Consider the following 55,634-nt stretch of genomic DNA (forward strand, 5'->3'; position numbering starts at 1 on the left):
TCCTGATCGTGTGGCGACCGCGCTGGCTGTTGGGTGCGTTCGTCATCGAGCTGCTGGGTGACGCGGGTCGGGCGACGGATCGGTTCCGCAAGCGAAAGGCGCGCTCATGACGGCTATGGCGGCGAAACCCCGACCCGTTCCCAAGCGCGGATGGGGGCCGCTTGTGCTGGCCGCGGCGTTCCTGCTGCTGGCGGTCGTGGCGGTCGCGGCGCTGCTTGCCGAACGCACTGGTGAAGAATCGATCGGATCACTGGTGCTGGGGGATGCCGCCGGGCCTGAGGAATCGTCCCCGGCCGGCCCGGCCGCGACACCGCCGCGGTTCGGCGTGAACCTGTCGGGGGCGGAGGCGCGGGGCAACGACGCGCTGAGACCCAATCTGGTCGATCTGCGCCATCATGTCGAACAGCTGCGGTTCGACCTGATCCGCTATCCCTTCAAGATGGATCGGATGACGCCCGATCGCATCGCCGAGCTGCGGGTGCTGACCGACTATGCGCGCCGCCGCGATGTGCCGGTCATCCTTGACAACCATAATTACGGCTGGCCGCCGGTTGCGGCGCAGATCGCGTTCTGGACGCGCTTTGCCCGGGCGTTTCCCGATGACGGTTCGGTTCTCCTCGACCTGAACAACGAACCCAAAGGGGTCGAGTGGATGCGATGGGCCAGCGATGCCAAGCAGGTCGTCGCCGGCTTGCGCCGCAACGGCATCCGGCACCCGATCCTGCTGGAATGGCCGGGGTGGTCGGCCGTGACCCGCTTCGACAAACACGAGGCCAGCGACAAACCGTGCCAGAGTGCAGGCTGCGCACTCGACCGGACGCCGGGACCGCTCGACCCGCTGGGCCGGACTTATATGAACGGACACCGCTATTTCGATGCCAACGGGTCGGGGTTGAAGGCGGGATGCCGCCAGCGCAACGGCATCGCGCGCGAGCGCAGCGGCTTCGTGGCGTTCGCCGCACAGCTGCGCAAGCGCGGTCTACAGGGCTATGTCACCGAGGCAGCGTTCGGAAACTATCGGGGCATTCCCGAGAGTTGCAAGGCGGTCGGCGAGGAAGCGGTGCGGGCAATCCGCGCCAATGCCGACGTGCTTCGCGGTATCACCTGGTGGGGCGGGGGGCGGCTATGGCCCGATCGCTACCCCTTCAAGATCGAATGTCCCAAGAAGCAGCGAGCGACTTGCCCCGTGTCAGACTATCAGAAGGCGATCAGTCCGCGCCTTGTCACGCGCGCGCCCTGACCGGAAAAGCTAGATGCAGGACACGCCACTCCATATGCCGGACGCCCGACCGCTCGCCATCACGCATGTCGTGCGGCAATTCCATCCCGGTATTGGCGGGATGGAAGAATGCGTGCTGCAACTGGCGCGGTATCAGGTCGCCGGCGGCCACCGGGTGCGCGTCGTCACGCTCGACACGATCTTCGATGATCCCGCTGCGCGCAAGCTGCCTCATGCGGAGATGCTGGACGGGATCGAGATCCGGCGGGTGCCTTGGCGCGGGTCGAAACGATATCCGCTTGCGCCCGGCGTGCTCGGCGTGCTGGGCACACCCGACCTGGTGCATGTTCACGGCGTCGATTTCCTGTCCGACTACCTGGCGCTTACCCAGCCGGTCCATCGGCGGATCCTGATCCTGTCGACGCATGGCGGCTTTTTTCATACCCCGTTCGCCGGACGGATGAAACTGTTGTATTTCAACAGCATCACCCGGGCACTTCTGACCCGCTATGCAGGCGTGGCGGCGTCGAGCCAGTCCGATTTCGAACGATTTGCGCAGATCCGGCACCGCAACCTCGACCTGATCGAGAACGGCGTCACGGTTGACAAGTTTCGCGGGCTGGCACGGCGCGATGCGCGCACGATCCTTTATTTCGGACGGCTTGCCCCCAACAAGGGGCTGGCGGCGCTGGTCGCGTGGTTCGCCGCGCTGGTCGCCGCCGATCCCGACTGGCGGCTGATCGTAGCGGGGCGGCCGATGGGGGTGACGCTGGAGTCGCTGCGAGCGCAAGCGGCGGCGCTGGGCATCGCCGAGCGGGTGGAGACGGTCGACACGCCCAGCGACGCGCAGATCGCGACGCTGATCGGTCGATCTTCGGTCTATGCGTCGGCATCGACCTATGAAGGGTTCGGCCTGGCGGCGATCGAGGGGGCGTCGGCGCATCTGTATCCGCTGCTGAACGACATTCCGCCATTTCGCCGCACCGTCGACGGGTTGGGCTTCGGCCGCATCGTCGACTTCGCCGACCCGGCGACCGCGCCGGCTTTCGCTCGTGACTGGCCCAGCTTGACCATGCCCGATGCCGCGACGATCGATGCGACGGTCACCGGCCGTTTCGGCTGGCGCGGCCATGTGGACGCGTTCGAAGCGCTGTATCGCCGCGCGCTGGCGTCACGCGGGCGTTAGGGTTCGCCAATTGCGGCCCGACCGGGTGAGGCGTGCGGACGCGTCCTTGCCGCCGAAATCGGTGACGCGGACATAGCCGACGAGAAACCAAAGCAACGGCGCTGTTTTCATCGAAAACGAACCTGTCCCGCCAATCAGCAGCCAGATATAGATATAGGTGCTCATCGCCCAGATTGTCCGCCGGCGAATGACATCGTCGGGACGAACGATCAGCGTCAGATAGGCCCAGTAGGCCAAGGCGCCGAAGATGCTGGTCGACACCATGACGAAGCCATAGCCGGTATCCCCGCTGCGGGCGATCAGGTCGTGATTGCCGAACAGCAGGTCACTGGCCGACAATCGGGTCAATGCGCGATAGGTCGTGGCGATCCGGCCGATCAGATCGTCGCCGTAGCGAACCCGTTCGAACTCGAAGACGATGAAGGTGATGCCCAGCAGCACGATCGGGATCAGCGCGTTGGCATAGCGGGGCAGCCGTGGAAAGACGAAATAGCCAAGGATGAAGATCGGCGCCATGATCGCTGACATCCGGGCGTTGTTGGTCACGACGATCATGAAGATCGTTATCAGCATCAGCGCGCGCTCCGGCCATGACAGCCGATCCCACATCGACGTCAGGTAGATCATCAGCACGATGGCGAAGATATTGATGTTGACTTGTTCCAAAAAGATCGACGACGTGCGCGGCCCGTCGAACAGGCCGAAACTAAAGCGCCCTTCGTAAACGATGGTGCCGAGTGCCAGACCCGTATCTTCGTAGAACTCCTTGATCGCATAGCCGCGCGTCTTCGCCAGGTAATCGGCCGGGCGGAACAACGACGCATAGGCTTCGGTACTGGCGACCTCGATCAGCAGGACGACCAGCGTGATCGCCGCGCACAGCGTGAAGGCGAGGCGCATCGCCTTTTCATCCGCACGCGCCCCCAGCATGGTGAAGCCGGTGATGATAAGAACGTTGCGAATGCCTTCGATGAAAGCAAGTTCGGCGACGATTGACATCGCGATCGCCAGCCCGGCCGAAAGGCCAAGATAGAGCAGCGGCAGCACGTCGCTTCGCCGCAAACTGGCATAGGCGGACAGGCCGAGCGCCGCGAAGATGATCGAGGTTTCGGTCACGATCACCAGCGCATTGTTCATCGGTATACCGCGCGCGGCCATCAGCGCGAGTATCGCGTTGTAGGTGACGCCGATGACCGGGATCGCGGCGACCAGCGATCGCGCGATCGTTTTTCCGGCATCGGCGGTGCCACGCGCGGTACTGGCGATGGACAACGGTCGCGTGACCCTTGCCGAAGGACGCGCCACGCTCACCGGACCGTCCGTCCGCCCAGGCTGAGACGGATGTATTCGCCGATATCGGCCAGGCCCAGCGCCACCAGCACCGCTTCCGCCTTCAAACGGGTGGCAATCGGCGCGTCGCCAGCCAGCAGCACCTTCTTGCCGCGTCGACCGGTCTCCAGGCTGTTCTTGGCCAGTGCCCGGATCAGGCGCATGCGTCCGTGCGTTCGGTCCCAGTGGCCACCAGTCAGCCGCCGCCGCTTTTCGAGCAAGGCTGCGAAGGTCGCACGGGTCGGATGCCGTACGATCATGCCCGGCTCGTACAACATAGTTCGCCCCGACGACCGTATCTTCATGCCCATGTGATGGTCGCCGCCCGATTTGACCGTTTCGTCGAAGCCGCCCGCCTCGACGATCGCCGCCCGGGGGCTGAGCCAGTTGGCGGTGGCGCAGCTCCCCAGTGCTGCCTGATGCTGGGGAAAGGCGACCATTGCCTCATAGCATTCGGCCCAGCGCCGCGCTTCACCGCCGCTTTCGTTGAACAGGACGATCCGACCCGCGACCACGCCCAGATTGGCTTCTCCGGTCGTCCGCCTCATGGCGGTCGACAGCCACTGCGCATCGGGAATGCAGTCGGAATCGGTGAACGCCAGATATTCGCTGCTGGTTTGGGCGATGCCCAGATTACGCGCCGCATAGGAGCCAGGCTTGGTCTGTTGCAGCACGCGGACGCCGGTCGCCTGGGCGCGGGCCATGGTATCATCGGTCGACCCGTTGTCGACGACGACGATCTCGAACCGGTCGGCGGGAAAGTCCTGCGCCTGTAGCGCGGCGATGCAGCGTTCGAGCTGTTCGGGGTTGTTCCAGACGGGCACGATGACCGTGACCAACTTGTGTTCGGGCTGCAACGGTCGGGTATCCCCTGGATGATCGATGCGCCGGCCATAGCAAACCCTGTCGGGATTGGCGATCATCGCGGTTGACGATGCGTGGCACGAAAAGGGGCGGCCATGACTGGCCGCCCCGATCCGATGTGTCATCGATATCCTTAGATATCGACGCTGCCCAGTCCGACCGATGAGCGGATCGCGCTGTACACGTAGTAGCGCATGCCGTTCTCTTCGATCATGCCGTCATATTCGAGCGCGTTGGTGCCGGTGATCGCGACCGTGCCGCCGCTGCCCGACAGGTCGAGGGTGCCGTCGTCGAACCGGATAATGCCGTCGCCATTGTCGTCGGCCAACGCCGTGGTGGTGACGATCAGGTCGCGGGCGGAGAAGGTCACGCGATCGGTGCCAAGGCCGGCGACCGGGTTGGAGGTGTCGAAGAAGAAAATGTCCGACACGTTCCGGCTGCTGCTGCCGATCAGGACATCGTCACCGAAATCGCTGACATGGACGACCTGTCCCTTCTTGGCGGTCGGGGCTACACGGGTATCGGCGTAATAGAACAGCCCGTCGACTTCGCCCATCAGGCGCAGGCCGGCGCTACCGCTGGCCCCGGTCAGGCGGACCGCGTCACCGTCGCCGGTGTCGAGTCGCAGCGTCGCACCGCTCCAGGTGATGATGCCGTCGCCATTGCCGTCGCGCAGGCTCTTGTCCAACGCCAGCATGTCGCCGCGCGTCCAGTCGGTGACTTGATCGACGCCGGTCGTGCCGCCGTTGCGCAGTTCGAACGTGTCGCGACCGGTCCCGCCGGTCAGGCGGTTGCCGACTTGATTGCCGATCAACCGATCATTGCCACCGCCACCAATCGCGTTCTCGATCACCGTGCCATAGGCGATGGCGATGTTGTCCTTGTAAAGGCCCGTGGTCAGGCCAAGTTCGGCGGCGAGGTTGGTGTAGGCGTCATAGGTCGCTTGGCTGCGCGGAGCGAGGCCGAGCGCGGCACGGCTGGCGTTGACTGCTTCCAACGATGCGAACGCCTCGATTCCGCCACCTGACGAGAAGGCACCACCATTCAGGTCGATGACCGACGGCGTGTTCCAGCCCGAAAAGTCGAGCGTGTCGTTGCCGCCGGCGTCATAGACTGCGACGATCGGCGCCGTGTTCTTGGCAAAGTCGAATTCGGCACGGTTGGCGGTCGAATTGAAGCCGTACACGGTATCGCCGGTGCGGGTGGTCGGGTCCGCGCCGTAGATTCGCTGGATTGCCGCAATATCATGGACCAGCGGCGTCGCGGCATAGCCGAAGCGAAGATTCGCCCAGTCGATATGCTGCGCGCCGGTCTCATAAGCGTCGAAATAGCTCATGATCGAATATTGCTGGGTATCCTGCGCGTAGAACGCATCGTTTGCGTAGGTGATGGGATCGGGCACGCCGTCACCGTCATTGTCGTCCAGCGCGTTGTAATCGCCCGGATGGCTGAGGCCCAGCGCGTGGCCCAGCTCATGAACGACCGTGGTCTTTGCATAGAAGCTGTCATCGAGCGGAAAGAAGTTCGATCCGACGAAGCCGTCGATCCAAACGTCGCCGCCCAGCCGGCCGATTTCCTCGAAGCCGTCGGTCAGATACGCCGCATCGAGAACATCGCCGAACGGCAGATAGGCATAGGCCTGCGCACCGCCGGTATCGGTGTTGCCCACGACGATATCGGCATTGAACGACTTGGTTTCCTGAAACGAGATGGCGACCAGATCGTCCCACAGCGCGATGCCCTCGCGCACCAGCGTCTGCTGGCCGGCGTTCAGGACCGAAAATGCCTCCTGGTCGAATGCCTCGGTGAACGCGATCGTCCCGGTCGCGTTGACGTAATAGCTGTTCGCCAGCTCCTGATAATTTGCCCAGAAGCCGAAGTTCAGGACCCCATCGGCCAGTTCGCCGTAGTTGTTCAGGTTCCAGCTGTAGCCGCTGCGGTTCAGGTTCGCCGCCGCCTGTCCGATGGTCAGGATGATCTTGCCGTTGGCGCTGCCGCCGGCGAACGGATCCAGCGAAAGGCTTTCGGGGGTTTCTCCGCCCACGCCCGGCCAGTCACGCTCTACATGCGGCATGGTATCGCTGTGATCGCTCATTTCAGTGTTTCCCCTTTTGGTAGTCGGATCATCCGCCCCGGCCCGCCTTTGCCCCGCCAGGGCAGGAACGCATCGAGCGCGCGGTCGAAAAATTGCGCGGTGCTCTCGCCGGCCGCCGCCACGAAACGCCGCGGCAAAATGCCGCCCTGTGCGTCGTCCATCGGGATCGGGCGATCGGCGGCCAGCGTCAGCGATTGCGTACTGCCCGAGTCGCCGAACGTCGCGATGACGCGGAGTGTGGCAATGGTCGGGGTTTCGGCAATGGTCGTAATACGGATCGGTGCAGCGCGGCGGGCCTGTTCGGCCAATTGCGCGCACAACCTCTTTTTGTTGTCGTTGCAATGCAACACGATCGTGGCAACGCCGCGCCAGATTGGAGCAGGTCGTGCGACCTGGATTGCGGTAATGGCGGCGTCGGTCAACGGCACAGGCACGGTAGTCCACTCCCCACGTGGTGGGCCAGCATATCAATTAACAATCATTTACCAAGCACATAATCGAGCTTGGCCCGACGGCGGCGGACACCCGACATCGCGAACACGGGAGACGGTGCTTCGGTAATATCGAGTCGCCACGCCCCGAAGCACCTGGCGCCGTTGAAGTGGCCCTTGATGCATGTGCGGGCCTGTGGGCGGGTGCGCCATAGGAGCCGGCGACCTTGCCACTGCGATAGGGCGCGACGACCGCGTCGGCGCCGCCGTCGGTGATGGCAACGTTTGGAGCGGTGCTGTCATATGCTCCATGGGTGAGCGATGGAGTCGCCGGGCTGTCGAACCTGACCAGGCTGCCGATACGGCGCTGATAAAGGCCATGCCCGGCGATCAAGTTCGCTACCGCGGCGGATCGGCCGCTTCGTATCTGGCGGATCGTTTGGTCCCGACACGTCCGGCCTCGAACCCCGCGGCCCCACTCGAGGCCCGCCCGGCGCAAGGCATGTCGCCGGGACAACGATAGCCGGAGGTTTACGATGCTTAATAATAGCTGCAACGCCGCTAACTGTCTTATTTAAACCACCTCTAATCGCCGGCGCCTACAAGTTCCCTATTCTTTAGGAAATCAGCATGCGCTCCACTGCCGCTCAGGCCGCCCATACCTCGCATCGTAGGGCTCATGAAGACGATCGCGAGGTCGAGCGCAAGGTGCTGGGCCGGCGCGGCGTATTGCGGATCGGCGACGACCCCCAGCCGTACGATGTCATGATCCTCGATCTCACTCGCGATGGGTGCGGCATCCAGTGTCACGCGCCCGTCGAGTCGGGAACGCCTATCGAGGTCGGAATCGCCAATGTGGGGCGTATTTTGGGAACCGTGCTATGGCATGGGCCGGACAGCTTCGGGTGCATGTTCGATCATCCGTTGCCCGCCGGTTCAGTGACCGCCGCGTTCGGTCCGCGCAACGTATTGCCCTTCCCGCGGGTGTCGGACGCCACGGTCCGGCCCGATCCGGCCACCAAATTGGCAGTGCGTACCCGCTTGCTGCTGATTGCCGGGGCGACGAGTCTGTGCTGGAGCGCGATCGGAGCCGTGGTGCTCGCCCTCGCCTGAAAGATTGTCCGGGGATCGTATCAACCTGCGGGGCCAGGGATCAAAGCAGCCTGAGGCAGACCCTGCCGCCCCCCCCTGGCAGCACCCTGCGCGGGTCTCATCTGTTCGGAGTCCCGATTCGCGCCGAACACCGTCGGCTTTATTTGATTGGCCGGGGGCGGGTGGCGAATCGATTGCGATCGCGCGAGATGCGAAGAAGCCGGCGACCGCGTCCGCGGCGCATCGCACAGGTGGGTAACGGGCATCGGACGGCCATGGCAGGGCGGGAGAGGGGGCGGGTTCCGCCGACGGATCGCCGGTAACGACTGTCTGCCATGGTCATCGGATGACATTCCTACAGCCGGCCGGGATGGGCCATCCGGAAGCGGGTGACGGTCTGGCTAGAAAATGGCACAATGTATCGACGGTGACATTCCGCCGGTGCGTTAACGGGTGGGCACGCGGGGCATTGTCAGTTAATCGATGCTGCACTGCACGATCTTTGTTCTCCCTTAACGCGTGTGAGAATACGGTCAGACCAGGCCACAGTCGGGGTAGATGACCAATATGGGCTTGGACGCGTTCCATAGTCAGGACAGGCGACAACGGGGGGAACGGGGCGCGACCCTGTCCTCGATTCTCCGGTATCGTGCTTCTGGTGGCCTGATACTGATCGACGCTCTTTGTCTCGTTTTCGGCGTTTGGTTGGCAGGATATCTGCGCACGATCCTATTCGGGCCGACCCCATGGGCACTCGCCCTTATCGCATTGGTTCCGATCTTCTTCCTGACGGCATTCGGGGTTCGCGCCTATGACAGCGAATGTCTGCAGCGTCCCCGACATGCGGCATGGCAAGGCGGGAAAGCGCTTTTGCTGGCGGTGTGTACCGTCATCCTGGTCGCGTTCGCATTTCAGGCAAGCGAGGATTTTCCACGTGCGCTGATGTTGTTCGGCACAGCGACGTCATTCCTGCTGATTACGGCGGCGCGTTATGTCTTCGTCTCGAACCTGCGGCAAATCATCGGTGGCAATCCGTTCAACGTTATGCTGCTGCATGACGGAGAGTCATCCGTGCCCGCCGGTAAGTTTTCGGCGATGGTGCCTATTCAGGGGCGATTCGACCCCGACGTGCACGACCCGATCATGTACGATCGGCTGGCGCGGATCATCGCCAATGCCGACCGGGTTGTCATCGCCTGCGCGCCCGAAAAGCGCGTTGCTTGGGCCAATTCGCTCAAAAGCGCCAATGTACAGGCCGAGATTTTTGTCCCAGAGCTGGATCAGCTCGCGCCGCTGGGGGTGTCGGCCTATGCCGATACGCCGACGGTCATCGTCGCGGTGGGCCCGCTCGGCCTGTTCGACCGGTTCGTCAAGCGCCTGTTCGACTTGGCCGTATCGGGTGTGGCAGTGCTGGCGCTCAGCCCGCTGCTGGCGCTGATTGCGTTGCTGGTAAAGTTGGACAGCCCCGGCCCGATCCTATTCAAGCAGGTGCGAATCGGGTGCCGGAACGAAATGTTCCGCATCTGGAAGTTCCGCAGCATGTTCGTCGAAGGCAGCGACAGCGCCGGCCATCGCTCCGCCTCGCGCGAGGACGATCGCATCACTCGCGTCGGTCGCTTCATCCGCAAGACCAGCATGGATGAGCTGCCGCAGCTCTTCAACGTGCTGAGAGGCGATATGAGCATCGTCGGTCCGCGCCCGCACGCGCTGGGATCGCGCGCCGCCGAAAAGCTATTCTGGGAAATCGACGGTCGTTACTGGCAGCGTCATTCGGTAAAGCCGGGCCTGACCGGCCTGGCTCAGGTGCGCGGCTATCGCGGCGCAACGCCGTTCGAAAATGATCTCCGCAACCGGCTTCAGGCCGATCTCGAGTATCTCGAACACTGGTCGATCTGGCGCGATGTAAAGATCGTTCTCATGACGTTTCGGGTGTTGTCGCACGGCAACGCCTATTGACCGGGTCGGGTTCGCCGAGTGGTCCCAAGGCCGTCAAACCTGCCATTCAACGTCGCGGACATATCGGGCCGGGACGCCCGCAACGAGGGCGCCGGGGGCGACATCGCGGGTCACCACTGATCGAGCCGCGACGACCGCGCCGTCGCCGATCGTCACCCCCTTCATGATCGTGACACCCGCCCCGATCCATACATGATCGCCGATCCGCACCGGCCCCTCGCAACTGCGCGCGCCGGTCAACGAGTGATGATCGGTATCCATGATCGTCACGCAGCGCGCGATCGCCACGTCATGACCGATGCTGATCGAGTCGAGACATTCAAGATGGAAATCGTCGGCGATATAGCCGCTGCCCAAGGTCAGCCGTCCGCGCGGCCCGATGCGGATGCTGCCGCCGCGATGCAGAACGAAATTGTCGTTCACCTGCAATCGGCCGCCGCGGCGCACGACGACCTCTGTCGCCTTGGCCAGCTGTCCGTCCCAGCGTTTGCCGATCGACAGGCGACCCGGCCCGGTGATGGCACCGGACGCGGCGGCCAGATGCCCCCGCCGATAGATCAGAATCGACCGGCGGTGGCGAATGCGCGCCAGCAGCGTGGCGACCGGGGCCAGCATAGTTATGCGACGCAGGATGTTCACCGACGCGGCCGGCGTATCGGAACGATCGGTCATGCTATCACCGAACCTCATGACGGCCACGCATGGCGGCGCGGCGGCGGACAGGTGGCGCATCGGCCACGGATCCCCACGGTGATACACCGGTCAGTATTAACATTCCCCGGCATTGAACCGGCCTCGCTCTATCTGCCGGGGATGTCCTGCATCCCGTAGAAGTCACGATACCAATCGGCGAAACGTGCCAGCCCTTCGTTCAGCATCACTTTCGGCTTGTAGCCGGTGAGTGCATGCAGCTTCGACACGTCGGCATAGGTGGCGGTGACGTCGCCGGGTTGCATCGGGCGCATAACCTTCACCGCCTCGCGGCCGATGGCCCGTTCCAGAGTCTCGATCATTTCCATCAGCCCGACCGGGCAGCTGTCACCGATGTTCAGCAGCCGGTTCTCGTGCGGCGGCGGCGGGTTGTCGAGCGCACCGACAATGCCGTCGACGATATCGTCGATATAGGTGAAGTCGCGCGCCATGCGCCCTTCGCCATACACCTCGATCGGATCGCCGCGCAGGATCTTCTGGGTAAAGCCGAAATAGGCCATGTCCGGGCGACCCCACGGGCCATAGACCGTGAAGAAGCGCAGCCCCGTTTGCGGCAGCGCATAGAGGTGCGCATAGGACTGGCTCATCAGCTCGCACGACCGCTTGGTTGCGGCATAGAGCGAGACGGGGTGATCGACACGCTCCTCTTCGGTAAAGCCGTCGCTCCCCATCGGCTTGTCGCCGTACACCGAGCTGGACGAGGCGTAGACCAGATGCTCGAACCCCGGTGCCCGACGACATGCCTCCAGGATCGAGAGGTGCCCGGCGAGGTTGGATCGCTGATAGGCAAAGGGATTGTCGATGCTGTATCGAACCCCCGCCTGTGCCGCGAGGTGGACGACACGGGCGATCCCGTGCCGCGCCACCAGCGCAGCGATTCGTTCCGAATCGGCGATGTCCATACGCTCGAAGATGAATTCGCGCCGTCCGTTGAACGTCGACAGCCGCGCATCCTTGAGCGCCGGATCGTAATAGTCGTTCAGGTTATCGACCCCGATCACCGTCTCGCCGCGTTCAATCAGACGGTGGGACACGGCATGGCCGATAAAGCCTGCCGCCCCCGTGACCAGGACCGGCGCCGGCATCAGCGGCCCACCGCGTGATAGGTGAAGCCTGCCTTTTCAATCATGTCACGCGGATAGATGTTGCGCATGTCGACCATGATCGGCGCGCTCAGCAGCGACTTAACGCGAGCAAGGTCGAGTGCGCGGAACGCATCCCATTCGGTGACGATCGCGACCGCATCCGACCCCTCGATCGCTTCATAGGGGCCTGCGCAATACTCGACATTGTCGAGCACCTTCTTGGCCTGTTCGGTACCTTCTGGATCGAAAGCGCGAACGGTGGCGCCGGCATCCTGCAGCGTCTGGATCACCGCGATCGCCGGGCTGTCGCGCATGTCGTCGGTATTGGGCTTGAACGTCAGGCCGAGGATCGCGACGGTCTTGCCGCGCACGTCGCCGCCCATCGCGGCAATGACCTTGCGGCCCATCGCGCGCTTGCGGTTGTCGTTCACGTTGACGACCGCCTCGACGATCCGCTGAGGAGCGTCATGGTCCTGGGCGGTCTTGAGCAGCGCCAGCGTGTCCTTGGGGAAGCACGAGCCACCATAGCCCGGCCCGGCATGCAGGAACTTCGACCCGATGCGGTTGTCGAGACCGATGCCGCGTGCCACGTCCTGAACGTCGGCCCCCACCTTCTCGCACAGGTCGGCGATCTCATTGATGAAGGTGATCTTTGTCGCAAGGAATGCGTTGCCGGCATATTTGGTCAGTTCGGCAGCGCGACGGCTCATCTCGATCACCAGCGAACGGTTAAGCGTCAGCGGGCGATAGATTTGGCGCATCACTTCCATCGCGCGTTCGTCGTCGCCGCCCACGACAACGCGGTCGGGCCGCTTGAAATCGTCGATCGCGGCTCCTTCGCGCAGAAACTCGGGGTTGGAGACGACTGCGAAATCGGCGTCGGGGCTGGCCTCGCGGATGATGCGTTCGACCTCGTCGCCGGTGCCGACCGGAACGGTCGACTTGTCGACGATAACAGTGAAGCCGGTGATCGCACCGGCGATTTCCTTTGCGGCGGCGTAGACATAGCTGAGGTCGGCATGGCCATCGCCCCGCCGCGATGGGGTCCCCACCGCGATGAAGATCGCGTCGGCGTCCCGGACGCTTTCACTAAGATCGGTGCTGAACCGCAGGCGTCCGGCCGCGACATTGCGCCCGACCAGCTCATCGAGACCCGGTTCGTAGATCGGCATCCGCCCGTCGAGCAGCGCGTCGATCTTCGACTGGTCCTTGTCGATGCAGACTACATCATGCCCGAAATCCGCGAAGCACGCCCCGGACACCAGCCCGACATACCCCGATCCAACCATCCGGATGCGCATTCACAACCCCTTTGCCATTGCCTCATCTTGCAGTGCAGCACGCCTTAGGCGCATAAGCGTCACGCATCCAGCGGCAAAACACGCCCGTTGCACGACGGATCGCTGATTGCAGTCATGCCGTTTGCGATCATAAAGCCTGCTGTCGCAATCGGAAAGATTTTCTAACAATATCGTGTGACAGCCGGAGTAATCTGCCGGGTTGCAGATTTGCGGTACGGCTCGTGACACGGCGTGATCGACGGCTGCCGTGTATTGGAATGGTACGGGTCGCCCCGTATCGGCAATATTGGCCCGATCGGTGCGGAACAAAGGTCTGGACCCGGTTGGTCGCACAATCTACGGACAGGGTCGCGTGAGGATCGCGCCCCTCTGCTGATTGGGTGAGCGGGCACGACGTAGGACAGGCATGCCGAGCGGGCGCTCAAGTCAGGATGCGCGGACACAAGAATGGAATCGACCCGCTCTGAACCACCGGATGACCGGTGGCATGACCCACGCACCGTCTCCACGCACGCTGCACTGACGGCGGCGGCGGGGGGTGACTGTGTGGCAACCGACGTGCCGCTGGCGACGCTTGGCCGTTGGCGAATCGGCGGGCCGGCCGATTTCGTCGTCACCCCGGCCGACGCCGCTTCGCTCGGCCGCGTGCTGGCCGTGATCACGGCGCTGGGCTTGCCGCGCGTCATCATCGGCGATGGATCGAACCTGCTGTTCCACGATGCCGGCTTTCGCGGAGTCGTCGTTCGCGTCGGTCGCTCGCTGGACGGTTTTGCGGTCCGGGGCGACGGCATCGTCGATGCAGGGGCGGGGCTTTGGGTGCCGTCGTTCGTGCGGCGGGTGATCAATTCCGGCCTGTCGGGCGCGGTCCATGCGATCGGCATTCCGGGGACGCTGGGCGGTCTGGTCACGATGAACGGGGGCAGCCAGCGGCGCGGCATCGGCGAGAATGTCGTCCATGTCGACGCGCTGGACCAATTCGGTGCGCGCCACCGGCTCGACCATGCCGCTCTCGCCTACAGCTATCGCGCGTCGCGGTTGCAGGCCGGCGACCTGGTGGTGACCTCGGTCCGGCTGCGGTTCGAGCCCGGCGACCGCGCGGCAATGCACCGCGAGGCGCGCTCAATCCTGCGCTCGCGCCGAGAGAAATTCCCGAAGGTTCGCGCGAACTGCGGATCGGTCTTCGTCAGCGATCCGAAGCTCTACGACCTGATCGGCCCGCCGGGCATGGCGATCGAACGTGCCGGGCTGAAGGGCAAGGCGATCGGCGGTGCGCAGCTGTCGCCCGACCATGCCAATTTCATCGTCAACAACGGCGACGCGCGCGCCGTCGACGTGTTGGCGTTGATCCGCATCGCCCGCGACCGGGTGGCCGATCTCTCGGGTATCCGCATGGATGCCGAGGTGCGCCACCTGGCACCCGACGGCACCCTATGCCCTGCCCATGAAGTGGCCGATCGTCTCGACGTCGCCCATTACCAAGGACTTTGACATGACCGCGACCGCATTCTCCGCACCGGCCATCACTTCGATCGAAAGTCGCGATCCCGACCGCATCCTGTCGGTGCGTCCGTCGCGCCTGGAAGGGATCGTCACGGTCAGCGGCGCAAAGAACAGCGTGCTGCGTCTCCTGGCCGCGTCGCTGCTGACTGCAGAGCGCATCGTGCTCGACAATTATCCCGACGGGCTGCTGGACGCGCAGGTGCACGTCGGGATGCTGGAGGTGCTGGGCAAGCGCTGCACCGTCACCGACGGCACGCTGACGATCGAAGAGGTTTCCCCGCCGCCCGGCGAACTGATCTGGGAAGGCCGCTCGATCCGTAACACGCTGCTGATCCTGGGCGCGCTCACCGCGCGGACCGGCGCGGGCAGCGTGCCGTTGCCCGGCGGCTGCGACCTGGGCGGGCGCGGCTACGACCTGCACGAACTGGTCCTGACGCGGCTGGGCGCGCGCGTGTATGGCAAGGACGGCCGGCTATATGCAGAAGCACCGGACGGCCTGACCGGCGCCGACATCGTGCTGCCGCTTCGCTCCACCGGCGCGACCGAGAACGCGTTGATGATCGCATCGCTGGCCCGCGGCACCACGCGCTTGTGGAACCCCCATATCCGACCCGAAATCCTCGACCTTTGCGATTTCCTGCGGGCAATGGGGGCGACGATTACCGTCCATGGCCAGGAAAGCATCGAGATCACGGGCGCGGAGACGCTGAACGGGGTAACGCGGCGGGTGATGCCCGACAACATGGAGGCTATGACGTGGCTGATCGGATCGGTCATCACTGGCGGCGACGTGGAAATCCGCGATTTTCCTTTCGACGATCTGGAAGTGCCGCTTATCTTCCTGCGTGAGAGTGGGGCGAAGATCTTTCGCGAAGGATCGATCGCGATCGTGCGGTCTGGCCGCCCCTATCCGGTAGAGATCAGCACCGGGCCGTATCCCGGCATCAATTCGGACATGCAGCCGTTGTTCGCGGCGCTGGGTGCGTGCGCGCGCGGGGAATCACGGATCGTCGATCTGCGCTTCGCCGGCCGCTACGGCTATCTGGACGAGTTCGCGAAGATGGGCGTGGAAAGCTTCGTGCGCGACAGCACGGCGCATGTTCATGGGACGCGGGAGCTGCGTGGTGCAGCGGTCCGGGCGCTTGACCTGCGCGCGGGCGCGGCGCTTGCGTTGCTTGGCCTGCGGGCCGACGGGGAGACGCGAATCGCCGATGCGTGGCAGATCGAACGCGGCTATGATAAATTCCTTGAAAAGGCACAGGCGCTTAACGCGAAGATGACCTATTTCGATCAATAGGCCGGACATCGGGCCGGGGGGACCAGAATGCAGGTTGAACAAAATCCGCTGCGCTATGCGCTGAAGGCGTGCCGGCGCCATTTCTGGGCGGTGGGGCTGTTCTCCGGCCTCATCAACCTGCTGTATCTCGCCCCGTCGATCTTCATGCTGCAGGTCTACGACCGGGTGGTGCCCACGCGTGGCGTACCGACGCTGCTAGTCCTCTCGCTGATCCTGGCGGTTTCGCTCATTGTGTTCGCGCTGCTCGACACGGTGCGGATTCGGTTGCTGATGCGCGCCAGCCTGCGCCTGGAAAAGATCGCGGCGTCTAACATCCTGCACCGCATCATCGGCACCGGCGGCGCTAGCCCGGCCCAGCGCGCGCAGGCGATGCGCGATTTCGACACGTTGCGCGGCACGCTGACCGGTCCTGCCATCATCGCGCTGTTCGATGCGCCATGGGCACCGATCTACATCATCATCTCCTGGCTGCTGCACCCGATGATCGGGATGCTGGCGCTGGTGAGCTCGCTGCTGTTGATCGCACTGGCGGTGGCCAGCGACTGGTCGGTCAAGAAATCGGTAGCCGAGGTCTCGCAGCGTACGAGCCAGGCCTATCGGTCGCAGGATTATTCGATTCAGGCATCGGAAGTCGCAAGGGCACTCGGGATGCGCGAGGCGGTGGTGCGCCGCCACCTGTCCGAACGCGCCGACCTGGCCAAGCGCCAGTCAGACATTGCCGGCAATTCCGGCGGTTTCCTGGCCGCGACCAAGTTCCTGCGGCTGTTCCTCCAATCCATGGCGCTGGCGCTGGGTGCGTATCTGGCAATCAACCAGGAGATTTCTGCCGGTGCGATCTTCGCCGCATCGCTGATTCTCGGCCGCGCGCTGCAGCCGGTCGAGCAGATCCTGAACGCCATGAAGAACGTGATGGCCGCCCAGAACGCCTATAAGGGCCTCGATCATTTCTGCCGCCTGCCCGACGTCACCGCGACGCGCACCACCTTGCCCACGCCGCGCGGCCGGATCGAGGTGGACGATGTGACAGTGCGGGTGCCGGGCTCGGACCGGGTGCTGCTGAACAAGCTCAGTTTCACGATCGAACCGGGCACCATCGTCGCGCTGGTCGGGCCGAGCGGGGCCGGCAAGTCGACACTGCTGCGTACGCTGTCCGGCGGGGTCGTCCCGGACGAAGGCGAGGTGCGCATCGACGGCGCGCGGCTGAGCGACTGGAACCCTGACGAACTGGGTCGCCATGTCGGTTACATGCCGCAGACCCCGACGCTGTTCCCCGCCAGCGTCCATGCCAATATCTCGCGCTTCCGCGCGCTGACCGAAGGTGGCGGCGAGGCGCTGGACAAGGAAGTGCTGGCTGCCGCGATGCTGGCGGGCGCGCATGAGGTCATCCTGCGCTTCGAGCATGGCTATGACACACGGTTGGCCGTGCGCGAGGGCGGCGGCCTGTCGTCGGGCCAGCGCCAGCTGGTCGCGCTGGCGCGCGCGCTGTTCGGATCGCCGGCGATCTTCTACCTAGACGAACCCAACGCTCATCTCGACATCAACGGCGAGACGCGGCTCATCGCCACGCTGCAGGAGCTGAAGGCAAGAGGCGCGACCGTGATCGTGTCGACCCACCGCACCGGATTGCTGCAGGCGGTGGACAAGGTGCTACTGCTACGCGATGGCGTCATCCAGGTGTATGACGATCGGGCCAAAGTCCTGCGGTCGGCACCGCCGCCGGAGGAAGCCCGCGAACCCGGTCAGCTGGACCAGCGCGGCCATGCCGGCGAACAACCTCGCGCCCAGGGAGGCCAATCGTGAGCGGAGAAATCATACCCCGCCAGCAGCAACAGGTCCTGGTGGTCGAACGCAGTGCCGTCGGTAATCCCGAAGCGGTGCTGAACGATTCGCCGAACCGGGCGATGACGGTGGGCATCGCCATCGCGGTACTGTTCTTCGTCGTGCTGCTGGGCTGGGCGGCGATTGTTCGACTTGATGCAGCGGCGGCCGGCGAGGGCCGCGTGACCGTGTCGGGCAACCGTCAGACGGTGCAGCACCGCGACGGCGGAATCATCGACGAGATAAGCGTCCGCGAGGGCATGAAGGTGGGCCGCGACCAGATCCTGATCCGCCTGAAGGGGGCGGAGGTCGCGGCGACCGAACGGGCACTGGCCGGCAGCGTCATCGACCTGGAGGCGCAGCGTGCCCGGCTGGAGGCCGAGATCAGAGGCGGCCCGATCCAATGGCCCGCCCGGTTCGCGACTCTGACCGGTGCCGACCGCGCGCTGGTCGAGCGTGCGATGGGGCTACAGAACGCGCAGCGTTCCGCCCGTCAGGGTGCCCTGGCGTCCAACCGTGCCGTCATCCGCCAGCAGGAGGCGGAGGCAGCTCAGCAGATCGGCGGCTATTCGGCGCAGGCCCGCGCCACGTCGCAACAGCGCCAGTCCCTGGAGGAACAGCTCGCTGCCACGCGCAAGCTGGCGGACGAGGGCTATGTGTCGCGCAACACCGTGCGCGGGATCGAACGCTCGATCCAGCAGCTGGAAGGCGCCGATGCCGACTATGGCGCGCGTGCGCGGGCCGCGCGGGAGCAGGCGGGACAGGCGCGGGAATCCGCCATATCGAGCGCGCGTCGCTATACAGAGGATGCGGCGACCGCGCTGCGCGATACCCAGTTCCAGCTGAACGAGGTCATGCCGAAGTGGCTGGCGGCCAAGGAGCAGCTGGAACGCACCGTGATCCGCGCGCCGGTTGCCGGCCGGGTGGTCGACCTGAAAATTTATTCACGTGGCGGCGTGATCCAGGCGGGGCAGCCGATCCTAGACATCGTGCCCGATGCCGCACCGCTGGTCATCAAGGCGAATTTCGCGCCGGGGGACATCGACGGCGTGTATGAGGGGCGCACGGCCGAGGTGAAGTTTCTGTCGCTGCACGAACGCGATCTGCCGATCCTGCTGGGATCGATTCGGAACGTGTCGGCCGACAGCCTGAGCGACGAGAAGTCGGGGCAGCGCTATTTCACGGCCGAAATCGTCGTGCCGCAGGCTCAGATCGCGATGCTGCGCAAAGTGCGCGGCGCCGATCTCGGCATCCGTCCGGGTGTGCCGGTCAGTGTGCTGGTGAAACTTCGCCAGCGCACCGCGCTTCAGTATCTGCTCGACCCGCTGACGGAGACATTCCGCCGGTCGATGCACGAGCGGTAACAGGTCGGGCGGGACGTCATTGGGTCTGTGCGGAAATCGCGCTAGGGAAATGCCGGCACGAACTGGGGCAGAGCGGGGGGAGTGGACGATGAAAATGCGTTTTTGGTTGCTGGCCGGAGTAGTCGTGGCGACGGGGCCGGTCGCCGCGCAGGTCGGACCCGTGACGCCGGTGGAGGCCTCGATGGCGTCGGTATCGGGCGCGACCGATACGCTGGCCCAGGCGCTGGTCGATGCCTATCGCAACAACCCCCAGCTCGAGGCGCAGCGCGCGCAGCTGCGGGCGCTGGACGAGACCGTCGTTCAGGCCAGCGCACCCTATCGGCTGCAGGCCAGCGTCGTTGGCAGCGTCCGGTATCAGGAACAGGTCACGCGCGACGTGTTCTTCGACGAACTGGTCACCAACCGCGCCCGCAGCAGCGGTGCGTCGCTGACCGCATCGCAGATTCTGTTCAACGGCGGCCGTACCGCCGCACGCGTATCGGCAGCCGAGGCCAGCGTGCTGTCGGGCCGCGAACGCCTGCGCGAGGTCGAGAATTTCATCCTGTTCGAGGTCGTCGACTCGTATGTGTCGGTGCTGCGCGATCAGCGTCTGGTCGAGATTCAGCAGCGATCGATCCAGTCCTACCAGCGACAGGTCGACCAGGCGCGGGCACGCGAACGCGGCGGCGACCTGACCCGGATCGACATCGCACAGGCCGAGGCACAGCTGGGCATCATCCGCACGCAGCTGGCGCAGGCTGAGACGAACCTGGAACGCAGTCGGTCGCGGTTCGCCGCGGTCGTCGGCCGCAATCCCGGCGCGCTGACTCCGCCACCGCCGCTGCCCGGCATTCCCGGATCGATCGACATGGCCTACCGCGTCGCCGAGGCCGAAAGCCCGACGCTGTGGCAGGCGATCCTGAACGAACGGTCGGGCCGCGCGCAGATCGCCGCCGAACGCGCCGAACGCAATCCGATCCTGTCGGCCGATGCATCGATCGGCGTCATCGACCCCAACGGGATCGGGTTCAACAACCTGCGCCGCGGGGTTTCAGCGGGGGGCACGCTGACCATCCCTCTATTGACCGGCGGTGTCATCGATTCGCGCGTCCGCCAGGCGCTGGCCAACCAGCAGTCGCTGGCCTTCACCGTCGAGGCGAGCCGGCGCGGGGTTCAGGCGCAAGTCCAGAATGCTTGGAACCAGTCGATCTCGTCGGCGGAACAGGTCGCGATCGGTCAGGCGACCGCCGAAACCGCGGCGCGGGCGCTGGAAGGCGTACGACGCAGTTTCCAGGAGGGCTTCCGGTCCAATTTCGAAGTGATCGATTCGGAGCAGCGTCTTCTGAACGCGCAGGTCATCGTCGCGAATGCCGAATATCAGCGATACGCATCCCAAGCTAATCTGCTGACCTATCTGGGCCGGTTGCAGGCCGCTACGCTTAGCCCCGCCGTCGCAACCTACGACATGGAAGCCAATCTCGAACGACGCAAGCGACAGCAGATCGACCCGTTCCAGCCGTTCGTCGGCCCGATCGACCGGCTGTCGCGGGCGTCCGACGATCCCCGCGACGCACCGGTGGTCCCGGCCACTGCAAACGCCACGCTGCGCACGCCCGACACCCCTGCGCCGGCGCGGCCGCTCGCCAGCGCACTGCCCGTCGATAACGTACCGGCCCGCCCCGCGTTGCCGGACCAGAAACAGCCGTCTCCATCGCAGGTGCAGGCCCAAAGCCGGCCCCGCGACTGACCGAACTCCGTTTCGGAACCCGCACCAAACCGCGGGTTCCGAAGCCTACTGTCCGCAAGGGATATAGGAACTTTCCTACACGGAATGGATGTGGAACACAGCGGGAACATCGATTCGCGATGGTTCAGGAGGTTCCATGTCAGACCCGTTCGCCTAGCATTCCGACAGTCCGGTTGCGCCCGCCCGGCGCCTGCTGACCATCCAGCCTGACGATCAGCAGGCGCTGCCGCATACGCCCAAGGCGCTGTATGTCGGCGGTGGCGGCGACGTCGTCGTGCGGGCGGTCGGCGACACCGCCGATGTCCGTTTCATCGGCGTGCCGGCGGGAACCATCCTGCCGATGCGGGTCAGCCATGTCCGCCTGACTGGTACGAGCGCCTCCGGCCTGATTGCGTTCTGCTGATGCTGGGCTTTTCGATTGGTCGCCCGGCGCGCGCGCCCGGGTTACCACCCTTGCCGCCGGTTCCGCCGGTACGCCCCGAAACCGCCGCCTTGCTTGGACGAATGGCATCGCCGCCATCGCCGCCGCGCGCGCGCGTCATCGACACGCTGGTCGCGAGGCTGGTCGACAACGGTATCTGGTCCCGGATCGATCGGCTGCTGCTGTTCGCCGCGCATGACCCGCAGGCTGCGCTGCTCGACTGGAAGGGCGGGGCGGATGCCGCCATCGGCGGCGGCGCCCCCGTCTTGTCGCCGACCGGGGATATTGGGTGGACGGCCACGATGACTGGATCGACACGGGGTTCACCCCCGCCGCCGGGGTCCAGTTCCAGCAGAGTTCTGCGATGCTGGGCATATGGGCGCGCAAGGCCGATCGCAACGCCGTCGCACCGGTCGGTACCGTCACCGGCACTTCGGTATCGTTGAACCCACGCGGGGCCACCGATGCCAATGCCGGGCGGCTGAACGGTAGCGCGGTGACCAGCGGCGGGAGCGTCGCCAGCGGCTATGGCTTCACCGCGATCGATCGGTCCGGCGCTGCGGTCGTGCGCCAGTTCATCGGCGGCGTGCAAAAGGGTGAGAATGGAAATGCTCCGGCAGCAGCGCGATCGACCGCGCGGGTCGGCATCGGCCGGGCGAACGGAGTGGCGGCGGACGGCCAATATTGCGCCTTTGTCGCTGGCGGGTCGCTGTCGGCGGCGCAGCACGGCGTCCTCCACGATGCATTGCAGGGCTATATGGATGCCTTGGGGGTGATGCCATTGCCGGTAGCGGTAGCGAAAGCGCGTAGCGCGGCGGCATGGACATCGCTTCCCGACGGATCGGCGCCGATCGTGGCCGGGCGCGGCATGGCTGTGACCGGTCTAACCCGCGATCTGGCCGGGCGCTGGTATGTCGGCAACGGCCGCACGACCCGGCATCCGCTGCTATTCAGCCGGATGTCGCCTGACCTCGCCGCGATCGAAGCAGAGTTCGACCTCACCCGCCTCGGCCTGTCGGTCGACATGGCAGGTTCGTGCCAGGGCATGACGCTGGACCGTAGCGACGGCAGCCTGTGGATCGTGGTCAAGCTGTCCGGCGCGTCGGGCAGTGATAGTCATCTGCTCCATTTCGACCCGGCGACCGACACGATGGCGGCTCCGCCGGTGCTGCTGTCCGCCGGCACCAACGGCGTCGCATGGGACCCGCACGCCGACTGCCTCTGGATGCTGAGAGACAGTAGCGAGTTGGTCGCCTGCGACCGTTCGGGCGCCATATTGTCGGCATCGACACCCATGCCCGCCAACAGCGATCAATGAATGATCGCCGCCACGGCGTCCGGCGATGTCATGCCCGGTGAGCTGCTGGTCACGTCGGGCTTGAACGGCGCGTCAGGCACGATTCACCGATACCGGCGGCTGGATTACGGCGGGTGGGTACTGACCGCCATCGACACAATGTCCGGTGCGGACGCGATCGAAGGGGTATGGATCGACCACACCGGCATCCGGGTCGGCAATGATGCTGCCACCCATTCTGGATCACCCCCGCTGAACCGAATCGGACACTATCACGCCGGCGCACACGCCTGAGTCGGCAAAATGTTCCCAAAAAAACGCGGCACGCTGCCTGCGGCGAGCCGAAAATGGCAGACTGGCGCGCGGGCCAATCGTCTCATCGCGGGACGCATGGCGCTGCTGGCGAGGATAAGCAATGGCCTCGTACGACACGGGCCAGAGCGGCAAGCTAGTTCGACGGCGCTTAAGACAAAAAAGTCAAGAAAAAATGCTTAACGCCCCACTTACTGAGCGGCTTTATACTTACGGAACGCCGTAGAAGGTACCGATCCCGGTGGGGGCAGGGAAGCCGAACACCCGTCGGGTGTTGCACACTCTGGCCTGCGGATATGAAATCATAGTTTCGCGAGGTTGAGATGGCGATTAAGAGTGCGGCTGCGAATAACGAAGTTTTTCTTCAGGGGACCTATCTCGGCATCGGCATCAACGCCGATGGCACACTGGGCTCGACGAAAGCCGCGCCGACCGGTCTGGCGAGTGACACTGCGACAGGCCTCACGCGCGTCGGCATGATTGCCGATCTCGACGGCTTCGGCGTCGGCAACAAAATGGTTCTGAACGATGTCCTGCTCCAGGGGCGGGCAATCGAAGGCTTCAACATCGGTTACAAGACCGGTGGCAAGACTTTTGTCCAGAGCAATCTTCTTCTGACCGGCTACTCGGAAGTCGACGGCACGCTGACCAATACGTCGGAGAAGGGCGTCGCATCGGCTAGCTGGAACGGCCAGACCACGGAAAAGCTGGCAGTTTCGCAAAAGATTTCCCTGGCGGACGATGCGAAGTACATTCGCATCGACGTGACGCTGACCAACCAGTCGGGTGCGGCGATGAACGACGTGCGCTATATGCGCTCGTTCGACCCCGATCAGTCGGACAAATATGCCACGACAAACAAGATCGAGAGCCAGGGCGTGGAGGGAGCGCTGGTGTCGGCGTATCTGAATGCGACCAATCCGTTCTTTCTCTATTCCAACGATGACCGCGCGGTCGCGTCATTCTACGGCTTCGTCAACACCGATCCCTACGCCGCCGCCGCCTATGACAAGGCGCAGGCAAAGGGCTACACCGCGAAGGCGGATCAGACACTGAACCTGACCTTCGGTTTGGGCACGCTGGGTGCGGGCGCATCGACCACGATCACCCTGTACATGGGGGTCACCGACAATCTGAAGGCAACCATCGCCCAGATCGATTCCCGCGAAGGCGCGACCACCCCGCCGCGGCCCGTCGTCAACGACGCGCCCGACGCGGTGAACGACAGCTTTTCCCTCAAGCAGGACGCCAGCGTCACGGGCAACGTGCTGGCCAACGACAGGGACGCCAATGGCGACGCGCTCACCGCCCTGCTCAAGTCGGGTCCGGCCAACGGCACGGTCAGCTTTTCGGCCGACGGCAGCTTTGTCTACACCGCAAAGGCCGGTTTCAGCGGCACTGACAGCTTCAGCTATACCGCGTCGGACGGTAAGGCGACTGACGTCGCTACGGTCACGCTGAGCATCGAAGCTGCCCCGGTCGTGCCGCCGGTCGTCGTGCCGCCGGTCGTTACCGACCTGGCGGGCCGAGCGGGGACCGTCGTCGGCACCTCGTCGGCGAGCGAGACGCTGAGCGGCAAGGTGGGGGCCAACAGCTTCTTCTTCGATGAGGGCGTCACCGGCAACGATCGGATCGTGAACTTCGAGAAGAACGACGTTCTCGTCTTCGACAAGATGCTGTACGACGGCAACAAGGACGGTATCATTGCGCTTTCGGGCAACGTGGTGTCGATCGATGCGCCCAAGAGCGGCGACATGCTGAAGATCGACGGGGTGAGCGCGCTGCGGTTCCTGGGCATCGACGATGCCGGCCATGCCGTCTACGGCGATGCCAGCGTGCGGCCGCGCGGTGCCAAGGAAAGCACCCTGGCCGACAACACATTCAGCGGCGACAAGGGCGACAAGAAGAAGGACGTGTTTTTCTTCGACACCGCGCTGGGTGCCGATCTGGGCAGCGATACCATCAACCTGTTCGGTAAGCGCGACCTGATCGCGACCACGACCAAGCTGGCCGATGGCAACAACGACGGCATCGTAACCGGTGACGGCGGCCTGTTTGCCCTGGGCGACGGTCTCGGCAGCATTGCGCTGAAGGGAAGTGCCGGCGCGGCAGTGTCGTCGATCGAGTTCGACGGTACGGTCGTTCGCGACAACGTCACCTATTATGTCTACTCGCTGGTCGGATCAACCGGCACCGATGCGAGCGATCTGGGCTTCTGATCGGCCCATCGAACCTTGCGCGATCGCGCAAGGCGGCAACGAGTACGCCCCGTCCTGTCGCCAGGGCGGGGCGTAATCGTTGGTCGCCGTTGGGCCGTCACGGCAGCAGGCGGGCCGGCACGCCGACCGCGGTACGGCCGGCCGGAACATCCTTGAGCACCACCGCATTCGCGCCGATACAGGCTCCGTCGCCGACCTCGACCGCACCCAGGAGCTTGGCCCCGGCGAACACCACCACATCGTGGCCGATCACGGGATACCGGTCGGCCGCAAAATCGCCGCGTCGGGCGCCGCCCAACGTTACCTGGTGATAGAGCACGCAGTTGCGCCCGATCCGCGCACCGGCGCCGATCACGACCCCTTGAGGGTGTGGCAGCTTCAACCCCGGTCCGATCCGGGCGCCCACCTGCAGGAAACATCCATATTCGCGGGATAGTCGTCGCCGCGCCCAGTCGCGGAACCGCCGCCGCCGCGGCCGATCAAAATGCTGCGCCAACCGGATCAGCACCATGGGCCGGTGGCGCCCGCCATGGGCATGTAGCAGCCATAGTGCGCGCAGAATGGTCATCGGCCGCGCGGCGCCATAGACGTCCAACGCCAGCGCTTCGAAGGGCGAAACATCCTTCTCGCTGGTCTTGTCGACCTGCCCACACGTCGCCATGCCGCCCCGCTCCATCCTGTCCAGAATGGTCCTATTTCGATTCGACAACATCGCCAAGGCCCATGAGCCGGTCCGAACGCCGCACAGCACCGTCGATGATTCATTCCGTTCCCGCAGCGCCTCGAACGCCCGCACCACCGGACGCCGCGCCGCGACCTGTCCCACTGGCACGATGTCGCTGCCGCCGCGTCGAGGTTTCCGGCAATCGCGCCGAATACTGAAAGCTGGTGCCCGAGAAGTGACGTGGCGCATCGCTGCCTTCACCGACGCGAAGCAAATCGCCAGCCTTCGCGCAACGGTAACGTCAGGGAGACGCCGTTGGATGAAACGGACGATGCGTGGTCGTTTCTCCTGGCGCCGATCGTGTCCGGCGTCGATGGACGCTGCTTGGCCCGAGCGACATCGAGAACGCCCGGGCTGCGATTGGTACTTCGCATGGCGGCGTGCTGCATCGCCGAATGCGCCGCGATCAGCAATATGTGGGACGCACGTGCCACTATCATGCGGCTGCTGCCCCTTCAAGGCGCGGATCAGCATCGGATAGGCGGGGAAGCGATCCTCCCGTGACTCCGGCGGACATACTGGTTTCGCCGGTGATGGGTCGCCGGGCTTGCGCAGACATCAAATGCCCTTGCGCTGAATGTGTCTAGATGACGTTGCATATTCTTGAACGTCGCCTGCCTTGCCCTCGCTGGCGTCGTCCATCCCCACTCTGCAGGACCAATTCGACCCTGGACCGGGGCGCAAAAACACCAAGCGCCTCGCACTCATCGCTCCCGAAGGGGCGACGAAAGGGCCGACTACCGGTCTGGACCCGCCGGTCGCGCCACCTGTCCGCCCCATATGCCGGACGCCTTCGGGTCGGAGATCGAAGCGTCGGCGACTGTGAACACGACGTTTGGGCGCGAGCCATCGCCGAACTTTGCAGAAGCCGATCCTTTACCGGGCTTCCGACCCGGCATGCGTCCCGCGATGAGGCTTCAGGCCGTTGCGGTGTTGGCTACGCCGCCGGCCAGCCTCGCCTCCAGCGCATCAATGCGCGCCTTGAGGGCGTCGTTCTCGTCGCGGGCGGCGGCGGCCATTGCTTTCACCGCCTCGAACTCGTCGCGCGACACGAAGTCGAGTCCGCCGATCCACTCGCGCGCTCGCTCCCGCGCGGCCGACTCGGCCTCGCGGCCCATGCCGGCGATGGTACCGGCGGCGCCGTTCAGGATCTTGGCGAAGTCGTCGAACAGGCGATTTTCGGTCTGCATGGCGTCAATAATCCGGTTGTTCAGAGCTGAATCTGGGTGGTGCTGCCCGAGGGCACAAGGGTTTCGCCGTCTGGATTGAGGCGATCGATCTCGAAAGCGAGGATGGAGGCGAACGTGAGCCAGGCGAGATAGGGGACCATCAGCCACGCCGCCTGCCGACGGACGCGCGCAAGGGCGAAGGTGGTGGCGATCGCGAGCGCGAGTATGACGATGATCTCGACAGCGGCGAAGCTGACTAGATGCATCCCGAAAAAGACGATCGACCAGGTGAGGTTGACGAGTAGTTGCGCGACGAACAGCGCGATCGCGATCCCGCGCCCCTTCGCGCCGCGCGCGTTGAGGATCATTGCGATCGCGACGCCCATCAGGATGTAGAGGATCGACCAGACGACCGGAAACGCCCAGCCCGGCGGTTGCCAGCTCGGCTTCGACAACGCCTGATACCAGGGATTGGCATCGCCCGAGGGAACCACGGCACCAGCCGCGAAGCCCAGAAAAAGCACCAGCGGCACCGTCACGAACGCCCAGCGGGCGAACGACCAGCGCAATTGTCCCTTCGAGGCGATCTCGCGCATTCCCATCCTTTGCTTCTCGGGTCGATCCGGATTGGCGCCAAGCCGTAGCGGGGCGGGCGGCGGGCATCAATCGGGCGTGTCGTTGCCCCGGCGTGCCGAAATCAGAAACTCGACATTGCCCTCCGGCCCGGTGATCGGACTTTGCGTTACGCCCTCGACGGTCCAGCCGATCCCGGTCAGCCAGGCGGCGACCTCGCGACAGACACGCTCGTGGACCGAGGGATCGCGAACGACACCGCCCTTGCCGACCTCCTCTCGCCCCGCCTCGAACTGCGGCTTGATGAGCGCGAGCAGGCGCCCGCCGGGACGGACGAAGGTCAGCGGGCGTTCGAGGACCTTGGCAAGACCGATGAAGCTGGCATCGCAGACGACGAGGTCGATCGGCTCGGGGATGTGCGCGTCGGTGAGGATGCGTGCGCTCGTCTGTTCGTGGACGACGACCCGATCGTCCTGCCGCAGCTTCCACGCCAGCTGGTTCGTACCCGAATCCACGGCATAAACGCGCGCCGCGCCGCGGGTGAGCAGCACGTCGGTAAAGCCGCCGGTCGAGGAACCGACGTCGATTGCGACCGCGTCCACGACCTCGATACCGAACGCCGTCAGCGCATGATCGAGCTTGATCCCCCCGCGCGAGACCCATGGGTGGTCGCGCCCGCGCACCTCGATCGCGGCGTCGTCGGGCAGGGCGGTGCCGGGCTTGTCGAGCTTCTTCTCGCCCGAGAAGACGAGGCCCGCCATCACCAGCGCCTGTGCGCGCGTCCGGCTTTCGGCGAGGCCGCGGTCGACGATGAGCTGGTCGAGACGCTTTTTGGGCATGGCCCCGCCTAGCGACGAACCGCTCGGCGCAAAAGCCCCGCCGCCGATTGGGAACCTATTGCATACCCGGAGAGTAGGAATTAAATCATGAAGTGACGAGGGCGGTGGCCCGCCGGCCGTACCCCTAGAGCGACTTTTCGGGCGCCGTCCCCGTCACCTGATCCAAAGGAGAGCGGCCATGACGATCTTCTCCGAAAGCCCCGCACGGCCCGTGGTGCTGACGGTGCCCGGCCTCGGCAGCTCGGGACCCAGCCACTGGCAAAGCCTGTGGGAGGATGCGCTGCCCGATACCCAGCGCGTCGAATTGGGCATGTGGAACAAACCGCATCGCAACGCCTGGGTGACGAAGCTCGACCAGGCGATCCGCACGACGCGCGCGCCGGTGGTGCTGGTGGCGCACAGCCTCGGCTGCCTTGCGGTCGCGTGGTGGGCGGCGCTGTCGCCGCAGCCCTATGGCTGGCCGGTCGCTGGGGCGCTACTGGTGGCGCCCGCCGACGTCGATCGCGCCGATGTCCATCCCGACATCGCCGCATTCAAGCCGTCGCCGCGCCAGTTGCTGCCGTTCCCGTCGATCCTCGTCGCCTCCACCGACGATCCGTGGATCGAGATCGAGAAGGCGCGCAGCCTCGCCGCGCAATGGGGCAGCCATTTCGTCGATGCCGGCGCGCAGGGGCACCTCAATGCCGCGAGCGGCATCGGCAGCTGGATCGAGGGACAGGACCTGCTCGAACGGCTGATCGACGCCTCCACCGACCGCCGCGGCCAGCCGCGGACGGCAGGCGAGGCGCGGCAGGTGCTGGCGATCAACGCGACCGAAGCGGCGGAACGACATTACCTGAGGTAAGATCATCGTCATCCCGGACTTGATCCGGGATCCCGCTTCTTCTTCTTGCCGGACCGAAGAAATAAGAAGCGGGACCCCGGCTCGGTGGCCGGGGTCACGACTTGGCTGGCGTCAGTCGGGCAGCCCCGCCCGCAATTCCTCGATCCACAGCTGCGCATTGCCGTCCGACGGTGCGCGCCAGTCGCCGCGGGGCGACAGCGCGCCTGCGCCCGACACCTTCGGCCCGTTTGGGATCGCCGACCGTTTGAACTGGCTGATGCGAAAGAAGCGGTCGAGGAACGATTCCAGCCACTTGGCGATCGTCGGCAGGTCGTAGGCGCCGCGCGCCTCGGCCGGCAGGTTCGCGGGCCAGCGCCCCGCCGCGGCATCGTGCCACGCGTGCCAGGCGAGGAACGCGATCTTCGACGGCGCCAGCCCCTGTCGGACGACATGATGCAGGAAGAAGTCGTGGAGCGCGTACGGCCCGATCCGCCCCTCGGTCGACTGCATCGCGCCGCTGGCGTCGGCGGGGATCAGTTCGGGGCTGATCTCGGTGCCGAGGATCGTCTCCAGCACCGCGTCGGTCGCGGCGTCATACTGGCCGCTCGCGATCGTCCAGCGGATCAGGTGCTGGATCAGCGTCTTCGGCACCCCGGCGTTGACCGCGTAATGGCTCATCTGGTCGCCGACGCCGTACGTGCACCAGCCGAGCGCGAGCTCGGACAGGTCGCCGGTGCCGAGCACGATCCCGCCACGCTGGTTGGCGAGGCGGAACAGATAGTCGGTGCGCAGTCCCGCCTGCACATTCTCGAACGTCACGTCGTATTGCGGCTCGCCCGCGGCATAGGGGTGGCCCATATCCTTCAGAAGCTGGTTTGCGGCGGGGCGGATGTCGATCTCGTCGCCCGTCACCCCCAGCGCGCGCATCAGGCCCCAGGCGCTCGCCTTCGTCGCGTCGCCCGTCGCGAAGCCGGGCATGGTGAAGCCGAGAATATCGGTTCGCGGATAGCCGAGGCGATCGAATGCCTTGGCCGCGACGAGCAGCGCGTGCGTTGAATCGAGCCCGCCTGACACGCCGATCACCAGCCGCTTCGTGCCCGTCGCGGCAAGGCGCTGGCGAAGGCCCTCTACCTGGATGTTGAACGCCTCGTAACAGTCGACGTCGAGCGTTTCGGCGCGGTCGGGCACGAATGGGTAGCGGCGCACCGCGCGCTTGAGCCCCACATCGGCGAAATCGGGCCGGTGGTCGAAGGCAATGCGGCGGAAGCGAGTCTCGGGATGGCCGTTCGCCGCCGCGCAGTCGTTGAACGTGCCCGTGCGCGCGCGCTCCAGCCGGATGCGGCCGGCATCGACGTCGGCGATCACCAGCTCACTCGCCAGATCGAAGCGCTCGGATTCGGCGAGCAGCTCGCCCAATTCGTGGACCATCCCCTGGCCGTCCCAGGCGAGGTCGGTGGTGCTCTCCCCCGGCCCGCTCGCCGAATAGACATAGGCGGCGACCGCCCGCGCGGACTGCGCGGCGGACAGCAGCATCCGCTCGCGCGCCTTGCCGACGACGATGTTCGAGGCGGACAGGTTGGCGAGGATCAGCGCCCCGGCCATCGCGCCCGCCGTCGAGGGGGGCAGGGGTGCCCAATAATCCTCGCAGATTTCGGCGTGGAAGATGAAGTCGGGTAGGTCGCTCGCCGCGAAGATCAGGTCGGTGCCGAACGGCGCGACCTGTCCGGCGAGCGCGATGTCTAGCCCCGACAGGCCGATGCCCGAGGCGAACCAGCGCTTCTCGTAATATTCGCGGTAATTGGGCAGGTAGCTCTTGGGCACTACGCCGAGGATGCGGCCGCGCGCGATGGCGACCGCACAATTGTACAGCCGGCCGTTTCGCCGCACCGGTGCGCCGATCAGCAGGACGGGGCGAAGGTCCGCGCTCGCCTCGACGATCCGGGCCAATCCCGCTTCGACCGCCGACAGCAGCGCGTCCTGCATGTGCAGGTCGTCGATGGCATAGCCGCTGAGATTGAGTTCGGGAAAGACCACGAGGTCCACCGCCGCCCCATCCGCCTCCCGTGCCAGCCGGATCGCATGATCGGTTGCGACCGCCGGGTCGGCAACGACGCCCGGCGGGGTCGCGGCGGCGACGCGGACAAAACCATGGGCGTGATGCGACCGGAAACGATGCGTCAAGAATGCGGCTCCCCGAACGGTTCAGGGCCATCCGTTAGCATCGAAACGCCTGCAGCGATGCCCTGTTTCGCGCAGCCTCAGCCCTTGGCGGCGTAGACGAGTGCGCCTTCGCCCAGATGATCGAACACGCGCTGCAATTCGGCCTCGCCCACCGCGAAGCAGCCCTGGCTGCGGCCGAGCTTGCCATGCGTGGTCAGCATGTCCTTGTTCGCATACCAGGCGGCGTGGATGACGATCGCGCGGGCGAGTGCATTGGAATTGGTGGGGTCGAGTCCGACCAGCCGCTGCGACCGGCCATGCTGGCCGACATAATAATCGTCGGCGACGAACGCACCCTCGCACGTCGCCTCCGACCCGTCATCGTTCGAGAAGCGCTGGAGGAAGGCGGTATGGCCGGGGTCCGACCCGATGCCGTGCGCGACCAAGAGCTTGTCCACCCGGCCGTTCGCCACGTCGATCAGCGCAAGGCGCGAGCGATAGGAGGCGGGGGTGAAGTCGATGATCGCGATCCGGTCACGCTGGCGAAGCTGCCCGGCATTGGCGTCGCGCGCGGCCATCGCGCGTTCCACCAGCGCCGGCGACACGCCGGGGACGCGGGGAGTCGCCGGCGCTGCGGCAGCGACGACGGGCGCCGGCGGTGCTACCGGCGCAACCCGCGGCGCCGGCTTTGCGCCGAGGCTGCTTACCGACTGGAGCGGCTGGCGCATGCAGCCGGGCACGAGGATCGCAGCCGCGGCGATCCCGCCCGCGCGGAGCATCCCCCGACGGGACGCGGTTCCGGTTAACAAGTCGTTCACAATAAGCTAAGCCCCACCACTGGTCTTGGCATATGCGGGCATATAGCATGACGGCACCGGATTTTCGGGGACTTGACGCCGCTTCGCCCGCACTTTCGTCCCGGCGAAACCACGGTTCGCCGAGAGCGGCACGGATATTGCGGCTAGCCGTGGCCCCATTTTCGGCGTTGCTGATGCTGGCGGGTGCTGCGGCGGTTCCAGTGTTCGCTCAGCTTCCTGATCTCGAATCGCGAGCGCAGTCGCTGCGGAACGGCGAATATGTCTGGGCGGATCGCGGCGGCGCGGGGGCGGTGGCGATCGTCGTCAGCCTCGCCGATCAGGTCGCTTATGTTTATCGCGGCGGTACGTTGATCGGGGTGTCCACCATCTCGACGGGCAAACCCGGCAAGTCGACGCCCGCCGGCGAGTTCACGATCCTTCAGAAGAAGGTCTTTCACCGCTCGAACCTATATTCCAATGCGCCGATGCCCTACATGCAGCGGCTGACCTGGACCGGCATCGCGCTCCACGCGGGGCATCTGCCGGGCTATCCCGCCTCGCACGGCTGCATCCGGTTCCCGGCGGCGTTCGCGAAGCAGCTTTACGCGATTACCGAGATGGGCGGCGCGGTCAGCGTCGTGCCCGACGTGGCACGCGGGCCCGCCCGCCCGCAACCGCGCGAGCTGCCGCCGGTGCGGGTGGCGCAGGCGCCGCGTGCTGCCGCGCCAGTGCTGGTGGCGGATGCGCGCGGGGCGCTGCGCCACGACGACGAAGCGCGCGCGGGCGACGACAGCGCCGCGCCGCGGATCGAGGTTGCGGCCGAGACGGCTTCGTTCGCCAGCTACGACGCGGTGTTCGCGCAAGGATATGGCGCGCGCGGCGCCGATTAGCTGGCGAGGCGGATCGGCGAGACTTCGCTGACGGCGAGCTGCGGCTGGTCGGGCCAGATGCCGCGGGTGTCGTAGACGCGCTTGGCCGCGCGCTCCTCGAGCGGGACCGACCGGAACACGTCGTGGTCGACGAGGACGATCAGGATCGGGCAGGTCTCGAGCGCGGTGTCGATGTCGATCAGGCCGGCACCGCTGCCGTCGAACGCCTTGGGCAGCGTGTCGGCATAGGGCTCGACGATCCGCACCCGCTCGCCGAACCGGTGGGCGAGGCTGGCGGCGACCTTGAGCGCCGGGCTTTCCCGGAAGTCGTCGATGTTTGCCTTGAACGCGAGGCCGAGACAGGCGACCGGCGCGCCCGGCATCGCCTCGATCAGCGCCTCCGCGCGGCCGATCGTGTAGCCGGTCTTGGCGTCGTTCACCTCGCGCGCGGTGCGGATCAGCGGCGTGTTCTCCGGGTCGCCATGGACGAGGAACCAGGGGTCGACGGCGATGCAGTGCCCGCCCACGCCGGGGCCGGGCGACAGGATGTTGACGCGCGGATGCCGGTTGGCGAGACGGATGACTTCCCACACGTCGATACCGAGATTGCCCGCCACCACCGACAATTCGTTGGCGAAGGCGATGTTGACGTCGCGGAAGGCGTTTTCGGTGAGCTTGGTCATCTCCGCCGCGCGCGCGGTCGTGGTGACGCACGCGCCGCGCACGAAGCGGCGATAGAATTGCAGCGCCTTGCGCGCGCATCGCGGGGTGATGCCGCCGATCACCCGGTCGTTGTCGATCAGCTCGACGAGGATGCGGCCGGGCAGCACCCGCTCCGGGCAATAGGCGATGGCGATGTCGGGTGTGCCCGGCCCGGTGCCGGGGACCTTCAGGTCGGGGCGCAGCTTCGCCAGCAGATCGCGCACCTTCTCGGTCGTGCCGACGGGCGAGGTCGATTCGAGGATCACCACGTCTCCGGCCTTCAGCGCGGCGGCCACCGTCGTCGCGGCCTTCAGCACATAGCCGATATCGGGCGCATGATTGTCGTCGAACGGCGTTGGCACCGCGATGACGAACACGTCGGCCGGCTCGATCAGCGTCGAGGCGCGCAGATTGCCGCGTGCGACCACGCCGGAGACGAGGCCGTCGAGGTCGATCTCCTCGATATGCACGCGGCCCGAATTGACGGTGTCGACCACCGACTGGCTGACGTCGATGCCCAGCACCTGCGCCCCCGTCCGCGCGATCACAGCGGCAGTGGGCAGGCCGATATAGCCGAGGCCGAGAACCGCGACCTTGAGTTCAGCGTCGGTGGGCATCCGCGACAAGCTCCGATATCCGTGCCGCGGCATGGCCGTCGCCGAACGGATTGTGGGCGCGCGCCATCGCGGAATAGGCGCTCTTGTCGTCCAGAAGGCTGAAGATTTCGGAAACGATCCGCGCCGGATCGGTGCCGACCAGCCGCGCGGTGCCCGCCTCGACTCCCTCGGGCCGCTCGGTCGTTTCGCGCATCACCAGCACCGGCTTGCCGAGCGCAGGCGCCTCCTCCTGCACGCCGCCCGAATCGGTGAGGACGATGGTCGAGAGGTCGAGCGCGCGGATGAAGTGCGGATAGTCGAGCGGGTCGATGCGGGCGATGTTCGGCCTGTCGCCCAGCATCGCGTCCATCACCGACACGACGTTCGGATTCGGGTGGCAGGGAAAGACGATCGCCACATCGGGCCGCGCGGCGATTTCGGCGATCGCGCGGGCGATATTCTCCATGCCGCCGCCGAAATTCTCGCGCCGGTGGGTGGTGACGAGGACGATCCGCTTGCCCGCGAACCGTGCGGCGAGATCGTCTAGGCCCACGGCAAGCGAGGGCTGCGCCTCGATCTTCGCGCGGGTCCAGTGGAGCGCGTCGATCACGGTGTTGCCGGTGACGTGGATGCCCGCCGGGTCGATGTTCTCGCGGCGCAGCGCATTGGCCGCCGTCTCGGTCGGCGCGAAATGGAGGTCGGCGATAGGCGCGACGATGCGGCGGTTCACTTCCTCGGGCCAGGGATGATAGATGTCGCCGGAGCGCAGCCCCGCCTCGACATGCGCAACCGGGATCTTGCGGTAATAGGCGACGAGCGCACCGACCATGGCGGTGGCGGTATCACCCTGCACGATGACCCGGTCGGGCTTCTCGGCATCCATCACCTCGCCAAGGCCCGTCAGCAGCCGCGCGGTCAGCCGGTCGAGGCTCTGGCCCGGTTCCATCAGGTCGAGATCGATGTCGGGGGTCAGCCCGGCAATCTCCAGCACCTGATCGAGCAGCCCGCGATGCTGCGCGGTGACGCAGGTGCGTACGTCGAGTCCCGGCTGGTCGCGCAGCGCCGCGACGACGGGGAACAGCTTGATGGCTTCCGGCCGGGTGCCGAAGATGGTGAGGATGCGCGTCATGGTCGCTGACTTAGCGCGACGAGGTGAAGCAAGCGCTAACCCGTTCGACCCCGCGCCTGTAAAGAATTGACTTCTGATCGCTTGCCGCCCAGCCTCTGGTAAGGAAGGGGCGTAAAGTCATGGCAGAACGCAAGCTGATCGCGGGCCATGCCGTGCGCCGGGTGCGGCGGCAACTCGGGCTGACCCAGGCGGCGATGGCGACCGCGCTCGACATCTCGCCGAGCTATCTCAATCTCGTCGAGCGCAACCAGCGGCCGATTTCGGCGACATTACTGGTGCGGCTGGCTGAGCGATTCGACTTCGATGCGCGGACGCTGGCGGCGAGCGAGCCGGGCGGCGGCGCGGCGGCGATGCGGCGGCGGCTGGCCGACCCGATGTTCGCCGACCTCGACATCGACCGCGGTGAGCTGGAGGAGTGGCTCGCAAGTGCGCCCGGCGGGGCGGAGGCGTTCGCGCGCGCGTTCGATTCGCGCGGGGCGGCGGGGCCGGGCCTCGACGACGGGCACGACCGCGTGGCGCGAGAGGTGCGGCGCGCGATCGAGCATTGGCGCAACCACTTCCCCGATCTCGATGCCGCGGCGGAAGCGCTGGCCGACGAGCTTCGGCTGGCGAGCGGCGATCTGGGCCAGGCGATCGCCGAGCGGCTGCGTATCCGTCACCAGCTGTCGGTCCGCATCTTGCCGGTGGAGGTGATGCCCGACCGGCTGAAGCGGCTCGACCTCCATGCCCGCCAGCTCCAGCTGTCCGAATTGCTCGACCCCGCCAGCCGCATCTTTGCCATGGCCGAGCGGCTGGCGGGAGAGGTGCAGGGCGAGGTCGATGCGATCGTGCGCGGCGCGGGGTTGTCGGACCGCGTGGCGGAGCGCCTGCTGCGCCGGCATGTCACGGGTTATTTCGCGGCGGCGGTGATGATGCCCTATGCCCGCTTTCTGCGCGCGTGCGAGGCGACGGGGTACGATATCGAACTGCTCCAGCGCCGGTTCGGCGCGGGGTTCGAGCAGGTCGCGCACCGGCTGACGACGCTGCAGCGCGTGGGCGCGCGGGGGCTTCCCTTCTTCATGCTGCGCGTCGACCGGGCGGGACAGGTGTCGAAGCGCTATGCGGGCGCAAGCGTGTCGCCGCTGGTGGAGGGGGGGCTGTGCCCGTTGTGGGACGTGTTCGCAGCGCTCGCGCGGCCGGGCGAGCTGGTGACTCAACTGGTCGAAAGCGAGGATGGTGGCCGCTGGCTGACGATGGCGCGCAGCGTCCAGCCGCATGCCGGGCCGCTCGGTGGCGTACGCGGGCGCTTCGCGGTGGCGATCGGCGTGGCGGCGGGCGAGGCGGGCGGGCTCGCGGCGGCACGCGGCATCGACCTCGCCGGCCGGGCGATGCCGATCGGCCTCGGCTGTACCGCCTGCACACGCGTCGACTGCTCGCAGCGGAGCGCCCCGCCGGCGGGACGGGCGCGGATCGTCAGCGATCGGGAAGCGGGGATGACGCCGTTCGCGTTCGGGGGCGATTAGCCCGCGAATGTCTGGGCGAGCAGCGTCACGTTCAGGGCGATGACGATGAAGCAGATCGCCCAGGCGACGACCTTCAGCACGGGCCCGTTGACGAAGCCGCCCATCAGCTTGCGGTCGCTGGTGAAGCGGACCAGCGGCCACACCGCGAAGGGAAGCTGGAGGCTCAGCACCACCTGGCTGAGGATAAGGAGTTGCGCGGTGCCGCTCTCGCCATAGAGCGCGGCGACGATCGCGGCGGGCACGATCGCGATCAGCCGCGTGGCGAGCCGGCGCAGCCACACGGGCAGGCGGATCTTGAGGAATCCTTCCATCACGATCTGGCCGGCGAGCGTTCCCGTCACGGTCGAATTCTGTCCCGCCGCGAGCAGCGCCACCGCGAACAGCGTGCTGGCGAGGCCGGCGCCCAGCATCGGGGTCAGAAGCTGATAGGCCTCCTGAATCTCCGCCACCTCGGTCCGGCCGGCGGTGTGGAACGTGGCGGCTGCCAGAATGAGGATCGAGGCGTTGATGCAGAAGGCGAGCGCCAGCGCCACGGTCGAATCGATCGTCGCCAGCTTCAGCGCGTCGCGCCGCCCGACATCGTCCTGAACGAACGAGCGCGTCTGCACGATCGAGCTGTGGAGATAGAGATTGTGCGGCATCACCGTCGCGCCGAGGATGCCGATCGCGATGTAGAGCATCGCCGGGTTCGTCACGATCTGGCTCGATGGCATTAGCCCCGCCGCCACCGCCGCCCATTCGGGCCGCGCGAAAATCAACTCGGCGATGAAGCAGCCCGCGATGATGACGAGCAGTGCGACGATGAACGCCTCGAGTTTCCTGAACCCGAAGCGCTGGAGCGCGAGGATCAACATCACGTCGATCGCGGTGATCGCGATCCCGGCGACCAGCGGAATGCCGAACAGCAGTTGCAGCGCGATCGCGGTGCCAATGACCTCGGCCAGATCGCATGCGATGATGGCAAGTTCGCACAATGCCCACAGGATGACGCGCGCCACCGGGCCGTACTGCTCGGCACAGGCCTGCGCCAGGTCGCAGCCGGCGACGATGCCGAGCTTTGCCGACAACGATTGCAGGATCATCGCCATCAGGTTGGAGAAGAGGATGACCGACAGCAGCGTATAGCCGAACGCCGACCCGCCGGCGATGTCGGTCGCCCAGTTGCCTGGGTCCATATAGCCGACCGCGACCAGATAACCCGGCCCTGCGAACGCCCCCAGCCGACGCCAGAACGACGCGCCCGCCGCCGGCACCGCGACGCTGCGATAGCTTTCGGGCAGGCTGCCCGAGCGCCCCGCGTCGATCTCGGCACTGGCGGGTGGCGGCGGTGCCATGTGGCTACGTTCCCTTCGGCATTCCAGCGGGCCTAACACCATGGCGGCGGCTTGGCTGCATCCTTCGCCCGGACCGATCGTTGGGCAGGCTGAAAGATCGGGGGCTTATGCAGAATCTCTGGTTCATCACCAACCCCAGTTCGGGATCGGCGACGCGCGAGAAGTGCGATGCGATCGAGGCGGTGTTCGCCGAGCGCGGCCTGTCGCTGGTGGGCCGCACCGGCTTTCCCGACGAGCCGCTGCCCGACGAGGCGGCGCTCGCGTGGGCAGGTGCCGATACCGTGGTGCTGTTCGCCGGCGACGGCACGATCAATGCGGCGCTGTGCAAGCTGGCGTCGTGGGAGGGCAGCTTCCTGATCCTGCCGGGCGGCACGATGAACCTGCTGGCAAAGGCGCTGCACGACAGCCTCGATCCCGCCGAGATCATTCATGCCGCGCACGAGGAAACCGCACGGGTCGCGCTGCCCTATGCCGAAGCGGGGCCGCATCGCGCGTTCGTCGGCCTCATCATCGGCCCCGCCGCGCAGTGGTTCCGCGCTCGGGAAGCGGTGCGAAAGCGCCGTCTGCTCGCGCTGTTCCGCGCGATGCGCCATGCGTGGGGCCGCACATTTGGCAAGGGGGTGCGCGTGTCGGGGACGGTGCGGCTGCGTCGCCGGTATCAAGCGGTACTGGTGACGCCCGACGCCCGCGGCCTTGACGTGGCCGGGATCGACGCGCGCGACTGGCGCTCGATCGCCGAGCTCGGCTGGAATTGGGTATCCGGCGATTGGGTGGGCGCGGGCGCGGTCACGCATGCGATCTCCCGCCATCTGGTGATCGAGGGATCGCGCCCGGTGCTGGCGCTTTTCGACGGGGAGCCCGAGCGGCTCGACCCCGGCACTCGCATCACCGGGGGCATGAGCGCGCAGCGCTTCATCGCCACGCGAAAGGAGGCGGCATGATCCGGCTGTTCCACGTCAGCGACCTGCATTTCGGGGCGGAGGATCGCACCGCACTCGACTGGTTCGCGCGGATCGTCGCCGACGAAAAGCCCGACGCAATCCTGATGACCGGCGACCTGACACAGCGCGCGCGTGCGAGCGAATTTGCCGAGGCGGCCGAGTGGCTCGAATCGCTCGACCGCCCGACGACGGTGGAGGTCGGCAATCACGACCTGCCTGTCTACAATCCGATCCAGCGGCTGTTCCTGCCCTATCGCCGGTACAAGACGCTGGAGCAAATGATCGAGCGGCCGCTGGAGGTCAGGGGCGTGACGATCGCGCCGCTCAGGACCACCGCGCGGTTCCAGTTTCGGCTCGACTGGTCGAAGGGCTTCGTGACGCCGCAGCGGCTGGCGCACACCGTCCGGCTGGTCGAATCGGCACCCACCGATGACCTCGTCTTCGTCACCGCGCATCACCCGCTGATCGAGGCCGGCACCCGGACCGAGGCGCGCACGCACGGCGGCGAAGGGGCACTCCGGTCGCTGGCGAAGGCCGGCGCGCATGCGGTGCTGACCGGCCATGTCCATGATCCGTTCGATGTGGCGCACGAGGTCGAGGGCCGAACCGTCCGCCTGATCGGCGCTGGCACACTGTCGGAACGCGTGCGCGAGACGCGGCCCTCGTTCAACGAAATTCGGGTCGACGGACGGTCGTTCGAGACCGTCGCGCGGGTAATGGACGGGCCGGACCGGCGGGTTTGACGCGGAGCCTCTTTCCCCTGTCGGTGCAGGATGGCATCCGATCGGCATGCGCACCCGAATAAAGATCTGCTGCATCGCGTCGCCAGACGAAGCGAGGATGGCCATCAACGCCGGTGCCGATGCGCTCGGTCTGGTCGCGCGCATGCCGTCTGGGCCGGGACCCATCGCCGATGAATTGATCGCGAGCATTGCCGCGATGGTGCCGCCGCCGGTCTCGACATTCCTGCTGACGTCGGAAACGCGCGCGGCCGACATCGCCGACCATATCGGCGCGACCAATCCGACGACGGTGCAGATCGTTTCACATATCGACCCCGCCGAGTCGCTCAGACTTGCGCGACTGGCGCCGCATGTCCGACGGGTGCAGGTGATCCATGTCGAGGGGGAGGACGCGCTCGACCTGATCCCTCGCTACAGCCCTCATGTTCATGCCTTCCTGCTCGATTCGGGTCGCCCGGGCGCAGTCGTGCCGGAATTGGGCGGGACCGGCAGGGCGCACGACTGGGCAATCAGCGCCAGGTTCGTGCAGGCCAGCAAGCGGCCCGTCTTTCTCGCGGGTGGCCTGAACCCGAGCAATGTCGGCGACGCGATCCGACAGGTTCGCCCCTACGCTCTCGATCTTTGCTCCGGCGTGCGTAGCGACGGCGTGCTGGATCAGGAAAAGCTGGCAAGCTTTGTCGAGGCGGTGCGGATCGCGGATGCCGCGACTTCGCCCACTTAACGAAGCCGCCGGCCGATCAGCGTCCCCTTCGTCCCGCCAAGCTCCAGCCCGAAATCGAACTGCGGCCATTTGCGCCGCCAGCGCGCGGCGATCACGCGCTCGCCGGGGCGCGCGCCGTCGTCGAGCATGATCGCGCCGCCGACCGAGATGCGGTCGAACAGCACCTCCGCCGCGCCGCGCACGAAGGGGTGGAGCGTCCAGGGCGGGCCGTCGATCAGCAAGAGGTCGATCCGGTCGGGCAGGTCGCTGACGTCGTACCAGAGCGCCGGCCAACCCGCGGGCGCGGGGATCAGTGGCGAGGCGCGCATGTCGGCGTCGAGGCCGTGCTCGTGCAGCCAGTCGCGCGTCGCCGCGACGAAATCGCCGTGTTGGTCGAGGCTGACGAGCCGCCCGCCGCCATGCAGTTGCAACGCGCGCGCGACGATCAGGCTGGAGGCACCGGCGCCGAGTTCGACGACGACCTGCGGCCGCTTCGCCTCGATCTCGTCGACGACGAGGTGTAGTAGGCCGGTATCCGCCTTCCAGCTGCCCAGATTGGGGAGCGCGTCGGGCGCGAGGTCGAGGCGTTGGAGCAGCGCCGCCTTCTGCGCCTTTCGTCCGCCCGACAGGCTCTTGGCCAGCCATGGCCACTGGATCGCGCCCCAGAGGAAGGTGAAGGCGCGGTCGGATAGCGTCCGGCGCCAGTCCTCCGGCCCCAGTTGAACGTCGTTGCGGGAGAGGAACCCCGTTACCTCGCGCGTGGTCATCGCGCATCGCTCAAGCGGTTGGTACGGTTCCGGTCAAGCGCCGTGCGACCAAAGCCCGTGGCCACACGGCCAAGCACGCACGAAAAAGGGCGGCCCGTGGCCGGACCGCCCCCTTCGTTCGATCGAGAACCGATCAGCGCTTCGAGAACTGGAAGCTGCGGCGGGCCTTCGCCTTGCCGTACTTCTTGCGCTCGACGGCGCGCGGGTCGCGGGTCAGGAAGCCCGCGGCCTTGACCGGCGGACGCAGCGCCGGCTCGTAGCGGGTCAGCGCCTGCGCGATGCCGTGCTTGACCGCGCCGGCCTGGCCAGACAGGCCACCGCCCTTGACGGTGCAGACGACGTCGTATTGGCCCTCGCGCTCGGCGACCTGGAACACCTGGTTCATGACGAGACGCAGCGTCGGACGCGCGAAATAGACTTCCGAATCACGGCCATTGACCGTGATCTTGCCCGAGCCGGGCTTCAGCCACACGCGGGCGACGGCATCCTTGCGGCGGCCGGTCGCATAGGCGCGGCCATAGGCGTCGATTTCCTGCGCACGCAGCGGCGTAGTCGGCACCTGCGGCTGAACGGGGGCGGCGCCCTCGTTACCCTCGGCGGCGGGCGTCTCGCCCGACTGCGGCTGGCCCTGAGCGATCGAGGCCAGGTCGGACAGGGACTGGCGGTTGTCGGACATTATGCGCCCACCTTGTTCTTGCGGTTCATGCCCGCGATGTCGAGCACTTCGGGGTTCTGCGCGGTGTGCGGATGCTCCGCGCCCTTGTAGATGCGAAGGTTGCGCATCTGCTCGCGGCCGAGGGGGCCGCGCGGGATCATGCGCTCGATCGCCTTTTCCAGCACGCGCTCGGGGAAGCGGCCGTCCAGCACCTTGGCCGCGGTCACTTCCTTGATGCCGCCGGCATAGCCGGTGTGCTTGTAATAGGTCTTCTGCGCCAGCTTCTTGCCGGTGAACCGCACCTTGTCCGCGTTGATGACGATGACATTGTCACCGCAATCGACGTGCGGGGTGAAGCTCGTCTTGTGCTTGCCGCGCAGGACATTGGCGATGATCGTCGCCGCGCGACCGACCACCAGGCCGTCGGCGTCAACGATGTGCCACTTCTTTTCCACCTCTGCCGGCTTCACCGACTTGGTGGTCTTCATGAGCGCCTTCATGGCTCTTCGACCTTTATGGGTAGAGGAATACCGTACGCCGCCCATCGTCGGGCGTCGTGCTGGCGCGCTCAATGTCGCGCCGCCCCCACAAAGTCAAGGTTCGCGGCGGGTTTCCTGACGGGTATTGGAATACCGTAAGGTCGAGGTCATGTCGCGGGAAAGGGCGACGGTGCCGTCGGCAAGCCGCGTGACCACCCGCTCGCGACGTACGTCGAGCAGGCCGGTCGCGGGGTCGATGCGCGTCGTCCGTTCAATCGAACTCGTCGCACCGGCAGGCTGGCCGAGCGGTCCTGCAGCCTTCAGCGTGATTTCCAGACGGTCGCCGAGCCGCGTCGCCATGCGCGTGCCGGGCAGCATCGCCGGCTTTGCCCCGGCGGCGATCGGCGCAGCGGGCAGGTCGATCGGCTCGGCGGGGAAGGGGCCTTCGCCCGCCGCACGCGCCTCGATCGCATCGCCGATCAGGCCGCGGAGCATCCCGAGCCGCGCCGCGGCGGGCAGCGCCTCCAGCGGCGCAGCGGCGCGCTCGCCCACCGTCGTGCGCATCGCCGCGACGAAGCGGGCCCAGACGGCGTCAATCGAATCCACGCTGGTGACGGTGCCGGCCGCGTCGAGTCGATAAACGATCGGCTGCGCCAGCGTCGCCGCCATCGCGCGGGCAAAGGCGTCGCCGGGCGCATCGACGCTCGCCCCGCCATGCGTCAGCGTCGCGCGCCAGCCCGGCCCGTCGCGCTCGAACACGATGCGGCGCGCGGAGCGATAGTGCTTCTCGGGCTTGCCCGCCTCGGTCTGACGATGGTCGATGTCGAGCGTGAGCACGACGCCCGGCGGTGGCGCGAACACGGGCGTGCCGGCCTGTACCAGCAGCGCCGTGACCAGCCACTCAGCGATCAAGCGACTGCTCGATCCAGCGGGCGCCATCCTCGGTCGTGGCCGCGGGCCACAATTCGATCATCGGCAGATCGTAACTGTGCAGCTCCACGAGCCGCTCGCGCAACGCGAGTGCCTTTTCCATGCTCGTTTTGAACAGGACGGGGGTCTCGACCTCGGTCTCGACCGCGTCCTTCCAGAAGAACACCGACGTGCACGACGCCATGACGTTGGCACAGGCGGCCAGCCCCTCCTCGACGAGGATGCGGGCGACCGATTCGGCCTCATCCGCGGTGCCGAACGTGGTCTGGAGGAGCGCGATGTCGCTCATGCGCGGCGCCCCGCGGCATGCGCACCCGCGGCGGCGGCGGCGACGAGCAGCGCGCCGACGATCTGGTGGGTCAGCGCCGGCTCGAACCGGACACCCGACATGACCGTCGCGATGCCGAGCAGGATCTGGATGCCGACCGCGACGTGGATCGCGATCGAGGCGCGGCGATCGCCCGCGCGCTTGGCAGCGCGCGCGAGGAGCATCATCGCGGCAAAGGCGGCGAACGCCCACCAGCGATGGATGAAGTGGATCGCGAACGGATCGTCGAGCGCGTCGCTCCACGCCGCCTGCGGTACGACGCGGCCGTTCATCAGCGGCCACTCATGCGTGACGAGCCCGGCATTGAGCCCGGCGGTGAACGCACCGAACATGATCTGCACCGCCAGCACGCCAAGCGCGAGCAGCGGCAGCGGCTTAAGCCGCGACGGCTTCGCCGCCGGATCACGGGCCAGCGCCGACAGGTCGCGCGCGGTCCAGACCAGCCCGCCGAGGATGAAGAGCGCGAGACACAGATGCGCCGCCAACCGGTAATGGCTGACGTCGGTCCGGTCGACGAGGCCCGAGGCGACCATCCACCAGCCGACCGCCCCCTGCGCGCCGCCAAGCGCGAGCAGCGCGACGAGCCGCGGGCCGTAACCCGCCGGAATCTGCCGCCGCACCGCGAACCACAACAGCGGGAACGCGAAGGCAAGCCCGATCAGCCGCCCGAGCAGCCGGTGCGCCCATTCCCAGAAATAGATGAACTTGAAGTCGGACAGGCTCATGCCCGCATTGATCTCGCGATATTCGGGCGTCGCCTGATACTTGGCGAACTCGGCCTGCCAGTCGGCGGCATTGAGCGGCGGGATGGCACCCGAGACAGGCTTCCATTCGGTGATTGACAGGCCCGATTCGGTCAGGCGGGTGATACCCCCCACCGCGACCATCAGCAGGATGAGCGCCGCGACGGCGTAAAGCCAGACGGCGATGGCGCGCGGCCGGGCACGCGGGGCGGCAACCGGTGGCGAGAGCGAGGCGGCGAGCGTCGACATGATGCCGCGCTCAATACGCGCGCGCCGCGCGATCGTCGATGGGACAGATTGTCCGCGATGTGCACGACGGGCAAATCAGGATGTGATGTTGTAACCTCGTGTCAAAGTCTCTATCTGGCTGCTGTGGCCAACAACTCCGCCTCTTCGCCTGCGCCTCGCGGCCGGCTCGATCGCGTCGCAATCGCGCTGTCGGCGCTGTGCCTCGCGCATTGCCTGGCGAGCGCGGTGGTGCTGGCGCTGTTCGCGTCGCTTGCCGGGCCGCTGCTCGACGACCGGGTGCACGAGGTTGGGCTCGGCATCGCCGTCATCCTCGGCGCGGTGGCACTCGGGCGTGGGCTGCGCACGCATGGCCAGCGGTTGCCGCTCATCGTGGGGTCGGCAGGCCTCGTGCTGATGGCGCTCGACATCCTCCTGCCGCACGGGCCGGGCGAAGTGGGCGCGACCGTCGCCGGCGTCACGCTGCTCGCGATCGGCCACGTGCTCAACCAGCGTGCGGCCCGCGCCGCGGCCTGACGCTTGCCGCGCGGGTTCCGCGTGCTTAAGTCCCGACCATGGCCCAGGCATCGATCTCCCACCGCCACCACGACGACCGCGGGGAGGCGCTGACCGTCGCCGCGCGCACCACGCTGGAGGAGGCGGGCGAACAGTGGACGCCGATGCGCGCTAGCGTGTTCGAGGTGCTGGCCCGGTTCGAGAAGCCCGCCAGCGCCTATGACATTGCCGAGGCGGTGTCACAGGAAGTCGGCCGGCGCGTCGCCGCCAACAGCGTCTATCGCATCCTCGACCTGTTCGTTGCCGCCGACCTCGCTCGGCGGGTCGAAAGCGTGAACGCCTATGTCGCGAACACGCATCCGGGGTGCCTGCACGATTGCATCTTCCTGGTCTGCGACAAATGCGGGGAGGCGTCGCACCTCGATGCCGATCGCGTGACGTCGATGGTGCGTGAGGTCGCGGACGAGCGCGGGTTCGTCGCGCGCCGGCCGATCGTCGAGGTTCGTGGCTTGTGCGCGGAGTGCGCCGCGCAAGCCTGAATCACGGGCCAAAGTCGGCAAGCGGAACAATCGACAGGGTGTGTCCGATACGTTAGACCCGGCGAATGTCACAATCGCCCGACACGCCGCTGCTCGACACGGTCAGCACGCCCGCCGACCTTCGCCGCCTGAAACCCGCCCAGCTTCGCCAGCTTGCCGACGAACTGCGGACCGAGACGATCTCTGCGGTCGGCACGACGGGCGGGCATCTGGGCTCGGGCCTCGGCGTCGTCGAGCTGACCACGGCGATCCATTACGTCTTCAACACCCCCGACGATCGGCTGATCTGGGACGTCGGGCACCAATGTTATCCGCACAAGATCCTGACCGGACGGCGCGATCGCATCCGCACGCTGCGCACCGGCGGCGGCCTCTCGGGCTTCACCAAGCGGACCGAGAGCGAATACGATCCCTTCGGCGCGGCGCACAGCTCGACCTCGATCTCGGCGGCGCTCGGTTTCGCCGTCGCCAACAAGCTGACCGGCGCGCCGGGCAAGGCGATCGCGGTGATCGGCGACGGCGCGATGTCGGCGGGCATGGCCTATGAGGCGATGAACAATGCCGAACAGGCGGGCAATCGCCTGGTCGTCATCCTCAACGACAACGATATGTCGATCGCGCCGCCGGTGGGCGGGCTGTCGGCCTATCTCAGCCGGATCGTGTCGAGCCGCGAGTTCCTGGGCCTGCGCGAGACGCTAAAGAAGTTCGCGCGAAAGCTCCCGCGTCCGATCCACAGCGCCGCCAAGAAGACCGACGAGTTCGCCCGCGGCATGACGATGGGCGGCACGCTGTTCGAGGAACTGGGCTTCTATTATGTCGGCCCGATCGACGGCCACAATCTCGATCACCTGATCCCGGTGCTCGAGAATGTCCGCGATGCGGAGGAGGGGCCGATCCTCGTCCATGTCGTCACCAAGAAGGGCAAGGGATACGCGCCCGCAGAGAAGGCGGCGGACAAGTATCACGGCGTCCAGAAGTTCGACGTCATCACCGGCGCGCAGGCCAAGGCGCCGCCGGGACCGCCGTCCTATCAGAACGTGTTCGGCGAGACGCTGGCCAAGCTCGCCGAGAGCGATGAACGCATCTGCGCGATCACCGCGGCGATGCCGTCGGGCACCGGTGTGGACAAGTTCGCTCAGGCGCATCCGACGCGCGCGTTCGACGTGGGGATCGCCGAGCAGCATGCCGTGACCTTCGCCGCGGGCCTCGCCGCGCAGGGGATGCGGCCGTTCTGTGCGATTTATTCGACCTTCCTTCAGCGTGCCTATGACCAGGTCGTGCACGACGTGGCGATCCAGAACCTGCCCGTCCGCTTCGCGATCGACCGCGCCGGGCTGGTGGGGGCCGATGGCGCGACGCATGCGGGCAGCTTCGACGTGACGTATCTGGCGTCGCTCCCCAATTTCGTCGTGATGGCGGCGGCGGACGAGGCCGAGCTCGCGCACATGACCTATACCGCTGCCGAGCATGACTGCGGCCCGATCGCGGTCCGCTACCCGCGCGGCAACGGCACCGGTGTCGAGATGCCCGCGGTCCTCCAGAAGCTCGAGATCGGCAAGGGTCGCGTCGTGCGAGAGGGCAAGTCCGTGGCGATCCTGTCGCTCGGCACCCGCCTGGGCGAGGCGCTGAAGGCTGCCGACGCGCTGGAGGCCAAGGGGCTGTCGACGACCGTCGCCGACCTGCGCTTCGCAAAGCCGCTGGACGAGGCGCTGATCCGTCGCCTGCTTGCGACCCATGAGGTCGCCGTGACGATCGAGGAGAACGCGATCGGTGGTCTGGGCGCGCATGTCCTGACGATGGCGAGCGATCAGGGGCTTATCGACGCGGGGTTGAAGCTGCGCACGATGCGCCTGCCCGACCGTTTCCAGGATCACGATAAGCCTGAGCTCCAGTATGACGAGGCGGGTCTCAACTCCGCGCATATCGTCGATACGGTGCTTAAGGCGCTTCGCCACAACAGCGAGGGTCTGGCCGACGCACGCGCCTGATCGCTCGACGAACCAAGAAGCGGGATCCCGGATCAAGTCCGGAATGACAAGGGTCAGGAGTGTCGTGTCCCAATATCGTCGCCCGGACTTGACCGAGGGTGCCGCTTCTCCCTTCTTCAAAGGCGTCGTTTCAACACCTTGACCGGCGATACGAATATCCGTTGCTAGCGAATCAGGGTTAATTCGTGCCCGGTCCGTTTACGCCCCGATCTTCACAACCCGTGTGAAGATCGGCCTGCGTCATCAAACCACAATACTCTGCCGTCCACCGTCATCGCGGCGTCATCACCGTGCCGCGCGGGCTTCATCGAGCACGCGCAACGCGGCCCCCGACAACGATCGACTAAGGGGGTCACGACATGAAACTGCGCCTTTCGGCAGCCGCGATGCTGCTCGCCTCGACCGCGAGCCCGGCACTCGCCCAATCTTCGATCCAGGCGGGCGACGCGCCGGCGGATTCGAACGACATTCTCGTCACCGCGCAGAAGATCGAACAGCGCGCGGTCGACGTGCCGATCACCATCTCGGCGGTGTCGGGCGATCGCATCGCCGAACTCGGCGTCGGCGATCTCGACGAACTGTCGAGCTACATTCCCGGCCTCAACATCCAGGAGCAGAGCGCGAACAATCCGGGCATCGTCATCCGCGGTATCACCTCGGACTCGGGCTCGTCGCAGCAGGGGCCGCGGGTTACGCTTTATTACAACGGTATCGATATCTCGCGCTCGCGCGGGTCGTACCAGGCGATCTACGACCTCGAGCGGGTCGAAGTCATCAAGGGGCCGCAAGCGACGCTGTTCGGCACCGCTAGCGCGGTCGGTGCGATCAGCCTGACGTCGGCGCGGCCGAAGGCCGGCCTTTCGGGCGCGCTGACCGGCGGATACGGCAATTACGACCAGACGCTCGTCTCCGGCTTCTTCAACGCCGGCAGCGACAAGATCGCCGGTCGCATCGCGTTCGAGTGGAAGAAGCGCGACGGCTATGTCGAGAATCTGTCGCCCCGGCAGGAAAAGGAGCTGTACGCGCAGGACCAGCTCGGCGTGCGTGCGTCGCTGCGCTTCACGCCGACCGAGGATCTGACCGTCGACCTGATCGGCACCTATGACCGGCAGCGGAACGGCGGCACGCCGTTCGTCTCGCGTCGCCTGCCGACCGAGGCGGGGCCGGGCAATCCGTTCGGCGTCGCCAATCTGGGCGGCTCGCCGCTCTCGGCGCAGGTGCTTGGCGACGACCAGCTCGGTCTTACGCGCGACGTCTATGACGCCAACCTGACCGCGTCGTGGGATTTCGCCGACGGCTGGAACTTCACGACGGTCAACGGCTATCGCAAGTTCGACAGCAACGAGGTGTTCGACGCCGACGGCTCGGCCGCCTGGTTCCTGGAATTCGCGGAGGATTCGCGCGGATGGCAGGCGAGCCATGAGGGCCGCTTCAGCTATCGCGATCCCAATTGGCGGGCGCAGTTCGGCTGGAACGTGTTCGTCGAGGACAATTTCCAGCGGGTGCCGTTCTCGAGCGAGGAGGGGACGTTCCTTCAATGCGCGAGCTTCCTCGCCAATCCGTCGCGTCCGATCTACGCCGATCTCGGCTGCGTCAATGCAGGCGGTGTTGTGGGTGCAGCGCTGGCGACGGGGCGCCTGACCGGCGGGCGGGCGACGCAGATCCCTTATAGCTCGGAGTTCAAGAATATCGGGCAGAACGACGCCTATTCGATGTTCGGCGACGTGACATGGATTCCGGTGCCCGCACTCGAACTTACCGCGGGCGCGCGCGTGCTGATTGAGCAGCGCAAGTCGGGCTATACGACGCGCGTGCCGCGGCCGGTGCTCAACCCAACCGCCTTCTCGCTGATCCCCGGCCAGACCGACACCGGCGGGCTGACCTTCTGGCGGCAGCAGAGCTATGCGGCGGTGCTGCCGCGTTTCAATGCGCTGTTCCGGCTGTCGGATGCGGTCAATCTCTACGCGACGATCTCGAAGGGGCGGCGCTCGCCCGTCGTGCAGCTCGACGCGCAGCGCACCACGGTGGCGCCGGGCAGCCCGCGCGTGCAACTGGTGCCGGAGGAGGTCGTCTGGAATTACGAGGGCGGGATCAAGGGCGCGGTCGGCCCGGTATCGGGCTCGCTCGGTGTCTATTACCAAAAATATGACGGCTTCCAGGTAAGCGTGCAGCAGGGCAACGGCACCTCGATCACGCAGAGCGCGGGTACGGCCAGCAATCTGGGCGTCGAGGCAGAGCTGAACATCCGCCCGACGAGGTGGCTCAGCCTGTTCGGCAATGTCGGCTATATCGACGGCGGCATCGACAAGAACAACCGCTTCGCGCCGCAATTCTCCGGCGCGCGCTTCCGCCTTCAGCCCGAATGGCAGGCGGCGGGCGGCATGACGATCGATGCGCCGCTGGGCGGCGGGATGCGCTTCTTCGCGACGCCGAGCGTCACCTATCGCAGCCGCATCTTCTTCGAAGTGCCGAACAACCGCGCGATCAGCCAGGGGCCGGTGACGCTGGTCAATGCCCGCGCGGGCGTGAGCTTTGCCGAGGAACGGTTCGAGCTGGCGGGCTTCATCCGCAACGCGACCGACGAGGATTATCTGCTCGATGCGGGCAACACCGGCGGCGGGTTCGGCATTCCGACCTTCATCCCGGCCGAGCCGCGCTTCTACGGTGGGCAGATCACCGCCCGCTTCTGACATGAAAAGGCCCCCGTCGCGGCATGCGGCGGGGGCCATTCATCGCTGTTCGGAATTGGGCCGACCGTTACTCCGGACCGTCCGTGCCGAGACCGACATGGCTGCGCGAGCGGCTGTAGGTGAAATAGACGACGATGCCGATCGCCGCCCAGATCGCGAACAGCATGATGCTGTGATAATCGAGGCTGAAGAACAGGTAGACGCAGCCGAGGATCGACAGCGGCGCGACCAGCCAGACCAGCGGGGTGCGGAACGGCCGCTTGCGGCTGGGGTCGGTGCGGCGGAGCACCAGCACCGCGAACGATACCGCGGCAAAGGCGAACAGCGTGCCCGAGTTCGAGATGTTGGCAAGCGCCCCCACGGGGAAGAACGCCGCGAACAGCGACACCGCGATGCCCGTCAGGATGGTGATGACGTGCGGCGTGTTGAACTTCGGGTGGATGCGGCTGAACATCGCGGGGAGCAGACCGTCACGGCTCATCGTGAAGAAGATGCGGGTCTGACCGAACATCATCATCAGGATGACCGAGGGGAGGGCGAGGATCGCGGCCAAGCCGACGAGGTTGCCGATCTGCGGCCAGCCGATCTCGCGCAGCACGAACGCCAGCGCTTCCTTCGAGCAGACCACGTCCTTGGCACCCGCCGCCGCGCGCGCCGCGCACTGCTGCGCAAGTTCGGGGCTGCCGGGCTCGAGGATGCCGCCGAGCGCGCTCATGACGGGCTGGGCGCTGATGCCAGGGGCGCCGATAACGCCGGCCGACACGAGGATATAGAAGATCGTGCAGAAGCCGAGGCTGCCGATAAGGCCGATCGGCATGTTGCGCTGCGGGTTCTTGGTTTCCTCCGCCGCGGTCGAGACGGCGTCGAAGCCGACATAGGCGAAGAAGATCGACGCGGCCGCAGCCGAAATGCCCCCGAAGCCGAGCGGCGAAAAGGGCGTGAACTGCTCAATGTTCATCACCGGGATGGCGAGGATAATGAATAGCGTCAGCGCCACGACCTTGATGCAGACGAGGATCGCATTGATCGTCGCGGATTCCTTGGTGCCGATCACCAGGAGCCAGGTGACGAGCCCGGCAATAATCATCGCGGGCAGGTTGATGAGCCCGCCGTCGAGCGGCCCGAGCACGAGCGCATTGGGAATATCGATCCCGAAACTATGCTCGATCGCGCCGATCATGTAGCCGGACCAGCCGACCGACACCGCGCCCGCGGCGACCGCATATTCGAGGATCAGCGCCCAGCCGACCATCCAGGCGATCAGCTCGCCCATCACCGCGTAGCTGTAGGTATAGGCCGATCCCGACACCGGGACCATCGCCGCCATTTCGGCGTAGCAGAGCGCAGCCACCGCGCAGACGAGGCCGGCGATGATGAACGAGATCATCATGCCCGGCCCGGCCTTTTGCGCGGCCTCGGCCGTCAGCACGAAGATGCCGGTGCCGATCACGGCGCCGATGCCGAGCATGGTGAGCTGGAACGCGCCCAGCGATCGATGGAGCGACTTCTTTTCGGCGGTCGCCAAAATGGCGTCGAGAGGCTTCACGCGCCCGAATATCATTCACGGTCCCCTAGGGTGCGGCTTGTCGTCGCCGCGGATTGGATCGGCGGGAGCCTAGTGGGAAAAGTTCCGCTTGCAACCGCCAAAGCGAGGTTTGGGCGTACGGTGGTGCAGCGGTGCCTTACCGCGCCAGCATCGGGCCGAGCGGGGCGCCGGCGAAGATATGGACATGGAGATGCGGCACCTCCTGGCCGCCGTGCCCGCCGGTGTTGGCGAGCAGGCGATAGCCTGGCCCCACATGCTCGCGCGCGACATGGCCGACCGCGCGTGTAAAGCCGGCGATCTCCGCATCGCTGGCCCGCGCGCTGAAATCGTCCCAGCTCACATAGGGGCCGCGCGGGATGACAAGGATATGGACGGGCGCCTGCGGGGCGATGTCGTGAAAGGCGAGCGCGAAATCGTTTTCGTATACGCGCTCCGCCGGGATGTCGCCGCGAAGGATCTTCGCAAAGATGTTGGCGTCGTCATAGGGCTGCGTGGCGTCGATCGGCATCAGAAGCCTCCGGTCGCGGGGGGAAGCGGGCGCGGGCTGCCGGGCTTTTCGCCCTCGGGCCGCAGCGGCGCCGCGGTCGCCGCCGCCTCGTCATGGCCGAGCGGCAACGGGCCGGTCGCGGCGGGCGCGGGTTCCGGTACCACCGACGGGGGCGGCGGGGCAGCGCGCGACGCCTTCTCGACGAGGCCCGACAGCCCCTCCCGCCGCACAAGTTCGGCGCGTACGTCGTCGAGGCGGAGGCCCGCGTCGACGAGCAGGACGATGAGGTGGAAGATCAGGTCCGCCGCCTCGCCCTTCAGCGCGCCCCGGTCACCCTGCACCGCGGCGATCGCGGCCTCGACCGCTTCCTCGCCCACTTTCTGTGCGATCTTCGGCCGGCCCTTTTCGAACAGGGCAGCGACGTAGCTGGCCTTGGCATCGCCGCCGCGGCGGCTGCGGATGACGGCTTCGAGCGCGTCGAACGGATCGGTACTGGTCATGCCCCTCGCTGGCGGGCCGGAGCGCTAGTTGTCAACGCCCCGGTGGCCGGCGAGGGGCCGAACCGATCAGCGGCGGCGACGGCGCGCGAGTGCCAGGCCGGCGACGCCGAGCGAGAACAGGCCGAGCGCGGCGGGGGCGGGCACCGGTGTCGGCTTGGTCCCGCCGCTCGATCCGCCGCTGCTGCTCGGCGGCGGGGTCGGCGCCTTGTCATAGGCGAGCGCGGCGGCGGGCGCGGCGGCGATGGCGGCAGCGATCAGGAACTTGGTCATTGTCGTCTCCCCGGTTGTGGTTACCGGGGCGCTAAGCAATGCTCGTGCCAGTGGCTGAAAAGGCCGCATCGCGCCCGCAGCCGTGACGAGCCTGTCAAATCAGCCGACAGGCGAGCGGACCGGAATGCCCGCATCGGCCAGCGCACGGTGCGCATCGGCGATGCTCGCCTCGCCGAAATGGAAGATCGAGGCGGCGAGCACCGCGCTCGCCCGGCCGTCGCGGATGCCGGCGACGAGGTCGTCGAGGCCGCCGACGCCGCCGCTCGCGACCACGGGCACAGGCACCTGATCCGCAATCGTGCGGATGAGGTCGAGGTCGTAGCCGCTCTTGGTCCCGTCACGATCCATCGAGGTGACGAGCAACTCGCCCGCGCCAAGCTCGACCAGCCGAAGCGCGTGCTCGACCGCGTCGATGCCGGTCGCGCGGCGGCCGCCATGGGTGAAGACTTCCCAGCGATCCTCGACGCGGCGCGCGTCGACGGAGGCGACGACGCACTGGCTGCCGAAGCGTTCGGCGATGTCGGAGACGACCTCGGGCCGGGTGACGGCGGCGGAATTGACCGCAACCTTGTCCGCGCCGGCGAGCAGGAGCGCACGCGCATCCTCGGCGGTGCGCACGCCGCCGCCCACGGTCAGCGGCATGAAGCAGACCTCGGCCGTGCGGCGCACCACGTCGAGAATGGTCCCGCGTGCCTCATGGCTGGCGGTGATGTCGAGGAAGCAGAGTTCGTCCGCGCCCGCCGCGTCATAGGCGCGCGCCTGCTGCACCGGATCGCCCGCGTCGATCAAATCGACGAAATTGACGCCCTTGACCACGCGCCCGTTAGCGACGTCGAGGCAGGGGATGACGCGCGCGCGGACGGTCACGCGGCGGCGACCCGGATCGCCTCGGCCAGATCGAGGCGCCCGTCATAGAGCGCGCGGCCGGTGATGACGCCGGTCACGCCGTCGGGCACATGCGGGCGGAGCGCGTGGATATCTTCGATCCCGGCGACTCCGCCGGAGGCGATGACGGGGATCGACACGGCCTTTGCCAACGCCACCGTCGCCTCGACGTTGCAGCCCTTGAGCAGCCCGTCGCGGCCGACGTCGGTGAACAGGAGCGCGGCGACGCCGGCATCCTCGAACCGGCGCGACAGGTCCTCGACCGATACGTCGGATACGTCCGCCCAGCCTTCGGTCGCGACCATGCCGTCGCGTGCATCGACCGCGACGACGATCGCGCCCGGATGCGCCTTCGCAGCGGCCTTGACGAAATCGGGGTTCTTGAGCGCGGCGGTGCCGATCACGACGCGTGCGACGCCGATCGCCAGCCAGCGCTCGACGGAGGCCATGTCGCGGATACCGCCGCCCACCTGCACGCGGCCGGGGAAGGCGGCGACGGCGGCGCGCACTGCCTCTCCATTCACCGAATCGCCCGCGAACGCGCCGTCGAGGTCGACGACGTGGAGATGGTCCGCACCCGCTTCTGCGAACAGCCGCGCCTGTGCCGCCGGGTCGTCGCCATAGACGGTCGCGCGGTCCATATCCCCCTCGGCCAGGCGAACCACCTGCCCGCGCTTCAGGTCGATCGCGGGAAAGATCGTCAGGGCCGCCATGCAAGGAACCTCTCGAGCAGCGCGATGCCATAGCGCTGGCTCTTTTCGGGGTGGAACTGGATGCCGATCAGGTTGTCGCGGCCGATTGCGGCGGTGACCGGCCCGCCATGCGTCGTCGTCGCGAGCACCGAGGCGCCGCTGAACGCATAGCTGTGGAGGAAGTACGCCTCGCCCGGTTCGATCAACGGGTGGGGCAGGGCGGGGACGACGTCGTTCCAGCCCATGTGCGGCACGCGGATGCCGGGCGCGTCGGGGATGCGCGCGACGGTGCCCTCGATCCAGCCGAGGCCGGCATGGCTGCCCATCTCCTCGCCGGTCGTCGCCATCAGCTGCATGCCGACACAGATACCGAGGAACGGCACGCCGCCCTTCCGCGCCCGCGCCTCCATCGCCTCGATCATGCCGTCCAGTGCCGCAAGCCCGTCGCGGCAGGCGGCGAACGCGCCGACGCCGGGCAGGACGATGCGGTCGGCCTTTGCCACCACGTCTGGGTCGGCGGTGATCGCGATGTCGGTTGCCCCCGCCGCTTTCAGCGCGTTGTGGACGGAA

General features: G+C 66.5%; 53 protein-coding genes and 1 pseudogene (2 of these 54 only partly in view). 25 read left to right on the forward strand and 29 right to left on the reverse strand.

Going from position 1 to position 55,634, the window contains the following annotated elements; genetic code table 11:
• The 3 genes in view from FHR19_RS13190 to FHR19_RS13200 are tightly spaced (at most 53 nt apart) and all read left to right on the forward strand, a layout consistent with a single transcriptional unit that may run on beyond the window.
• Positions 1–110, forward strand: the 3' portion of a protein-coding gene (locus FHR19_RS13190) for a lipopolysaccharide biosynthesis protein (RefSeq protein WP_184029217.1). The gene continues 1,438 nt to the left of window position 1, outside the view; the window shows 110 of its 1,548 coding nt (coding positions 1,439–1,548); its start codon lies off the left edge, out of view; it ends in the stop codon at positions 108–110.
• 53 nt (positions 111–163) lie between these two features.
• The gene (locus FHR19_RS13195) at positions 164–1,240 is read left to right on the forward strand and encodes a cellulase family glycosylhydrolase (protein WP_184029220.1); all 1,077 of its coding nucleotides are present in this window, start codon (positions 164–166) and stop codon (positions 1,238–1,240) included.
• 13 nt (positions 1,241–1,253) lie between these two features.
• Entirely contained in the window at positions 1,254–2,405 is a 1,152-nt protein-coding gene (locus FHR19_RS13200) for a glycosyltransferase family 4 protein (RefSeq protein WP_184029223.1), read from the forward strand.
• On the opposite strand, the gene FHR19_RS13205 is transcribed toward FHR19_RS13200, so the two are convergent.
• Positions 2,391–3,563, reverse strand: coding sequence for a hypothetical protein (locus FHR19_RS13205; RefSeq protein WP_184029226.1), 1,173 nt, complete (start codon positions 3,561–3,563; stop codon positions 2,391–2,393). The two genes, FHR19_RS13200 and FHR19_RS13205, sit on opposite strands and share 15 nt — an antisense overlap.
• Before the next feature lie 22 nt (positions 3,564–3,585).
• Between FHR19_RS13205 and FHR19_RS13210 the strand changes: the two genes are divergently transcribed.
• Entirely contained in the window at positions 3,586–3,741 is a 156-nt protein-coding gene (locus FHR19_RS13210) for a hypothetical protein (RefSeq protein WP_184029229.1), read from the forward strand.
• On the opposite strand, the gene FHR19_RS13215 is transcribed toward FHR19_RS13210, so the two are convergent.
• The 3 genes from FHR19_RS13215 to FHR19_RS13225 form a co-directional block, all read right to left on the reverse strand.
• Positions 3,713–4,657: a glycosyltransferase family 2 protein gene (locus tag FHR19_RS13215; protein ID WP_184029232.1), complete on the reverse strand. Its 945-nt coding sequence runs from the start codon at positions 4,655–4,657 to the stop codon at positions 3,713–3,715. The two genes, FHR19_RS13210 and FHR19_RS13215, sit on opposite strands and share 29 nt — an antisense overlap.
• A 74-nt stretch (positions 4,658–4,731) precedes the next feature.
• The gene (locus FHR19_RS17875) at positions 4,732–6,693 is read right to left on the reverse strand and encodes a M10 family metallopeptidase C-terminal domain-containing protein (RefSeq protein ID WP_281375704.1); all 1,962 of its coding nucleotides are present in this window, start codon (positions 6,691–6,693) and stop codon (positions 4,732–4,734) included.
• On the reverse strand, positions 6,690–7,115 hold the full coding sequence (locus FHR19_RS13225) for a hypothetical protein (protein WP_184029235.1): 426 nt from the start codon (positions 7,113–7,115) through the stop codon (positions 6,690–6,692). Before FHR19_RS13225 ends, FHR19_RS17875 begins: the two co-directional genes overlap by 4 nt.
• A 639-nt stretch (positions 7,116–7,754) precedes the next feature.
• Here FHR19_RS13225 and FHR19_RS13230 point away from each other — a divergent pair.
• Both FHR19_RS13230 and FHR19_RS13235 read left to right on the forward strand, forming a co-directional pair.
• On the forward strand, positions 7,755–8,237 hold the full coding sequence (locus tag FHR19_RS13230; RefSeq protein ID WP_184029237.1) for a PilZ domain-containing protein: 483 nt from the start codon (positions 7,755–7,757) through the stop codon (positions 8,235–8,237).
• 537 nt (positions 8,238–8,774) lie between these two features.
• Positions 8,775–10,172: an exopolysaccharide biosynthesis polyprenyl glycosylphosphotransferase gene (locus FHR19_RS13235; protein ID WP_184029239.1), complete on the forward strand. Its 1,398-nt coding sequence runs from the start codon at positions 8,775–8,777 to the stop codon at positions 10,170–10,172.
• A 33-nt stretch (positions 10,173–10,205) separates the two neighbouring features.
• Here the strand turns inward: FHR19_RS13235 and FHR19_RS17880 are convergent, their stop codons facing one another.
• The 3 genes from FHR19_RS17880 to FHR19_RS13250 form a co-directional block, all read right to left on the reverse strand.
• A complete protein-coding gene (locus tag FHR19_RS17880; protein WP_281375705.1) occupies positions 10,206–10,844 on the reverse strand; it encodes an acyltransferase in 639 nt (212 codons plus the stop codon).
• Positions 10,845–10,972: 128 nt separating this feature from the next.
• Entirely contained in the window at positions 10,973–11,968 is a 996-nt protein-coding gene (locus tag FHR19_RS13245) for an SDR family NAD(P)-dependent oxidoreductase (RefSeq protein ID WP_184029241.1), read from the reverse strand.
• On the reverse strand, positions 11,968–13,269 hold the full coding sequence (locus FHR19_RS13250; RefSeq protein ID WP_184029243.1) for a UDP-glucose dehydrogenase family protein: 1,302 nt from the start codon (positions 13,267–13,269) through the stop codon (positions 11,968–11,970). Before FHR19_RS13250 ends, FHR19_RS13245 begins: the two co-directional genes overlap by 1 nt.
• A gap of 546 nt (positions 13,270–13,815) precedes the next feature.
• Between FHR19_RS13250 and murB the strand changes: the two genes are divergently transcribed.
• The 9 genes from murB to FHR19_RS13295 all read left to right on the forward strand — a co-directional run bounded on the left by murB (position 13,816) and on the right by FHR19_RS13295 (position 25,223).
• Positions 13,816–14,757: a UDP-N-acetylmuramate dehydrogenase gene (gene murB, locus FHR19_RS13255; RefSeq protein ID WP_221228539.1), complete on the forward strand. Its 942-nt coding sequence runs from the start codon at positions 13,816–13,818 to the stop codon at positions 14,755–14,757.
• A gap of 1 nt (position 14,758) precedes the next feature.
• Positions 14,759–16,066 (forward strand): UDP-N-acetylglucosamine 1-carboxyvinyltransferase, encoded by a 1,308-nt coding sequence (locus tag FHR19_RS13260; protein ID WP_184029247.1) that lies wholly within the window; start codon positions 14,759–14,761, stop codon positions 16,064–16,066.
• Between the two features lie 27 nt (positions 16,067–16,093).
• Positions 16,094–17,866 carry a type I secretion system permease/ATPase gene (locus tag FHR19_RS13265; protein WP_184029250.1) on the forward strand — a complete coding sequence of 591 codons (1,773 nt, stop codon included), beginning with the start codon at positions 16,094–16,096 and terminating at the stop codon, positions 17,864–17,866.
• Positions 17,863–19,248, forward strand: a complete 1,386-nt coding sequence (locus tag FHR19_RS13270; RefSeq protein WP_184029253.1) for an HlyD family type I secretion periplasmic adaptor subunit — start codon at positions 17,863–17,865, stop codon at positions 19,246–19,248. Before FHR19_RS13265 ends, FHR19_RS13270 begins: the two co-directional genes overlap by 4 nt.
• An 88-nt stretch (positions 19,249–19,336) precedes the next feature.
• A complete protein-coding gene (locus FHR19_RS13275; protein ID WP_184029255.1) occupies positions 19,337–20,974 on the forward strand; it encodes a TolC family outer membrane protein in 1,638 nt (545 codons plus the stop codon).
• 199 nt (positions 20,975–21,173) lie between these two features.
• Entirely contained in the window at positions 21,174–21,377 is a 204-nt protein-coding gene (locus tag FHR19_RS18055; RefSeq protein WP_425505976.1) for a spike base protein, RCAP_Rcc01079 family, read from the forward strand.
• A gap of 307 nt (positions 21,378–21,684) precedes the next feature.
• Positions 21,685–22,713 (forward strand): hypothetical protein, encoded by a 1,029-nt coding sequence (locus FHR19_RS13285; protein WP_184029258.1) that lies wholly within the window; start codon positions 21,685–21,687, stop codon positions 22,711–22,713.
• Complete coding sequence (locus FHR19_RS13290; RefSeq protein ID WP_184029260.1) at positions 22,714–22,986, forward strand: hypothetical protein; 273 nt, start codon at positions 22,714–22,716, stop codon at positions 22,984–22,986.
• A gap of 341 nt (positions 22,987–23,327) precedes the next feature.
• Positions 23,328–25,223: an Ig-like domain-containing protein gene (locus FHR19_RS13295; protein ID WP_184029262.1), complete on the forward strand. Its 1,896-nt coding sequence runs from the start codon at positions 23,328–23,330 to the stop codon at positions 25,221–25,223.
• 97 nt (positions 25,224–25,320) lie between these two features.
• Here FHR19_RS13295 and FHR19_RS17530 read toward each other — a convergent pair whose 3' ends face one another.
• From FHR19_RS17530 to FHR19_RS13315, 4 genes are all read right to left on the reverse strand, one after another.
• A complete protein-coding gene (locus FHR19_RS17530) occupies positions 25,321–26,421 on the reverse strand; it encodes a serine acetyltransferase (RefSeq protein ID WP_221228540.1) in 1,101 nt (366 codons plus the stop codon).
• Between the two features lie 443 nt (positions 26,422–26,864).
• Complete coding sequence (locus tag FHR19_RS13305; protein WP_184029264.1) at positions 26,865–27,137, reverse strand: accessory factor UbiK family protein; 273 nt, start codon at positions 27,135–27,137, stop codon at positions 26,865–26,867.
• A 20-nt stretch (positions 27,138–27,157) separates the two neighbouring features.
• The gene (locus tag FHR19_RS13310) at positions 27,158–27,712 is read right to left on the reverse strand and encodes a TspO/MBR family protein (protein WP_184029266.1); all 555 of its coding nucleotides are present in this window, start codon (positions 27,710–27,712) and stop codon (positions 27,158–27,160) included.
• A gap of 66 nt (positions 27,713–27,778) precedes the next feature.
• Complete coding sequence (locus tag FHR19_RS13315) at positions 27,779–28,528, reverse strand: TlyA family RNA methyltransferase (protein WP_184029269.1); 750 nt, start codon at positions 28,526–28,528, stop codon at positions 27,779–27,781.
• Between the two features lie 178 nt (positions 28,529–28,706).
• On the opposite strand from FHR19_RS13315, the gene FHR19_RS13320 reads away from it, so the two are divergent.
• Entirely contained in the window at positions 28,707–29,372 is a 666-nt protein-coding gene (locus tag FHR19_RS13320; RefSeq protein WP_184029272.1) for an RBBP9/YdeN family alpha/beta hydrolase, read from the forward strand.
• Positions 29,373–29,483: 111 nt separating this feature from the next.
• On the opposite strand, the gene FHR19_RS13325 is transcribed toward FHR19_RS13320, so the two are convergent.
• Complete coding sequence (locus FHR19_RS13325; RefSeq protein WP_184029275.1) at positions 29,484–31,532, reverse strand: NAD(+) synthase; 2,049 nt, start codon at positions 31,530–31,532, stop codon at positions 29,484–29,486.
• 77 nt (positions 31,533–31,609) lie between these two features.
• The gene (locus FHR19_RS13330; RefSeq protein ID WP_184029277.1) at positions 31,610–32,290 is read right to left on the reverse strand and encodes a murein L,D-transpeptidase catalytic domain family protein; all 681 of its coding nucleotides are present in this window, start codon (positions 32,288–32,290) and stop codon (positions 31,610–31,612) included.
• Between the two features lie 86 nt (positions 32,291–32,376).
• On the opposite strand from FHR19_RS13330, the gene FHR19_RS13335 reads away from it, so the two are divergent.
• Positions 32,377–33,198 carry a L,D-transpeptidase family protein gene (locus FHR19_RS13335; protein ID WP_184029280.1) on the forward strand — a complete coding sequence of 274 codons (822 nt, stop codon included), beginning with the start codon at positions 32,377–32,379 and terminating at the stop codon, positions 33,196–33,198.
• Here the strand turns inward: FHR19_RS13335 and wecC are convergent.
• Complete coding sequence (gene wecC, locus FHR19_RS13340; RefSeq protein WP_184029283.1) at positions 33,195–34,496, reverse strand: UDP-N-acetyl-D-mannosamine dehydrogenase; 1,302 nt, start codon at positions 34,494–34,496, stop codon at positions 33,195–33,197. The genes FHR19_RS13335 and wecC overlap by 4 nt on opposite strands.
• Positions 34,480–35,604 (reverse strand): non-hydrolyzing UDP-N-acetylglucosamine 2-epimerase, encoded by a 1,125-nt coding sequence (gene wecB, locus FHR19_RS13345; protein ID WP_184029286.1) that lies wholly within the window; start codon positions 35,602–35,604, stop codon positions 34,480–34,482. The genes wecC and wecB overlap by 17 nt, the downstream gene beginning before the upstream one ends.
• Positions 35,605–35,723: 119 nt before the next feature.
• Between wecB and FHR19_RS13350 the strand changes: the two genes are divergently transcribed.
• Positions 35,724–37,106 (forward strand): helix-turn-helix domain-containing protein, encoded by a 1,383-nt coding sequence (locus tag FHR19_RS13350; RefSeq protein ID WP_184029289.1) that lies wholly within the window; start codon positions 35,724–35,726, stop codon positions 37,104–37,106.
• Here the strand turns inward: FHR19_RS13350 and FHR19_RS13355 are convergent.
• Entirely contained in the window at positions 37,103–38,440 is a 1,338-nt protein-coding gene (locus FHR19_RS13355; RefSeq protein WP_184029292.1) for an Nramp family divalent metal transporter, read from the reverse strand. The two genes, FHR19_RS13350 and FHR19_RS13355, sit on opposite strands and share 4 nt — an antisense overlap.
• Positions 38,441–38,547: 107 nt before the next feature.
• Here FHR19_RS13355 and FHR19_RS13360 point away from each other — a divergent pair, with 107 nt between their 5' ends.
• From FHR19_RS13360 to FHR19_RS13370, 3 genes are read left to right on the forward strand one after another with little or no spacing between them, the layout of a single operon-like run.
• Positions 38,548–39,381, forward strand: a complete 834-nt coding sequence (locus FHR19_RS13360; protein WP_184029295.1) for a diacylglycerol/lipid kinase family protein — start codon at positions 38,548–38,550, stop codon at positions 39,379–39,381.
• A complete protein-coding gene (locus tag FHR19_RS13365) occupies positions 39,378–40,124 on the forward strand; it encodes a metallophosphoesterase family protein (RefSeq protein ID WP_184029298.1) in 747 nt (248 codons plus the stop codon). Before FHR19_RS13360 ends, FHR19_RS13365 begins: the two co-directional genes overlap by 4 nt.
• Positions 40,125–40,170: 46 nt before the next feature.
• Complete coding sequence (locus FHR19_RS13370) at positions 40,171–40,845, forward strand: phosphoribosylanthranilate isomerase (RefSeq protein WP_184029301.1); 675 nt, start codon at positions 40,171–40,173, stop codon at positions 40,843–40,845.
• Here FHR19_RS13370 and FHR19_RS13375 read toward each other — a convergent pair.
• The 6 genes from FHR19_RS13375 to FHR19_RS13400 all read right to left on the reverse strand — a co-directional run bounded on the left by FHR19_RS13375 (position 40,842) and on the right by FHR19_RS13400 (position 44,975).
• The gene (locus FHR19_RS13375) at positions 40,842–41,591 is read right to left on the reverse strand and encodes a class I SAM-dependent methyltransferase (RefSeq protein ID WP_184029304.1); all 750 of its coding nucleotides are present in this window, start codon (positions 41,589–41,591) and stop codon (positions 40,842–40,844) included. The genes FHR19_RS13370 and FHR19_RS13375 overlap by 4 nt on opposite strands.
• A gap of 133 nt (positions 41,592–41,724) precedes the next feature.
• A complete protein-coding gene (gene rpsI / locus FHR19_RS13380; protein ID WP_184029307.1) occupies positions 41,725–42,267 on the reverse strand; it encodes a 30S ribosomal protein S9 in 543 nt (180 codons plus the stop codon).
• Positions 42,267–42,746: a 50S ribosomal protein L13 gene (rplM, locus tag FHR19_RS13385; RefSeq protein WP_184029310.1), complete on the reverse strand. Its 480-nt coding sequence runs from the start codon at positions 42,744–42,746 to the stop codon at positions 42,267–42,269. Before rplM ends, rpsI begins: the two co-directional genes overlap by 1 nt.
• 93 nt (positions 42,747–42,839) lie before the next feature.
• Entirely contained in the window at positions 42,840–43,637 is a 798-nt protein-coding gene (locus tag FHR19_RS13390; RefSeq protein ID WP_184029314.1) for a hypothetical protein, read from the reverse strand.
• The gene (gene cutA, locus FHR19_RS13395; RefSeq protein ID WP_184029317.1) at positions 43,627–43,944 is read right to left on the reverse strand and encodes a divalent-cation tolerance protein CutA; all 318 of its coding nucleotides are present in this window, start codon (positions 43,942–43,944) and stop codon (positions 43,627–43,629) included. Before cutA ends, FHR19_RS13390 begins: the two co-directional genes overlap by 11 nt.
• Complete coding sequence (locus FHR19_RS13400; protein ID WP_184029320.1) at positions 43,941–44,975, reverse strand: COX15/CtaA family protein; 1,035 nt, start codon at positions 44,973–44,975, stop codon at positions 43,941–43,943. Before FHR19_RS13400 ends, cutA begins: the two co-directional genes overlap by 4 nt.
• Positions 44,976–45,098: 123 nt before the next feature.
• Here FHR19_RS13400 and FHR19_RS13405 point away from each other — a divergent pair, with 123 nt between their 5' ends.
• The 4 genes from FHR19_RS13405 (at position 45,099) to FHR19_RS13420 (ending at position 50,684) form a co-directional block, all read left to right on the forward strand.
• Complete coding sequence (locus FHR19_RS13405) at positions 45,099–45,488, forward strand: MerC domain-containing protein (protein ID WP_343053270.1); 390 nt, start codon at positions 45,099–45,101, stop codon at positions 45,486–45,488.
• 38 nt (positions 45,489–45,526) lie between these two features.
• Complete coding sequence (locus FHR19_RS13410) at positions 45,527–46,006, forward strand: Fur family transcriptional regulator (protein ID WP_184029323.1); 480 nt, start codon at positions 45,527–45,529, stop codon at positions 46,004–46,006.
• A gap of 65 nt (positions 46,007–46,071) precedes the next feature.
• Positions 46,072–47,994, forward strand: coding sequence for a 1-deoxy-D-xylulose-5-phosphate synthase (dxs, locus tag FHR19_RS13415; protein WP_184029326.1), 1,923 nt, complete (start codon positions 46,072–46,074; stop codon positions 47,992–47,994).
• 359 nt (positions 47,995–48,353) lie between these two features.
• Positions 48,354–50,684, forward strand: coding sequence for a TonB-dependent receptor (locus FHR19_RS13420; protein WP_184029328.1), 2,331 nt, complete (start codon positions 48,354–48,356; stop codon positions 50,682–50,684).
• Between the two features lie 67 nt (positions 50,685–50,751).
• On the opposite strand, the gene FHR19_RS13425 is transcribed toward FHR19_RS13420, so the two are convergent.
• The 7 genes and pseudogenes from FHR19_RS13425 to hisH all read right to left on the reverse strand — a co-directional run.
• Positions 50,752–52,245, reverse strand: a complete 1,494-nt coding sequence (locus FHR19_RS13425; protein WP_184029331.1) for an amino acid permease — start codon at positions 52,243–52,245, stop codon at positions 50,752–50,754.
• A gap of 121 nt (positions 52,246–52,366) precedes the next feature.
• Positions 52,367–52,738: an HIT domain-containing protein gene (locus FHR19_RS13430; protein WP_184029334.1), complete on the reverse strand. Its 372-nt coding sequence runs from the start codon at positions 52,736–52,738 to the stop codon at positions 52,367–52,369.
• A gap of 164 nt (positions 52,739–52,902) precedes the next feature.
• Positions 52,903–53,217: pseudogene (locus FHR19_RS13435) on the reverse strand (phosphoribosyl-ATP diphosphatase); the annotation flags it as partial.
• 66 nt (positions 53,218–53,283) lie between these two features.
• The gene (locus FHR19_RS13440) at positions 53,284–53,487 is read right to left on the reverse strand and encodes a PEP-CTERM sorting domain-containing protein (protein WP_221228541.1); all 204 of its coding nucleotides are present in this window, start codon (positions 53,485–53,487) and stop codon (positions 53,284–53,286) included.
• Positions 53,488–53,586: 99 nt separating this feature from the next.
• Positions 53,587–54,354: an imidazole glycerol phosphate synthase subunit HisF gene (gene hisF, locus FHR19_RS13445; protein ID WP_184029343.1), complete on the reverse strand. Its 768-nt coding sequence runs from the start codon at positions 54,352–54,354 to the stop codon at positions 53,587–53,589.
• Entirely contained in the window at positions 54,351–55,085 is a 735-nt protein-coding gene (hisA, locus tag FHR19_RS13450; RefSeq protein WP_184029345.1) for a 1-(5-phosphoribosyl)-5-[(5-phosphoribosylamino)methylideneamino]imidazole-4-carboxamide isomerase, read from the reverse strand. The genes hisF and hisA overlap by 4 nt, the downstream gene beginning before the upstream one ends.
• Positions 55,073–55,634, reverse strand: partial view of an imidazole glycerol phosphate synthase subunit HisH gene (gene hisH, locus FHR19_RS13455; protein ID WP_184029347.1) — the 3' portion only. The gene runs 41 nt beyond the window's last position; only the last 562 of its 603 coding nucleotides appear in the window; its start codon lies beyond the right edge, outside the window; its stop codon occupies positions 55,073–55,075. Before hisH ends, hisA begins: the two co-directional genes overlap by 13 nt.

This window comes from Sphingomonas yantingensis (assembly GCF_014199325.1).
GTDB classification, from domain to species: Bacteria; Pseudomonadota; Alphaproteobacteria; order Sphingomonadales; family Sphingomonadaceae; genus Sphingomonas; species Sphingomonas yantingensis.

What these genes read in the sequence shown, in the direction of transcription:
- FHR19_RS13275 (WP_184029255.1), top strand. Translation starts at nt 19,337, where the DNA reads ATGAAAATGCGTTTTTGGTTGCTGGCCGGAGTAGTCGTGGCGACGGGG.
- FHR19_RS13250 (WP_184029243.1), bottom strand. Translation starts at nt 13,269, where the DNA reads ATGCGCATCCGGATGGTTGGATCGGGGTATGTCGGGCTGGTGTCCGGG.
- rplM (WP_184029310.1), bottom strand. Translation starts at nt 42,746, where the DNA reads ATGAAGGCGCTCATGAAGACCACCAAGTCGGTGAAGCCGGCAGAGGTG.
- FHR19_RS13265 (WP_184029250.1), top strand. Translation starts at nt 16,094, where the DNA reads ATGCAGGTTGAACAAAATCCGCTGCGCTATGCGCTGAAGGCGTGCCGG.
- FHR19_RS17875 (WP_281375704.1), bottom strand. Translation starts at nt 6,693, where the DNA reads ATGAGCGATCACAGCGATACCATGCCGCATGTAGAGCGTGACTGGCCG.
- FHR19_RS13425 (WP_184029331.1), bottom strand. Translation starts at nt 52,245, where the DNA reads ATGATATTCGGGCGCGTGAAGCCTCTCGACGCCATTTTGGCGACCGCC.
- FHR19_RS13330 (WP_184029277.1), bottom strand. Translation starts at nt 32,290, where the DNA reads ATGCTCCGCGCGGGCGGGATCGCCGCGGCTGCGATCCTCGTGCCCGGC.
- FHR19_RS13335 (WP_184029280.1), top strand. Translation starts at nt 32,377, where the DNA reads ATGACGGCACCGGATTTTCGGGGACTTGACGCCGCTTCGCCCGCACTT.
- FHR19_RS13400 (WP_184029320.1), bottom strand. Translation starts at nt 44,975, where the DNA reads ATGTCGACGCTCGCCGCCTCGCTCTCGCCACCGGTTGCCGCCCCGCGT.
- FHR19_RS13375 (WP_184029304.1), bottom strand. Translation starts at nt 41,591, where the DNA reads ATGACCACGCGCGAGGTAACGGGGTTCCTCTCCCGCAACGACGTTCAA.
- FHR19_RS13410 (WP_184029323.1), top strand. Translation starts at nt 45,527, where the DNA reads ATGGCCCAGGCATCGATCTCCCACCGCCACCACGACGACCGCGGGGAG.
- wecC (WP_184029283.1), bottom strand. Translation starts at nt 34,496, where the DNA reads ATGCCCACCGACGCTGAACTCAAGGTCGCGGTTCTCGGCCTCGGCTAT.
- FHR19_RS17880 (WP_281375705.1), bottom strand. Translation starts at nt 10,844, where the DNA reads ATGACCGATCGTTCCGATACGCCGGCCGCGTCGGTGAACATCCTGCGT.
- hisA (WP_184029345.1), bottom strand. Translation starts at nt 55,085, where the DNA reads ATGGCGGCCCTGACGATCTTTCCCGCGATCGACCTGAAGCGCGGGCAG.
- cutA (WP_184029317.1), bottom strand. Translation starts at nt 43,944, where the DNA reads ATGAGCGACATCGCGCTCCTCCAGACCACGTTCGGCACCGCGGATGAG.
- FHR19_RS13290 (WP_184029260.1), top strand. Translation starts at nt 22,714, where the DNA reads ATGATCGCCGCCACGGCGTCCGGCGATGTCATGCCCGGTGAGCTGCTG.
- FHR19_RS17530 (WP_221228540.1), bottom strand. Translation starts at nt 26,421, where the DNA reads ATGCTGATCCGCGCCTTGAAGGGGCAGCAGCCGCATGATAGTGGCACG.
- FHR19_RS13430 (WP_184029334.1), bottom strand. Translation starts at nt 52,738, where the DNA reads ATGCCGATCGACGCCACGCAGCCCTATGACGACGCCAACATCTTTGCG.
- wecB (WP_184029286.1), bottom strand. Translation starts at nt 35,604, where the DNA reads ATGACGCGCATCCTCACCATCTTCGGCACCCGGCCGGAAGCCATCAAG.
- FHR19_RS13235 (WP_184029239.1), top strand. Translation starts at nt 8,775, where the DNA reads ATGACCAATATGGGCTTGGACGCGTTCCATAGTCAGGACAGGCGACAA.
- FHR19_RS13370 (WP_184029301.1), top strand. Translation starts at nt 40,171, where the DNA reads ATGCGCACCCGAATAAAGATCTGCTGCATCGCGTCGCCAGACGAAGCG.
- FHR19_RS13215 (WP_184029232.1), bottom strand. Translation starts at nt 4,657, where the DNA reads ATGATCGCCAATCCCGACAGGGTTTGCTATGGCCGGCGCATCGATCAT.
- FHR19_RS13360 (WP_184029295.1), top strand. Translation starts at nt 38,548, where the DNA reads ATGCAGAATCTCTGGTTCATCACCAACCCCAGTTCGGGATCGGCGACG.
- FHR19_RS13355 (WP_184029292.1), bottom strand. Translation starts at nt 38,440, where the DNA reads ATGGCACCGCCGCCACCCGCCAGTGCCGAGATCGACGCGGGGCGCTCG.
- FHR19_RS13205 (WP_184029226.1), bottom strand. Translation starts at nt 3,563, where the DNA reads ATGGCCGCGCGCGGTATACCGATGAACAATGCGCTGGTGATCGTGACC.
- FHR19_RS13365 (WP_184029298.1), top strand. Translation starts at nt 39,378, where the DNA reads ATGATCCGGCTGTTCCACGTCAGCGACCTGCATTTCGGGGCGGAGGAT.
- FHR19_RS13320 (WP_184029272.1), top strand. Translation starts at nt 28,707, where the DNA reads ATGACGATCTTCTCCGAAAGCCCCGCACGGCCCGTGGTGCTGACGGTG.
- FHR19_RS13295 (WP_184029262.1), top strand. Translation starts at nt 23,328, where the DNA reads ATGGCGATTAAGAGTGCGGCTGCGAATAACGAAGTTTTTCTTCAGGGG.
- FHR19_RS13305 (WP_184029264.1), bottom strand. Translation starts at nt 27,137, where the DNA reads ATGCAGACCGAAAATCGCCTGTTCGACGACTTCGCCAAGATCCTGAAC.
- FHR19_RS13350 (WP_184029289.1), top strand. Translation starts at nt 35,724, where the DNA reads ATGGCAGAACGCAAGCTGATCGCGGGCCATGCCGTGCGCCGGGTGCGG.
- FHR19_RS13245 (WP_184029241.1), bottom strand. Translation starts at nt 11,968, where the DNA reads ATGCCGGCGCCGGTCCTGGTCACGGGGGCGGCAGGCTTTATCGGCCAT.
- FHR19_RS13230 (WP_184029237.1), top strand. Translation starts at nt 7,755, where the DNA reads ATGCGCTCCACTGCCGCTCAGGCCGCCCATACCTCGCATCGTAGGGCT.
- dxs (WP_184029326.1), top strand. Translation starts at nt 46,072, where the DNA reads ATGTCACAATCGCCCGACACGCCGCTGCTCGACACGGTCAGCACGCCC.
- FHR19_RS13260 (WP_184029247.1), top strand. Translation starts at nt 14,759, where the DNA reads ATGACCGCGACCGCATTCTCCGCACCGGCCATCACTTCGATCGAAAGT.
- FHR19_RS13420 (WP_184029328.1), top strand. Translation starts at nt 48,354, where the DNA reads ATGAAACTGCGCCTTTCGGCAGCCGCGATGCTGCTCGCCTCGACCGCG.
- FHR19_RS13200 (WP_184029223.1), top strand. Translation starts at nt 1,254, where the DNA reads ATGCAGGACACGCCACTCCATATGCCGGACGCCCGACCGCTCGCCATC.
- FHR19_RS13310 (WP_184029266.1), bottom strand. Translation starts at nt 27,712, where the DNA reads ATGCGCGAGATCGCCTCGAAGGGACAATTGCGCTGGTCGTTCGCCCGC.
- FHR19_RS13440 (WP_221228541.1), bottom strand. Translation starts at nt 53,487, where the DNA reads ATGACCAAGTTCCTGATCGCTGCCGCCATCGCCGCCGCGCCCGCCGCC.
- FHR19_RS13315 (WP_184029269.1), bottom strand. Translation starts at nt 28,528, where the DNA reads ATGCCCAAAAAGCGTCTCGACCAGCTCATCGTCGACCGCGGCCTCGCC.
- rpsI (WP_184029307.1), bottom strand. Translation starts at nt 42,267, where the DNA reads ATGTCCGACAACCGCCAGTCCCTGTCCGACCTGGCCTCGATCGCTCAG.